Annotated in this window: 57 protein-coding genes and 2 tRNA genes (2 of these 59 running past the window's edge); 38 read left to right on the forward strand and 21 right to left on the reverse strand. The window is 72.6% G+C overall.

What is annotated here, in order from left to right; all coding sequences use genetic code 11:
• Positions 1-17 carry the 3' portion of a hypothetical protein gene (locus OG900_26620; GenBank protein ID WUH93336.1) on the forward strand. Its footprint begins 844 nt before the window's first position, so only the last 17 of its 861 coding nucleotides appear in the window; its start codon lies off the left edge, out of view; its stop codon occupies positions 15-17.
• 13 nt (positions 18-30) lie between these two features.
• Here the strand turns inward: OG900_26620 and OG900_26625 are convergent, their stop codons facing one another.
• Both OG900_26625 and OG900_26630 read right to left on the reverse strand, forming a co-directional pair.
• On the reverse strand, positions 31-786 hold the full coding sequence (locus OG900_26625) for an isocitrate lyase/phosphoenolpyruvate mutase family protein (GenBank protein WUH93337.1): 756 nt from the start codon (positions 784-786) through the stop codon (positions 31-33).
• A gap of 266 nt (positions 787-1,052) precedes the next feature.
• Positions 1,053-1,124, reverse strand: a tRNA-Cys gene (locus OG900_26630).
• Positions 1,125-1,307: 183 nt separating this feature from the next.
• On the opposite strand from OG900_26630, the gene OG900_26635 reads away from it, so the two are divergent.
• From OG900_26635 to OG900_26650, 4 genes are all read left to right on the forward strand, one after another.
• Positions 1,308-2,858, forward strand: coding sequence for an MFS transporter (locus tag OG900_26635; GenBank protein ID WUH93338.1), 1,551 nt, complete (start codon positions 1,308-1,310; stop codon positions 2,856-2,858).
• Between the two features lie 71 nt (positions 2,859-2,929).
• A complete protein-coding gene (locus tag OG900_26640) occupies positions 2,930-4,717 on the forward strand; it encodes a DEAD/DEAH box helicase (protein WUH93339.1) in 1,788 nt (595 codons plus the stop codon).
• A 244-nt stretch (positions 4,718-4,961) separates the two neighbouring features.
• Positions 4,962-5,762, forward strand: coding sequence for a helix-turn-helix domain-containing protein (locus tag OG900_26645; protein WUH93340.1), 801 nt, complete (start codon positions 4,962-4,964; stop codon positions 5,760-5,762).
• A gap of 58 nt (positions 5,763-5,820) precedes the next feature.
• Positions 5,821-6,609: a hypothetical protein gene (locus OG900_26650; GenBank protein WUH93341.1), complete on the forward strand. Its 789-nt coding sequence runs from the start codon at positions 5,821-5,823 to the stop codon at positions 6,607-6,609.
• A 30-nt stretch (positions 6,610-6,639) separates the two neighbouring features.
• Here OG900_26650 and OG900_26655 read toward each other — a convergent pair whose 3' ends face one another.
• On the reverse strand, positions 6,640-7,119 hold the full coding sequence (locus tag OG900_26655) for an Lrp/AsnC family transcriptional regulator (protein ID WUH93342.1): 480 nt from the start codon (positions 7,117-7,119) through the stop codon (positions 6,640-6,642).
• A gap of 132 nt (positions 7,120-7,251) precedes the next feature.
• Here OG900_26655 and hppD point away from each other — a divergent pair, with 132 nt between their 5' ends.
• Both hppD and OG900_26665 read left to right on the forward strand, forming a co-directional pair.
• Positions 7,252-8,385 carry a 4-hydroxyphenylpyruvate dioxygenase gene (hppD, locus tag OG900_26660; protein WUH93343.1) on the forward strand — a complete coding sequence of 378 codons (1,134 nt, stop codon included), beginning with the start codon at positions 7,252-7,254 and terminating at the stop codon, positions 8,383-8,385.
• A gap of 69 nt (positions 8,386-8,454) precedes the next feature.
• On the forward strand, positions 8,455-9,822 hold the full coding sequence (locus tag OG900_26665) for an FAD-binding protein (GenBank protein ID WUH93344.1): 1,368 nt from the start codon (positions 8,455-8,457) through the stop codon (positions 9,820-9,822).
• 12 nt (positions 9,823-9,834) lie between these two features.
• Here the strand turns inward: OG900_26665 and OG900_26670 are convergent, their stop codons facing one another.
• Positions 9,835-10,338: an SsgA family sporulation/cell division regulator gene (locus OG900_26670; protein ID WUH93345.1), complete on the reverse strand. Its 504-nt coding sequence runs from the start codon at positions 10,336-10,338 to the stop codon at positions 9,835-9,837.
• A gap of 268 nt (positions 10,339-10,606) precedes the next feature.
• Here OG900_26670 and OG900_26675 point away from each other — a divergent pair, with 268 nt between their 5' ends.
• Both OG900_26675 and OG900_26680 read left to right on the forward strand, forming a co-directional pair.
• The gene (locus OG900_26675; GenBank protein ID WUH93346.1) at positions 10,607-11,719 is read left to right on the forward strand and encodes an RDD family protein; all 1,113 of its coding nucleotides are present in this window, start codon (positions 10,607-10,609) and stop codon (positions 11,717-11,719) included.
• A 282-nt stretch (positions 11,720-12,001) separates the two neighbouring features.
• Positions 12,002-12,574, forward strand: coding sequence for an RDD family protein (locus OG900_26680; protein WUH93347.1), 573 nt, complete (start codon positions 12,002-12,004; stop codon positions 12,572-12,574).
• Positions 12,575-12,591: 17 nt separating this feature from the next.
• Here the strand turns inward: OG900_26680 and OG900_26685 are convergent, their stop codons facing one another.
• The gene (locus OG900_26685; protein WUH93348.1) at positions 12,592-12,885 is read right to left on the reverse strand and encodes a hypothetical protein; all 294 of its coding nucleotides are present in this window, start codon (positions 12,883-12,885) and stop codon (positions 12,592-12,594) included.
• Positions 12,886-13,196: 311 nt separating this feature from the next.
• Here OG900_26685 and OG900_26690 point away from each other — a divergent pair, with 311 nt between their 5' ends.
• Both OG900_26690 and OG900_26695 read left to right on the forward strand, forming a co-directional pair.
• A complete protein-coding gene (locus OG900_26690; protein WUH93349.1) occupies positions 13,197-15,614 on the forward strand; it encodes an immune inhibitor A in 2,418 nt (805 codons plus the stop codon).
• 85 nt (positions 15,615-15,699) lie between these two features.
• A complete protein-coding gene (locus OG900_26695; GenBank protein WUH93350.1) occupies positions 15,700-16,002 on the forward strand; it encodes a hypothetical protein in 303 nt (100 codons plus the stop codon).
• Positions 16,003-16,067: 65 nt separating this feature from the next.
• Here the strand turns inward: OG900_26695 and OG900_26700 are convergent, their stop codons facing one another.
• Together OG900_26700 and OG900_26705 are read right to left on the reverse strand one after the other, a co-directional pair.
• Positions 16,068-16,643, reverse strand: coding sequence for an isochorismatase family protein (locus tag OG900_26700; GenBank protein WUH93351.1), 576 nt, complete (start codon positions 16,641-16,643; stop codon positions 16,068-16,070).
• A gap of 82 nt (positions 16,644-16,725) precedes the next feature.
• Positions 16,726-18,048 (reverse strand): nicotinate phosphoribosyltransferase, encoded by a 1,323-nt coding sequence (locus OG900_26705; protein ID WUH93352.1) that lies wholly within the window; start codon positions 18,046-18,048, stop codon positions 16,726-16,728.
• A 167-nt stretch (positions 18,049-18,215) separates the two neighbouring features.
• On the opposite strand from OG900_26705, the gene clpS reads away from it, so the two are divergent.
• The 7 genes from clpS (at position 18,216) to OG900_26740 (ending at position 23,714) form a co-directional block, all read left to right on the forward strand.
• Complete coding sequence (gene clpS / locus OG900_26710) at positions 18,216-18,536, forward strand: ATP-dependent Clp protease adapter ClpS (protein ID WUH93353.1); 321 nt, start codon at positions 18,216-18,218, stop codon at positions 18,534-18,536.
• Complete coding sequence (locus tag OG900_26715; GenBank protein WUH93354.1) at positions 18,536-19,099, forward strand: DUF2017 domain-containing protein; 564 nt, start codon at positions 18,536-18,538, stop codon at positions 19,097-19,099. The genes clpS and OG900_26715 overlap by 1 nt, the downstream gene beginning before the upstream one ends.
• 76 nt (positions 19,100-19,175) lie before the next feature.
• Positions 19,176-20,651, forward strand: a complete 1,476-nt coding sequence (locus tag OG900_26720) for an amino acid permease (protein ID WUH93355.1) — start codon at positions 19,176-19,178, stop codon at positions 20,649-20,651.
• Between the two features lie 72 nt (positions 20,652-20,723).
• The gene (locus OG900_26725; GenBank protein ID WUH93356.1) at positions 20,724-21,134 is read left to right on the forward strand and encodes a M67 family metallopeptidase; all 411 of its coding nucleotides are present in this window, start codon (positions 20,724-20,726) and stop codon (positions 21,132-21,134) included.
• Between the two features lie 325 nt (positions 21,135-21,459).
• Positions 21,460-21,738: a MoaD/ThiS family protein gene (locus OG900_26730; protein ID WUH93357.1), complete on the forward strand. Its 279-nt coding sequence runs from the start codon at positions 21,460-21,462 to the stop codon at positions 21,736-21,738.
• Entirely contained in the window at positions 21,738-22,688 is a 951-nt protein-coding gene (locus OG900_26735; GenBank protein ID WUH93358.1) for a cysteine synthase, read from the forward strand. Before OG900_26730 ends, OG900_26735 begins: the two co-directional genes overlap by 1 nt.
• Before the next feature lie 273 nt (positions 22,689-22,961).
• Positions 22,962-23,714: an MBL fold metallo-hydrolase gene (locus OG900_26740; protein ID WUH93359.1), complete on the forward strand. Its 753-nt coding sequence runs from the start codon at positions 22,962-22,964 to the stop codon at positions 23,712-23,714.
• A 39-nt stretch (positions 23,715-23,753) separates the two neighbouring features.
• Here the strand turns inward: OG900_26740 and OG900_26745 are convergent, their stop codons facing one another.
• On the reverse strand, positions 23,754-25,025 hold the full coding sequence (locus tag OG900_26745) for a PTS transporter subunit EIIC (GenBank protein ID WUH93360.1): 1,272 nt from the start codon (positions 25,023-25,025) through the stop codon (positions 23,754-23,756).
• A 182-nt stretch (positions 25,026-25,207) separates the two neighbouring features.
• A complete protein-coding gene (locus OG900_26750; GenBank protein WUH93361.1) occupies positions 25,208-26,524 on the reverse strand; it encodes a PTS transporter subunit EIIC in 1,317 nt (438 codons plus the stop codon).
• A 183-nt stretch (positions 26,525-26,707) separates the two neighbouring features.
• Here OG900_26750 and OG900_26755 point away from each other — a divergent pair, with 183 nt between their 5' ends.
• The 5 genes from OG900_26755 (at position 26,708) to rdgB (ending at position 28,934) form a co-directional block, all read left to right on the forward strand.
• Positions 26,708-26,941, forward strand: coding sequence for a PTS glucose/sucrose transporter subunit IIB (locus OG900_26755; GenBank protein WUH93362.1), 234 nt, complete (start codon positions 26,708-26,710; stop codon positions 26,939-26,941).
• Positions 26,942-27,022: 81 nt separating this feature from the next.
• The gene (rph, locus tag OG900_26760; GenBank protein WUH93363.1) at positions 27,023-27,757 is read left to right on the forward strand and encodes a ribonuclease PH; all 735 of its coding nucleotides are present in this window, start codon (positions 27,023-27,025) and stop codon (positions 27,755-27,757) included.
• Positions 27,758-27,789: 32 nt separating this feature from the next.
• The gene (locus tag OG900_26765) at positions 27,790-28,050 is read left to right on the forward strand and encodes a type II toxin-antitoxin system Phd/YefM family antitoxin (protein ID WUH93364.1); all 261 of its coding nucleotides are present in this window, start codon (positions 27,790-27,792) and stop codon (positions 28,048-28,050) included.
• On the forward strand, positions 28,047-28,316 hold the full coding sequence (locus tag OG900_26770) for a type II toxin-antitoxin system RelE/ParE family toxin (protein WUH93365.1): 270 nt from the start codon (positions 28,047-28,049) through the stop codon (positions 28,314-28,316). The genes OG900_26765 and OG900_26770 overlap by 4 nt, the downstream gene beginning before the upstream one ends.
• 12 nt (positions 28,317-28,328) lie before the next feature.
• The gene (rdgB, locus tag OG900_26775; GenBank protein WUH93366.1) at positions 28,329-28,934 is read left to right on the forward strand and encodes an RdgB/HAM1 family non-canonical purine NTP pyrophosphatase; all 606 of its coding nucleotides are present in this window, start codon (positions 28,329-28,331) and stop codon (positions 28,932-28,934) included.
• A 56-nt stretch (positions 28,935-28,990) separates the two neighbouring features.
• Here the strand turns inward: rdgB and OG900_26780 are convergent.
• The 3 genes from OG900_26780 to bcp all read right to left on the reverse strand — a co-directional run bounded on the left by OG900_26780 (position 28,991) and on the right by bcp (position 30,102).
• Positions 28,991-29,075: transfer RNA gene (locus tag OG900_26780), tRNA-Leu, on the reverse strand.
• Positions 29,040-29,291 (reverse strand): HNH endonuclease, encoded by a 252-nt coding sequence (locus OG900_26785; GenBank protein WUH95934.1) that lies wholly within the window; start codon positions 29,289-29,291, stop codon positions 29,040-29,042. Before OG900_26785 ends, OG900_26780 begins: the two co-directional genes overlap by 36 nt.
• A 343-nt stretch (positions 29,292-29,634) precedes the next feature.
• Complete coding sequence (gene bcp, locus OG900_26790; protein WUH93367.1) at positions 29,635-30,102, reverse strand: thioredoxin-dependent thiol peroxidase; 468 nt, start codon at positions 30,100-30,102, stop codon at positions 29,635-29,637.
• A 101-nt stretch (positions 30,103-30,203) separates the two neighbouring features.
• Between bcp and OG900_26795 the strand changes: the two genes are divergently transcribed.
• Together OG900_26795 and OG900_26800 are read left to right on the forward strand one after the other, a co-directional pair.
• Positions 30,204-30,530 (forward strand): DUF3618 domain-containing protein, encoded by a 327-nt coding sequence (locus tag OG900_26795; protein WUH93368.1) that lies wholly within the window; start codon positions 30,204-30,206, stop codon positions 30,528-30,530.
• A 49-nt stretch (positions 30,531-30,579) separates the two neighbouring features.
• Positions 30,580-30,882 (forward strand): co-chaperone GroES, encoded by a 303-nt coding sequence (locus tag OG900_26800; protein ID WUH95935.1) that lies wholly within the window; start codon positions 30,580-30,582, stop codon positions 30,880-30,882.
• A gap of 21 nt (positions 30,883-30,903) precedes the next feature.
• Here the strand turns inward: OG900_26800 and OG900_26805 are convergent, their stop codons facing one another.
• Positions 30,904-33,153, reverse strand: coding sequence for a penicillin-binding protein (locus tag OG900_26805; GenBank protein WUH93369.1), 2,250 nt, complete (start codon positions 33,151-33,153; stop codon positions 30,904-30,906).
• A gap of 333 nt (positions 33,154-33,486) precedes the next feature.
• Between OG900_26805 and OG900_26810 the strand changes: the two genes are divergently transcribed.
• The 5 genes from OG900_26810 to OG900_26830 all read left to right on the forward strand — a co-directional run bounded on the left by OG900_26810 (position 33,487) and on the right by OG900_26830 (position 37,426).
• Positions 33,487-34,290: an ABC-2 family transporter protein gene (locus OG900_26810; GenBank protein ID WUH93370.1), complete on the forward strand. Its 804-nt coding sequence runs from the start codon at positions 33,487-33,489 to the stop codon at positions 34,288-34,290.
• Complete coding sequence (locus tag OG900_26815) at positions 34,283-35,146, forward strand: ABC transporter permease (GenBank protein ID WUH93371.1); 864 nt, start codon at positions 34,283-34,285, stop codon at positions 35,144-35,146. Before OG900_26810 ends, OG900_26815 begins: the two co-directional genes overlap by 8 nt.
• Before the next feature lie 25 nt (positions 35,147-35,171).
• Positions 35,172-36,119: an ABC transporter ATP-binding protein gene (locus tag OG900_26820; protein WUH95936.1), complete on the forward strand. Its 948-nt coding sequence runs from the start codon at positions 35,172-35,174 to the stop codon at positions 36,117-36,119.
• A gap of 118 nt (positions 36,120-36,237) precedes the next feature.
• Positions 36,238-37,038, forward strand: a complete 801-nt coding sequence (locus OG900_26825) for a GNAT family N-acetyltransferase (GenBank protein WUH95937.1) — start codon at positions 36,238-36,240, stop codon at positions 37,036-37,038.
• Between the two features lie 124 nt (positions 37,039-37,162).
• Positions 37,163-37,426, forward strand: coding sequence for a hypothetical protein (locus OG900_26830; protein ID WUH93372.1), 264 nt, complete (start codon positions 37,163-37,165; stop codon positions 37,424-37,426).
• Here the strand turns inward: OG900_26830 and OG900_26835 are convergent.
• The 4 genes from OG900_26835 to OG900_26850 form a co-directional block, all read right to left on the reverse strand.
• Positions 37,383-37,727, reverse strand: a complete 345-nt coding sequence (locus OG900_26835; protein ID WUH93373.1) for a MerR family transcriptional regulator — start codon at positions 37,725-37,727, stop codon at positions 37,383-37,385. The two genes, OG900_26830 and OG900_26835, sit on opposite strands and share 44 nt — an antisense overlap.
• Positions 37,728-37,744: 17 nt before the next feature.
• A complete protein-coding gene (locus tag OG900_26840; GenBank protein ID WUH93374.1) occupies positions 37,745-38,761 on the reverse strand; it encodes an NADP-dependent oxidoreductase in 1,017 nt (338 codons plus the stop codon).
• Positions 38,762-38,879: 118 nt separating this feature from the next.
• Positions 38,880-40,034, reverse strand: a complete 1,155-nt coding sequence (locus OG900_26845; GenBank protein ID WUH93375.1) for a N(5)-(carboxyethyl)ornithine synthase — start codon at positions 40,032-40,034, stop codon at positions 38,880-38,882.
• A 51-nt stretch (positions 40,035-40,085) separates the two neighbouring features.
• Positions 40,086-41,240: an aminotransferase class V-fold PLP-dependent enzyme gene (locus OG900_26850; protein ID WUH93376.1), complete on the reverse strand. Its 1,155-nt coding sequence runs from the start codon at positions 41,238-41,240 to the stop codon at positions 40,086-40,088.
• Between the two features lie 107 nt (positions 41,241-41,347).
• On the opposite strand from OG900_26850, the gene OG900_26855 reads away from it, so the two are divergent.
• Both OG900_26855 and OG900_26860 read left to right on the forward strand, forming a co-directional pair.
• Positions 41,348-42,646: a DUF445 domain-containing protein gene (locus OG900_26855; GenBank protein WUH93377.1), complete on the forward strand. Its 1,299-nt coding sequence runs from the start codon at positions 41,348-41,350 to the stop codon at positions 42,644-42,646.
• 177 nt (positions 42,647-42,823) lie between these two features.
• The gene (locus OG900_26860; protein ID WUH93378.1) at positions 42,824-43,678 is read left to right on the forward strand and encodes a fumarylacetoacetate hydrolase family protein; all 855 of its coding nucleotides are present in this window, start codon (positions 42,824-42,826) and stop codon (positions 43,676-43,678) included.
• Positions 43,679-43,905: 227 nt separating this feature from the next.
• Here OG900_26860 and OG900_26865 read toward each other — a convergent pair whose 3' ends face one another.
• A complete protein-coding gene (locus OG900_26865) occupies positions 43,906-44,367 on the reverse strand; it encodes a heme-degrading domain-containing protein (GenBank protein ID WUH93379.1) in 462 nt (153 codons plus the stop codon).
• Positions 44,364-45,425, reverse strand: a complete 1,062-nt coding sequence (locus OG900_26870) for a Gfo/Idh/MocA family oxidoreductase (protein WUH93380.1) — start codon at positions 45,423-45,425, stop codon at positions 44,364-44,366. The genes OG900_26865 and OG900_26870 overlap by 4 nt, the downstream gene beginning before the upstream one ends.
• Positions 45,426-45,480: 55 nt before the next feature.
• On the opposite strand from OG900_26870, the gene OG900_26875 reads away from it, so the two are divergent.
• The 4 genes from OG900_26875 (at position 45,481) to OG900_26890 (ending at position 48,966) form a co-directional block, all read left to right on the forward strand.
• Entirely contained in the window at positions 45,481-46,644 is a 1,164-nt protein-coding gene (locus OG900_26875) for an ROK family transcriptional regulator (GenBank protein WUH93381.1), read from the forward strand.
• Between the two features lie 132 nt (positions 46,645-46,776).
• Positions 46,777-47,556, forward strand: coding sequence for an HAD-IIA family hydrolase (locus tag OG900_26880; protein ID WUH93382.1), 780 nt, complete (start codon positions 46,777-46,779; stop codon positions 47,554-47,556).
• A gap of 121 nt (positions 47,557-47,677) precedes the next feature.
• Positions 47,678-48,289 (forward strand): hypothetical protein, encoded by a 612-nt coding sequence (locus OG900_26885; GenBank protein WUH93383.1) that lies wholly within the window; start codon positions 47,678-47,680, stop codon positions 48,287-48,289.
• A gap of 5 nt (positions 48,290-48,294) precedes the next feature.
• Complete coding sequence (locus OG900_26890; protein WUH93384.1) at positions 48,295-48,966, forward strand: class F sortase; 672 nt, start codon at positions 48,295-48,297, stop codon at positions 48,964-48,966.
• 610 nt (positions 48,967-49,576) lie between these two features.
• Here the strand turns inward: OG900_26890 and OG900_26895 are convergent.
• On the reverse strand, positions 49,577-50,311 hold the full coding sequence (locus tag OG900_26895) for a GAF and ANTAR domain-containing protein (GenBank protein ID WUH93385.1): 735 nt from the start codon (positions 50,309-50,311) through the stop codon (positions 49,577-49,579).
• Positions 50,312-50,464: 153 nt separating this feature from the next.
• Here OG900_26895 and OG900_26900 point away from each other — a divergent pair, with 153 nt between their 5' ends.
• Positions 50,465-53,407, forward strand: coding sequence for an FAD-binding oxidoreductase (locus tag OG900_26900; protein ID WUH93386.1), 2,943 nt, complete (start codon positions 50,465-50,467; stop codon positions 53,405-53,407).
• A 232-nt stretch (positions 53,408-53,639) separates the two neighbouring features.
• Here the strand turns inward: OG900_26900 and OG900_26905 are convergent, their stop codons facing one another.
• On the reverse strand, positions 53,640-54,794 hold the full coding sequence (locus tag OG900_26905; protein ID WUH93387.1) for a serine/threonine-protein phosphatase: 1,155 nt from the start codon (positions 54,792-54,794) through the stop codon (positions 53,640-53,642).
• Positions 54,795-55,046: 252 nt separating this feature from the next.
• Between OG900_26905 and OG900_26910 the strand changes: the two genes are divergently transcribed.
• Positions 55,047-55,740 carry the beginning of a M1 family metallopeptidase gene (locus OG900_26910; GenBank protein WUH93388.1) on the forward strand. Its footprint extends 713 nt past the window's final position, so only the first 694 of its 1,407 coding nucleotides appear in the window; the start codon lies at positions 55,047-55,049; its stop codon lies off the right edge, out of view.

Consider the following 55,740-nt stretch of genomic DNA (forward strand, 5'->3'; position numbering starts at 1 on the left):
GCTACTGCACCGGGTAGGCCGCCGCCGGCCTCAGCCGGCCATGCCGGCGGCCATCGCCCTGACCGCCTCAAGTGCCTCGGCCTGGAGGCCGCCGCCGAAGGTGACGCGGGTGGCACCGAGGGCGCCGAGTTCGCGGGGGGAGGGGGTGCCGGGCTTGCACAGGGCGTTCAGCGGGACGCCGACGGCGTCGGCGATCGTCGTGAGGTGCGTCGCCGGGGCGAGGATCGGATAGACGCAGTCGGCGCCCGCCTCGGCGTAGAGCAGGGCGCGTTCGATCGCCGCGGCGGGTGTGCGCGGGCCGCGCAGGTACGTGTCCACGCGGGCGTTGACCACCAGCGCGGGGCCGGCGGCCGCGCGGACCGCCGCGAGGCGGTCGGCCTGCCGGGCGGGGTCGACCAGCGTCGCGGCGGACGGGTCGGAGTCCTCCAGGTTGCACCCGGCGGCGCCGGCCTCCAGCAGCCGCTCGACCAGCTCGGCGGCGGGCAGGCCGTAGCCGGTCTCGACATCGGCGGTGACGGGCACGTCGACGGCCCGCGTGATCCGGCGGATCGCGGCGAACATCTCACCGGGCGGCGTCCCCTCACCGTCCTCGTAGCCCAGGCTCGCCGAGATCCCGGCGCTGGGCGTGGCCAGCGCGGGGAAGCCGGCGTCCGCGAAGACCCGCGCGCTGGCCGCGTCCCACGGCCCCGGCAGCACCAGCGGATCCCCGACCGCCCGCCCGTGATGCAGCGCCCGCAGCACGTCCGCGCCCGTCCCCACCGGTGTGTCCTTCGTTCGTTCCGTCATACGCCAGACGGTACGGGGGCCACGGCCTCCCGGAGTGTGCCAATCGCCCCCGGAAAGTGTGGGCCAATCCCCCCCGAGGGCGCCGCCCGGCTGGTCGGATGCCGCCGTGGCGGACGGCGGGCAGGGCGACGAGGTGCACGCCGTCCGCCGCTTCCACTCGGCACGGACGGCCGCGGCCCACTCCCTGCTGGGCGAGCCCGCGGCCCGCGCCTGGCGCAGCAAGGAGAAGGCGGCACCCCGGCCGGGGTGCCGCCTTCTCGTACCGGAGGCCGTGACCGGAATCGAACCGGCGTCACTCGCTTTGCAGACGAGTCCCTCAACCACTCGGGCACACGGCCATGTGCGTGCTCTCTGGTACGACCATGACGGGTGCGGGTGGGCGGGGTCAATGGGGCGGGCGGCGCTGCCATACGACCGCCACACGTCGTTAACAAAACGGCCGGGGGCGTAGGACGGAAGGCGGAGGCGGGTCCGGTCCCGTGGCAGGAGTGAAACGGGCGATTGCCCCTTACGCTGAGCCGGTGACTGTTGCGGAGGAGCGAGCCGGAGAGCGCCTGATACCCGAGGCCGGGACGGGCGGCATCCTGGGGCGGGAATACCGGGCGCTGACGCTCGGGGTGGTCTCGGTGGTGCTGCTCGTGGCCTTCGAGGCCACCGCGGTGAGCACCGCGATGCCCATCGCGGCCAGGGACCTGCACGGGCTCGGACTGTATGCCTTCGGCTTCTCCGGTTACTTCACGACCTCGCTGCTCGCGATGGTCGTCAGCGGCCAGTGGTGCGACCGCAGCGGGCCGCTGCGCCCGCTGACCGCCGGGATCGCGGGCTTCGCCGCCGGGCTGGTGGTCAGCGGGACGGCCGGTGCGATGGGGACGTTCGTGCTGGGCCGGGCGGTGCAGGGCTTCGGCGGCGGGCTGGTGATCGTCGCGCTGTACGTGGTGGTGGGGCGGGCGTATCCGGAGCGGCTGCGCCCCTCGGTGATGGCGTCCTTCTCGGCGTCCTGGGTGGTGCCGTCGATCGTCGGGCCGCTGGTGTCGGGGACGGTGACCGAGCAACTGGGCTGGCGCTGGGTCTTCCTGGCCATCCCGGTGCTCGTGGCGCTGCCGCTCGCGGTGATGCTGCCCGCGCTGCGGCGTACGGTGGCCGCGCCCGAGCAGGACGCCGGGCCGCGGCCCGGCATGGACGGGCGGCGCATCTGGCTGGCCGTCGCGCTGGCCGCGGGCGCGGTGCTGCTGCAATACGCGGGCCAGGACCTGCGCCCGCTGTCGGCGCTGCCCGCGCTCGCCGGCGCCGCGCTGCTCGTACCGGCCGCCCGCCGCCTGCTGCCGCCCGGCACCTTCCGCGCGGTGCGCGGGCTGCCCGCGGTGGTGCTGATGCGCGGCCTGGCGGCGGGCACCTTCGCGGCGGCCGAGACCTTCATCCCGCTGATGCTGGTCACCCAGCGCGGGCTGTCCGCCACGATGGCGGGCCTGTCGCTCGCCGGCGGCGGGCTGACCTGGGCACTCGGCTCCTACCTCCAGGCCAGGCCGCGCTTCGAGCCGATGCGGGAGCGCCTCGTGCAGGTCGGCATGGTGCTGTCGGCGACCGCGATAGCGGCGGTGCCGCTGGCGCTGGACCACGCCGTGCCGGTGTGGATCGTCGCCGTCGCCTGGTGCCTGGCCGGCATGGGGATGGGGATGGTGATCTCCACGCTGTCGGTGCTGCTGATGCGGATCTCGCGTCCGCAGGACGCCGGGACCAACTCCGCCGCCTTGCAGGTCAGCGACGCGCTGGCGCAGGTGGTGCTGGTGGCCGCCGCGGGCACGGCCTTCGCCGCGCTCGGCGGCGGCTCGCTCGCGCCGTCCGCCGCCGCGGGCGGCACGGCGGTGGCGGCCCACCCGGCCGCCTTCGCCGCGGTCTTCCTCCCGGCAGCCCTCCTCGCCCTCGCCTCCACCGTGGCGGCCGCCCGCCTCCGCCCCGCCAAGCGCACCACTAACCCCAACCGCCCCGCGGAAGCGCGCGGGTGTGACGTCGGTCGCACCGGAGCGGGGCCCGGCATCGAAACGGGGGACGCGGGCAGTGGGCCGGTAGGCTGAGGCGGTTTTCATGGGCCGCGCCGGCGTCTTGGCAGGGGGCGGTCGCCGCCCCGACACGTACCCCGGAGACCGTGACTACCACCGCATCGCACCCCCACCACCTGTCTCCCGCCTTCCCCGGCCGCGCGCCCTGGGGGACGGCGAACAAGCTGCGGGCCTGGCAGCAGGCGGCCATCGACACCTATGTCGCGCGGCAGCCGCGCGACTTCCTCGCGGTGGCCACCCCCGGCGCGGGCAAGACGACCTTCGCGCTGTCGCTCGCGTCGTACCTGCTGCACAACCACATGGTCCAGCAGATCACCGTGGTGGCGCCGACCGAGCACCTGAAGACGCAGTGGGCGGACGCGGCGGCGCGGATAGGGATCAAGCTGGACCCGCAGTACAGCGCGGGGCCGGTGGGGCGCGAATACCACGGCGTCGCGGTGACGTACGCGGGTGTCGGGGTGCGGCCGATGCTGCACCGCAACCGGTGCGAGCAGCGCAAGACGCTGGTGATCCTGGACGAGATCCACCACGCCGGCGACAGCAAGTCGTGGGGTGAGGCGTGCCTTGAGGCGTTCGACCCGGCGGCCAGGCGGCTGGCGCTGACGGGGACGCCCTTCAGGTCGGACACCAACCCGATCCCCTTCGTGGCCTACGAGGAGGGCAACGACGGCATCCGGCGCAGCTCGGCCGACTACACCTACGGCTACGGCAACGCCCTCGCCGACGGCGTCGTCCGGCCGGTGATCTTCCTGTCCTACAGCGGCAACATGCGCTGGCGCACCAAGGCGGGCGACGAGATCGCGGCCCGGCTCGGCGAGCCGATGACCAAGGACGCCACCGGGCAGGCCTGGCGGACCGCGCTGTCGCCGACCGGCGACTGGATCCCCAACGTGCTCAAGTCCGCCGACCAGCGGCTGACCGAGGTGCGCAAGGGCATCCCGGACGCGGGCGGCCTGGTCATCGCCACCGACCAGGACTCGGCCCGCGCCTACGCCAAGCTGCTGCGGGAGCTGACCGGGCACAAGCCGACCGTGGTGCTGTCGGACGACACGGGCGCCTCCAAGCGCATCGAGGAGTTCAGCGCGTCCGAGGACCGCTGGATGGTCGCGGTGCGGATGGTGTCCGAGGGCGTGGACGTGCCGCGCCTGGCGGTCGGGGTCTATGCCACGACGATCTCGACGCCGCTCTTCTTCGCCCAGGCCGTGGGCCGTTTCGTCCGGTCGCGCCGCCGCGGCGAGACCGCCTCGGTGTTCGTGCCGACGATCCCGATGCTGCTGGAATTCGCCGGCGAGATGGAGGTCGAGCGCGACCACGTGCTCGACAAGCCGAAGAAGGCCGGCGAGGAGGACCCCTTCGCCGAGGAGGACCAGCTCCTCGCGGACGCCGAGAAGGCCGAGGACGAGGACACCGGGGACGACCAACTGCCCTTCGAGGCGCTGGAGTCCGACGCGGTCTTCGACCGGGTCCTCTACGACGGCGCCGAGTTCGGCATGCAGGCGCACCCGGGCAGCGAGGAGGAGCAGGACTACCTCGGCATCCCCGGGCTGCTGGAGCCCGACCAGGTCCAGATACTGCTCCAGCGGCGGCAGGCCCGGCAGATCGCGCACAGCCGCAAGAAGCCGGACGAGGAGGCCGACCTGCTGGAGCTGCCCGCGGAGCGGCGCCCTGTGGTGTCGCACCGCCAGCTCCTGGAGCTGAGAAAGCAGTTGAACACCCTGGTGGCCGCGTACAACCATCAGAGCGGCAAGCCGCACGGCGTGATCCACACCGAGCTGCGCAGGGCCTGCGGGGGTCCGCCGAGTGCCGAGGCGACCGCGGGCCAGCTCGGCGAACGGATCAAGAAGGTGCAGGAATGGGCCACCCGAATGCGATGATTTCCGCGGTGTTACACGGATATGACATGCGACGAGGCGTCACCGGACCGCCCGGATTGTGGACGGCCTCTTCCGCTGAGCGGTACAACCTCGCTACCGTGCCGATCACGCACGCGCCGTGGCAGAGCCGCCGCGGAGCGCAGCCGGTAAGCCGACAACCGGCGGCCTCTCCGCGCACTGCCGCGGGACCGGTGGTGCGTCGTCTCCGTGACAAGCGCCGCCGATTCTATGAGGAGGGGGCGTCGTGACCGCGGAGACGTCTCAGACACTGGACCGGGGCCTGCGGGTCCTGAAACTGCTCGCCGACACCGATCACGGCCTGACCGTGACCGAGTTGGCAGCCAAACTCGGGGTGAACCGGACGGTCGTCTACCGGCTGCTCGCCACCCTGGAACAGCACTCGCTGGTTCGGCGCGACCTCGGCGGGCGCGCCAGGGTCGGGCTCGGAGTGCTCGGACTCGCCCACCAGGTGCACCCGCTGCTGCGCGAGGCGGCGCTTCCCGCGCTGCGCTCGCTGGCCGAGGACATCGGGGCCACCGCCCATCTGACCCTGGTCGACGGCAGCGAAGCGCTGGCCGTCGCCGTGGTCGAGCCGACCTGGACCGACTACCACGTCGCCTACCGCACCGGCTTCCGCCACCCGCTGGAGCGGGGCGCGGCGGGCCGGGCGATCCTGGCCGGCCGCGGAATGCAGCCGACACCGGACGGCAGCCGCTGGGAGCGCTTCGCGGACGCCCACGACGGCCGGGAGGACCCCGACGGCAGGGACGGGCACGACGGCCAGGACCCGCTGGACGACGACCGCGGCGCGACGGTCCGCGTCGGCACCGCCTCGGTCGCCACCAGCCTGGCCACCGACCAGGTCCGCTACGTCCTCACCCACGGCGAGCTGGAGGCAGGCGCGAGCGGCGCCGCCGCCCCGCTGCTCGGGGTGCCGGGTGTGGAGGGCAGCGTCGGCGTCGTGATGCTCGCCGAGGCGGTGCCGGAAAGGGTGGGGCCGAGGGTGGTGGAGGCGGCCACCGAGGTGTCCGACGCACTGCGCTGAGCGGGTGACGGAGCCCGCGGTTTCTGGGCAGGGTCGGCGGTGAAATAAGGTCGGGCGCATGCCTACGCTCTCCCGCCGGTCCCTGACCCTCGCCGTGTGCGCGGCGGTCGTGGCCGCACTGCTGGTCGTGGCCGCCTTCGCGCCGCTGCCCGTGACCATCGTCGCGCCGGGCCTGACCGCGAACGTCCTGGGCGCCGACAAGGGCACCCAGATCATCACGATCAGCGGGACTCCGGTACGCGCCACCAGCGGGCAGCTGCGTCTGGTCACCATCGCCGCGACCCCGCCGAACGCCTCCGTGCACTTCATCGACGTGGCCAAGGCCTGGTTCCGTACGAACCAGGCCGCCATGCCGCGCGACTCGGTCTTCCCGCACGGCGGCTCGGTCAAGGCCAACGACAAGGCCAACCTCAAGGAGATGGCGGACTCGCAGGCGGCGGCCACCGGCGCCGCCCTCGGCCACCTCGGCCTGTCGCCGGCGAAGGTCAAGGTCGAGCTGCACCTCGCCGACGTCGGCGGCCCCAGCGCCGGGCTGCTCTTCACCCTCGGCATCATCGACAAGATCCAGGGCGACGGCCACGGCGGCGACCTCACCGGCGGCCGCGTCATCGCCGGCACCGGCACCATCGACGCGCGCGGCAATGTCGGCGCGGTCGGCGGCGTACCGCTCAAGGAGCAGGCCGCGCGCAAGGACGGGGCCACCGTCTTCCTGGTGCCGCGCGCCGAATGCTCCGACGCCACCGCCCTGCTCCCCGGCGGCCTGCGGCTCATTCCCGTCGAGACCCTCGACGGCACCCTGGCGGCGCTGGCCGACCTGCGGGCGGGCAAGCAGACCCCGACCTGCTGACAGCCGCCCCCAGGGCCGCCCCGGCGGCCGTCACGGCGCGGGCGCGTCCCCGGCCGCCTGCTCCACCAGCGGGATGATCCGCAGCGGCACCGGGTTCTCCATCACGATCGCGGTCGCCGCCCGCACGATCCCCCCGAAGCCGACGACCTTGTCGATGACCCGCTGCAGATCCGCGTTCGACCTGGCCACCAGCCGGCACAGCATGTCGCCCTCGCCGGTCGTGGTGTGCAGCTCCAGCACCTCGGGCACCGACGCCAGGTGCGCGCGGACGTCCGCGCCCAGGCCCTGCTTGATCTCCAGCGTCGCGAACGCCGTCACCGGATAGCCCAGCGCCGCCGGGTCCACCTGCGGGCCGAAGCCCCGGATCACCCCGTGCGCCTGCAACCGGTCGAGCCTGGCCTGCACGGTGCCGCGTGCCACCCCCAGCCGGCGCGACGCCTCCAGGACGCCTATCCGCGGCTCCCGGTCCAGCAGTGTGATCAGCCGCCCGTCCAGCGCGTCGATGCCCATCCCCGTCCCGCCCGCCCCTCACCATGGTCATCCTGCACAGATTGATCCCTCGATCGTCACCGCGGCTGTGCAGTCTGTCCAGTGAAAACCGGAACTGTTGCGCACCCTGAGCGGCGAGGGGACGCTTTTGCCATGACTGAGACCAAGGACGCCAGGGCAGCCAAGGACGCTTTCCCCGTCAAGGGCATGGACGCGGTGATCTTCGCGGTGGGCAACGCGAAGCAGGCCGCGCACTACTACTCGACCGCGTTCGGGATGCGCCTGGTGGCGTACGCGGGCCCGGAGAACGGCAGCCGCGAGACCGCCTCCTACGTCCTGGAGTCGGGCGGCGCGCGCTTCGTCCTCACCTCCGTCGTCAAACCCGCCACCGAGCGCGGCCGCTTCCTCGCCGAGCACGTCGCCGTCCACGGCGACGGCGTCATCGACCTGGCCATCGAGGTCCCCGACGCCCGCGCCGCCTACGCCTACGCCGTCGCCCACGGCGCGCACGGCCTCGCCGAGCCGTACGAGCTGAAGGACGACAACGGCACGGTCGTGCTCGCCGAGATCGCCACCTACGGCCAGACCCGGCACACCCTGGTCGACCGCACCGGCTACGACGGCCCCTACCTGCCCGGCTACGAGGCGGCCCGGCCGGTCGTCGAACCGCCTGCCCACCGCTACTTCCAGGCCGTCGACCACTGCGTCGGCAATGTCGAACTCGGCCGCATGAACGAGTGGGTGGCCTTCTACAACCAGGTCATGGGCTTCACCAACATGAAGGAGTTCGTCGGCGACGACATCGCCACCGAATACTCCGCCCTCATGTCGAAGGTCGTCGCCGACGGCACCCTCAAGGTCAAATTCCCGCTCAACGAGCCCGCGGTGGGCAAGAAGAAGTCCCAGATCGACGAGTACCTGGAATTCTACGGAGGGCCCGGGGTCCAGCACATCGCGCTGGCCACGAACGACATCGTCGCCTCGGTCCGCGCCATGCGGGCCGCGGGCGTCGAATTCCTCGACACCCCCGACTCGTACTACGACACCCTCGGCGAGTGGGTCGGCGACACCAGGGTGCCGCTGGACGAGCTGCGCGACCTGAAGATCCTCGCCGACCGGGACGAGGACGGCTACCTGCTGCAGATCTTCACCAAGCCGGTGCAGGACCGGCCCACGGTCTTCTTCGAGATGATCGAGCGCCACGGCTCCATGGGCTTCGGCAAGGGCAACTTCAAGGCCCTCTTCGAGGCCATCGAGCGGGAGCAGGCCCTGCGCGGCAACCTCTGAACCCACCAGGGGGTGCCTCCGGCGGGCACCCCCTTACGGGCAGGAGGCACCTGGTGCCATGGTGGGGGCATGGGTGACGTGATCGACACGCTCGAAGCCGGACTGCCCGCGGGGGCCGTGGTGACCGACCCGGAGGTCATGGCGTCCTACGCGCATGACATGGCCGGCTTCTCGGAAGCGGGCGTGCCGCTCGCCGTCGTGATGCCGCGGACCGTCGCGGACGTGCAGCACGTCATGCGGACCGCGACCGCGCGGCGGGTGCCGGTCGTGCCGCAGGGGGCGCTCACGGGGCTGTCCGGCGCGGCCAACGCCGTGGACGGCTGCCTCGTGCTGTCGCTGCGGAAGATGGACCGGATCGTGGAGATCGACCCGGTGGACCGCGTCGCCGTCGTCGAACCCGGCGTCGTCAACGCGGTGCTGTCCCGCGCGGTCGCCGAGCAGGGGCTGTACTACCCGCCTGACCCGTCGAGTTGGGAGCAGTGCACCATCGGCGGCAACATCGGCACCGGCGCCGGCGGCCTGTGCTGCGTCAAATACGGCGTCACCGCCGAGTACGTCCTCGGCCTGGACGTCGTCCTCGCCGACGGGCGGCTGCTGACCACCGGCCGGCGTACGGCCAAGGGCGTCGCGGGCTACGACCTCACGCGGCTCTTCGTCGGCTCCGAGGGCACCCTCGGCGTCGTCGTCAAGGCGGTCGTCGCCCTCAAGCCGGCGCCGCCCCGACAGCTCGCGCTGGTCGCCGAGTTCCCCTCCACGGCGGCCGCCTGCGCGGCGGTCTGCGCGATCATGGAGGGCGGCCACGTGCCGTCGCTGCTGGAGCTGATGGACGCCACCACCATCCGCGCGGTCAACGCCATGGCGCAGATGGGGCTCCCGGAGTCCACCGAGGCACTGCTGCTCGCCGCGTTCGACACCCCCGACCCGGCGGCCGACCTCGCCGCGCTCGGCGCGCTGTGCACGGCGGCCGGGGCCACCGAGGTCGTGCCCGCGCAGGACGCCGCGGAGTCCGAGATGCTGCTCCAGGCGCGCCGGCTGTCGCTCACCGCGCTGGAGAAGGTGTCCACGGCCACGATGATCGACGACGTGTGCGTGCCGCGCGGGCGGCTCGGCGACATGCTGGACGGGGTCGCCGCGATCGCCGCCCGCCACGACCTGACGATCGGCGTGTGCGCGCACGCCGGCGACGGCAACACCCACCCCGTGGTCTGCTTCGACGCGCACGACCCCGACGAGACCCGGCGGGCCCGGGAGTCCTTCGACGAGATCATGGCGCTCGGCCTGGAGCTGGGCGGCACCATCACCGGCGAGCACGGGGTGGGACTGCTGAAGAAGGACTGGCTGGCGCGCGAACTCGGCCCCACCGGGGTGGAGCTGCAGCGCGGTATCAAGGCCGTCTTCGACCCGCTCGGGCTGCTCAACCCGGGCAAGGTCTTCTGACCGCCGCCGGGGTCACGCACTCGCGTCAGGAGTGTCGTCCTTCCGTCCCTGTCTGGGGTCCCGGGGCCCGGGTGCGGGATTGCCCAGCCACAGCTCGTCGCCGGCCGCCGGGGCCAGCAGGCGGCTCAACCCGTCGTCCATGCCGAGCTGTTCGTGCTCGGTGCCCGGCGCGACCATCCGCAGGGTGCGCTCCAGCCAGGCCGCGACGGGCGAGGACGGCGCTTCGAGCAGCGCCTCGCCGTCCGGCGAGCTGAGCGCCATGCACAGCACACTGCGGCCGTTGACCTTCGTCGGCCAGATCCGCACATCGCCGTGCCCGCACGGTCTGAAAACCCCCTCCACGATCAGCTCGCGCGCGAACGTCCAGTTCACGGGCGCGTCGGAGCCCACGTGGAAGGTGACGTGCACGGCGAACGGGTCGTCCGTGCGGTAGGCCAGCTTGGCCGGCACGGGGATGCTGCGCTCGGGCGACAGCACCAGCTGCATTTCGAGTTCGCGTTCCACCACGGTCTGCATCGAGTCGACGTCCTTTCCTTGGCGGCGGCCCCTCTTGGCGGGTATCGCGAACGGGGCCAGCACCTGGAGAGAGCGCGTGCCTCCTCCACCATTACGCGGCTTCGCGGGATTCGGTTCAAATTTCACGAAGAGGGGGCGCGCGGCGCCGTGTGAGGGTAAGGACGGGTCAGGGAGGGTGGTGTGCGGCGGCGCGGTCCCGCCGGGTCCGCCGGTCTGGTATTTCTGGACGCTGAAGACCCCGGCCGAGCAGATACGGAACCTGTGAACCATGAGCGCACCTCCTTCTGGCTCCTCCGGTTCTTCGTCGTCCGCGTCCCCGGCGCCGGGCTACTACCCGGACCCGTCCATCCCGAACTACATCCGCTACTGGAGCGGTTCCGGCTGGGTCCCGGGTACGAGCCGGCCCGCACCGGCCGCCGCGCCGCCGGCGGTGGACGAGTCGGGTCCGATGTTCCTGGACGCCGACCCGTCGGCGCCGGCCGCGGTGCAAGGGGTGCCCGAGGCGCCGATCCCGGCGCCCGCCGCCGAGCCGCCGCCCGTCTGGCCCGAGCCCGCGGCCGCTCCGGCGCCCTTGCCCGCCCCCGCCCCTGCCGCTGAGCCGCCGGCCGCGTGGCCCGTGCCCGCCGCGGGCGGCGGCGAGCTGCCCCCCATCTCCTGGGGCGCGCCGCCCCCGGAGGCCGAGCAGCGGGCGCCGGCCCATCAGCCGCCGAGGACCGACCCGCGGCCCGCGCCCCCCGGGCCGCCCGCCTGGAACCGTCCGTCACCGCAGGGCGGCGCCCCCGGGGTGCCCGCGCAGACACCCGCGCCCTGGGCCGAGCAGGTGCACGACCTGGCCCGCGAAGGCGTCACCCCCTGGCGGCCCGTCGCGAACGACCCCTTCGGCAGCGCCCGCGCGCAGGAGCGCCCAGGCGGGCTGGCCCGGCGGTTCGCCGCGCGGGTCGTCGACACGGTGCTCTTCGCCTCGGTCACCGCGGCGGCGGCCCTGCCGCTCGGCTCCGCCGCCTACCACCACGCCAAGGACAAGGTCGACGCGGCCAAGCTGACCGGGGAGACGGTCAAGGTCTGGCTCCTCGACGCCACGACCGGGGCGGAGTTGGGGGCGGTGCTCGTCGTCGCCCTCCTCGCCGGGGTCCTCCTCGAAGTCCTCCCCACCGCCAGGTGGGGGCGCACGATCGGCAAGAGGCTGCTCGGGCTCAAGGTCCTCGACATCGAGGCGCAGCAGCCACCCGGCTTCGGGGCGAGCTTGCGGCGCTGGCTCGTCCGCTCCGTCCTCAACGTGTTCGTCGTGGGCGCCGTCGGTGTCGCCTGGTGCGTTTTCGACCGCCCTTGGCGCCAGGGCTGGCACGACAAGGCGGCACGCACCTTCGTCGCCGGCGCTTAGCCCGAACGGCGCCCTTCCGCTGGCCGCGGTGGGTGTGCGGTTCCCCTTCGCAAGGGGGTGCCCACCAGGGGCGCGGGGAACCGCGCGACCAGCCCCCACCGGGCGCGCGGGTCGTCACCGACCCGAAGGGGCTGTTCGGTCCATGCCGGACCACCGGCCGGTGGGTGGCTGAGCGCGCAGTTCCCCGCGCCCCTCGTGGGCACCCCCCTGCCGAAGGGGCCGGGTCGCCCGGATGGAACGTGGTGGCGGGCAGGGCGGGGCGGGCCGGGATTGACTCGGCGTATGAGCAGTGATCAGACGCCGCCGGACGGAAACCCGCCCCCCGCCGGAGGCAACCCGTACGGGAGTCCGCCACCCGCCGGAGGGAACCCGTACGGCTCGGGCGGCGGCTTCGGCGGGCAGGAGCCGGACCCGATGGCCGGCATGCCCCCGCTGGCCGCCTCCGGCAGAAGAGTGCTCGCCCGCGTCATCGACATCATCATCGTGCTGGTGCCCGCGGGCTTTCTGGACTGGGCGGCCGGCGGTGTGCACGGCAGCGACTTCACCGCCGGCCGGTCCGCGGTCGGCGGTGTCTTCACCGCGGCGCTGGGCTTCCTCTACGAGTGGTACATGACGAAGTCCACCGGCCAGACGGTGGGCAAGAAGCTGATGGGCCTTCGGGCGGCGATGCTGTCCGACGGCAGTGTGCCGACGACGAACTCCGCCGCGGCCCGCGCCGCGATCCTGTGGCTGCCGGCCTTCTGCTGCAGCTGCTTCTGGTTCCTGATCATCGGCATCACCGTGCTGTTCGACAAGCCCTACCGGCAGGGGCTGCACGAGAAGGCGGCCAAGACCGTGGTCGTGACCGCCGTCTGATGGCCCGCGCCGGCGGTTCAGCGCCGGGTCGAGCGCGCTCCGACCCGGGAGTCGGCGCCGGCCGCCACGCGGGAGCGCGGGACGGGCACGGCGGCCGGGGGGATCGGGGCCGGGCCGAGCGAGGCGCGGCGGCGGGCGGCCACCGGCACGGTCATGCTCACCGCGACGAGCAGTCCGAGCAGCAGCCCGCCGGCGGCCACGGCGACGACCGCGGCGCCGGAGCGTACGCCGGTCAGCAGCAGTGTCGCGAGGGTGGACAGCACGACGGTGAGGGAACCGTAGGCGAGTTGCAGTGTCGTCGGACGTGGCATCGGGGGAACCGTCCTCGGGTACGTCGAAGCGGGGGCACGCTGACGGGTGGTTCCTGTTCGGCATGCCCGGGGCGAACACCCGGTAAGCATGACCTAACCAACGGCGCGGTGCACAAGGGGGCGCACGGGGTCGCACGCGCGTCCGGATATCTCAACGCAATTGTGCCGGAAGGGCACTTGCGGAGCCTGATGTCCGCTCAGCGGAGCCGTGGAACCGGTAAACGTACTGTCCTGCCATGCCCAAGTCAAGGTCTGTTTTTTCGTCCGTCACTCCGATGCAATGGCCTTTCCCAAGGGGAGGTCAAGTAATCTTGAGATATCAGCGGAGGATCACCCAACCCGCCGCCCTGGCGCTGGCGATCGCCGTGCTGGGCGTGCTTCCCACCGCCACCGCGGCGGGCGCGTTCGCGGCGGCTCCGGGCAGCGCGCCGGGCACCGTACCTGCGGCTTCGGCGCACGACCCGGCGGAGAGCCAGGCGCACGACCTGCCGGGCCCGTTCAGCAAGCAGCAGGACGCCGAGCGCTCCGCAGCCCTGCAGCAGGTGGTCGCCGGGCAGGCGACCGTCCAGCAGATCGGCGCCTCCAAGGTCGTGCAGCTCGGCTCCGGCAAGGGCAAGAAGAGCAAGTACGTCGAGCTGGGCCGGGAGAAGACCGACAAGATCTTCACCATCCTCGCCGAGTTCGGCGACCAGGTGGACAGCACCACCACCTACGACCCGGACGGTCCCGACGGCCCCGAGGCCCCGGTGACCAAGTACGGCGGCACCGCGGGCCCGGCGCACAACACCATCGCCAAGCCCGACCCGAAGACCGACAACAGCACCGCCTGGCAGGCCGACTACAACCAGCAGCACTTCCAGGACCTGTACTTCTCGCACGCGGCCGGCAAGGACTCGCTGGCCACGTACTACGAGAAGCAGTCCTCGGGCCGCTACTCGGTCGACGGTGAGGTCTCCGCCTGGGTCAAGGTGCCCTGGAACGAGGCCCGTTACGGCTCGAACTACTGCGGCAGCACCATCTGCTCCAGCGCCTGGGACCTGATCCGCGACGCCACCACGGCCTTTGTCGCCGACCAGAAGGCGCAGGGCCGCACATCGGCGCAGATCAAGGCGGACCTGGCGCAGTACGACCAGTGGGACCGCTACGACTACGACGGCGACGGCAACTTCAACGAGCCCGACGGCTACATCGACCACTTCCAGATCGTGCACGCCGGCGAGGACGAGTCGGCCGGCGGCGGCGTCCAGGCCACCGACGCGCTGTGGGCGCACCGCTGGTACGCGTACGGCACCGACGCGGGCCGTACCGGCCCCGGCACGAACAAGGCGGGCGGCACCCAGATCGGCGACACCGGCATCTGGGTCGGCGACTACACCCTCCAGCCGGAGAACGGCGGCCTCGGCGTCTTCGCGCACGAGTACGGCCACGACCTGGGCCTGCCCGACGAGTACGACACCACGTACATCGGCGAGAACAGCACCGCCTTCTGGACGCTGATGTCGTCCGGCTCGTGGATGGGCACCGGCAAGAACGCGATCGGCGACCGCCCGGACGACATGAACGCCTGGGACAAGCTGCAGCTGGGCTGGCTCAACTACGGCACCGCCAAGGCCGCGACGCGCTCCACCACCAAGCTGGGCGTCGCCGAGTACAACACCAAGGACAAGCAGGCGCTGATCGTCACGCTGCCCGACAAGACCGTCACCACCTCGATCACCCAGCCCGCCGAGGGCAGCAAGCAGTGGTGGTCCGGCAGCGGCGACAACCTGTCGAACACCCTGACGCGTTCGGTGGACCTCACGGGCAAGTCGTCGGCGTCGCTCACCCTGAAGGGGTGGTGGGACATCGAGGAGAACTACGACTACCTCTACACCGAGGCCTCCGCCGACGGCGGCGCCAGCTGGACCGCGCTCGACGGCACCGCGAACGGCAAGTCGCTGCCCAGGGACGGCGGCGACGCCCCGGCCCTGACCGGCACCAGCGGCGCGTACGAGGACCTGTCCTTCCCGCTGGACGCCTACGCGGGCAAGCAGATACAGCTGCGCTTCCGCTACCTCACCGACGGCGGTGTGGCCCAGCAGGGCTTCGCGGCCGACGCGATCACCGTGACCGCCGACGGTGCCGCCGTGGTCACCGACGGCGCCGAGACCGACGACAACGGCTGGACCGCCAAGGGCTTCACCCGGATCGGCGCGTCCTTCACCAACGAATACCCCGAGTTCTACATCGCGGAGAACCGGCAGTACGTCAGCTTCGACCAGACGCTGCAGACCGGCCCGTACAACTTCGGCTGGCTCAACAGCAAGGCCAAGCAGGTCGAGCACTTCCCGTACCAGAACGGACTCGTCGTGTGGCTGTGGGACACCTCGCAGGCCGACAACAACGTCGGTGCGCACCCGGGTGCCGGTGAGATCCTGCCGGTCGACGCCCACGCCAAGCCGGAGAAGTGGTCGGACGGCTCGGTGATGCGCAACCGCATCCAGGCCTACGACTCGTCCTTCAGCTGGTACCCGACGCAGGGCCTGACCCTGCACAACAACGGGGTCGCCGCCAAGATCGCCCCGAAGCTCGGCTCGCCGATCTTCGACGACCACTACGGGACCTACTGGTACAGCAGCAACCCGTACGGCAGCGTGCAGGTGCCCGACACGAACACCCGGATCACCATCGTGGCCGAGCCGCTGAGCGGCAGCACGATGACGCTCCAGGTCGGGCCCGCGCACCGCTGACGCCATCGGCTGTCCCACCTGCGGTCATGCCGCGTTCGGCCGTCGCCTGCTGGTGGGCGGCGGCCGGACCGCACAAGATGTGGACATGGCCGTAGGAGGTTTCATCAAGCTGCCGAGCGGCACGGTCGTCGTCGCCCTCGTGCTGGCGCACCCTGCCGACCCGGCGCACACGGTCCGGGTCGTGGTGCACGCCCTGAACCGGCAGCGCGCGCTGACCCGGCTCAGCAACCTGGGCTTCCGCGGCACCCGCCTGACGGGCAATGCCGAGCCGCCCACCCCGGACGAGATCACCGCGGTGCTGCACCACCCGGACGGCCTCATCTGGCGCGACCACCGCGCCAGGACGTCCGACCCCTGGCACCCGATCTCGACGCTGAACCGCGTCTAGAACGCCGGGACGGAACGCCGGGACGCGCCGGCGACGCCGGACGCGCCCGGAAGGCCGGGCGGCGCCTACACCTGCACCAGGCCCACGCCCGACGCCCGCAGCTCCGCCAGCGCCTTCTCCGTGGTCTCCTCGGCCACCCCGGCGGTCAGCGCGACCAGCACGCGGGTCGTGAAGCCCTCCCTGGCCGCGTCCAGGGCCGTCGCCCGCACGCAGTGGTCGGTGGCGATGCCGACCACGTCCACCTCGCTGACGTCGCGCTCCCGCAGCCAGCCCGCCAGGCCCTCGCCGTTCTCGTCGCGGCCCTCGAAGCCGCTGTAGGCCGCCGCGTAGGCGCCCTTGTCGAAGACCGCGTCCACCGCGCCCGAGGCCACCGCGGGGGCGAAGTTCGGGTGGAAGCCGACCCCCTCGGTCCCGGCCACGCAGTGCACGGGCCAGGAGGTGACGAAGTCCGGCTCGGCCGAGAAGTGGTCCCCGGGGTCGACATGGTGGTCCCGGGTGGCCACCACGTGCCGGTAGCTGCCTGCCGCCTCCCCGATCAGGTCCGTGACCGCGGCGGCCACGTCCGCCCCTCCGGCGACCGCGAGGCTGCCTCCCTCGCAGAAGTCGTTCTGCACGTCGACGACGATCAGTGCGCGGTGCATTTTGCCCTTTCGGCGGTGGGTGGATACGGCCTGAGCGTAGGGATTCTCCCCCGCCGCGGGAAGCCCCGCACGCGGCCGGGAGCTACCCGAGTACCTCCGTGTGCAGGACGGGCTCGCCGCGGGAGAGCTGGGTCGCGGACGCCGGGAGGCCGGCGCGGGTCTCGATGTGGCGCAGCCGGGCCGCGTCGAGGGGCTCGCGGCCGACGATCTCGCCGCCGCGGACGAGGGGGACGAGGAGCTGGCGGTCGGCCAGGTCCTCAGGGACCGGGCCGCTGCCGACGACCTCGGCGGCGGCGACGCCGTCCGCGTCCACCCGGCGGGCGGCCCACTTGCGGCCGCCGACGCTCGTCTTGCCGCCCATCGACTTCTTCGCCACCGGCACCAGCGGCCCGTCGCCGGCCGCGCGGGCGACCAGCTTGTAGACCATCGAGCAGGTCGGCTGCCCGCTGCCGGTGACCAGCGACGTACCGACCCCGTAGGAGTCGACCGGCGCCGCGGCCAGCGACGCGATCGCGTACTCGTCCAGGTCCGAGGTGACCACGATCTTCGTGTTCTTCGCCCCGAGGTCGTCCAGCTGCTGGCGCACCCGGTGGGCGAGCAGCAGCAGGTCGCCCGAGTCGATGCGGACCGCGCCCAGCTCGGGTCCGGCGATGTCGACGGCGGCCTTCACCGCGGTGGCCACGTCGTAGGTGTCGACCAGCAGCGTGGTGCCGCGGCCCAGCGAGTCGACCTGGGCGGTGAAGGCGTCCCGCTCGGTGTCGTGCAGCAGGGTGAAGGCGTGGGCGCTGGTGCCGACGGTGGGGATGCCGTAGCGGAAGCCCGCAGCGAGGTTGGAGGAGGTGCGGAAGCCGCCGATGTAGGCCGCCCGGGAGGCGGCGACCGCCGCCAGCTCGTGGGTGCGTCTGGCGCCCATCTCCAGCAGCGGGCGGCCGCCGGCGGCGACGGCCATCCGGGAGGCGGCCGCCGCGATGGCCGAGTCGTGGTTGAGGATCGACAGGACCACCGTCTCCAGCAGCACCGCCTCGGCGAAGGTGCCCTCGACCCGCAGGATCGGTGAGCCGGGGAAGTAGACCTCGCCCTCCGGATAGCCCCAGATGTCGCCGGTGAAGCGGTATCCGGCCAGCCAGTCGAGCGTCTGGTCGTCCACCACGTGCTCGCGGCGCAGGAAGTCCAGGACGGGCGGGTCGAAGCGGAAGTTCTCGACCGCGTCCAGCACCCGCCCGGTGCCGGCGACGACGCCGTAGCGGCGGCCCTCGGGCAGCCGGCGGGTGAAGGCCTCGAAGACCGAGTGGCGCTCGGCCGCGCCGCTGCGCAGCGCCGCCTGCAGCATGGTCAGCTCGTAGCGGTCGGTGAAAAGCGCGGTGGAGGGCACGTCCACCGGCAGTCCCAGCTCTGCTGTGCTCATGACCGGGATGCTACCCCCTATCTCGTCAAAGTGACGAGATGTCGCCGGTGTGCGCGCCCTCACACCGTCCGCGCCCCGTCCGACCCGCCGCCCGCGCCCTGTCCCCGCGGTCCGGGTGCACCCTTGCGAGCACGCCCATTTGTGCGGGACCCCACAACAGCGGCAGCATGGAACCTGTGAGTGTCGCCCCAGTCGAGCCCGCCCGGACCGAACGCCCCGAGGCCGGCGAAGAACCTTTCGCGGTCCCCGAGCCGGACGTCCCCTGGGTGACGCTCGTGCACAACGACCCCGTCAACCTCATGAGCTATGTGACGTACGTCTTCCAGGCGTACTTCGGCTACTCGAAGGGCAAGGCCACCAAACTCATGGAGGACGTCCACTACAAGGGCAGGGCCGTGGTCTCCAGCGGCACCCGCGAGGAGATGGAGCGCGACGTGCAGGCGATGCACGGCTACGGCCTGTGGGCGACCCTGTCGCAGGACCGCTGATGGGCCGCAGGCGGGCCCGGCCGGGCTCCTTCGAGGCCCTGCGCGGCGGCGGCGCCGGCATCGCGCTGGAGGACGGCGAGATTTCCATCCTGCGCTCCCTGGTGGTGCAGCTGCTCGAACTGGTCGGCCCCGGGCCCGCCGCCGCCGACGCGGACGCCGACCCGCTCGCCGAGCTGTTCGCCGAGGGCCCGAGCAAGCCGCCGGAGGACCCGGCACTGGCCAGGCTGTTCCCCGACGCCTACGAGGAGCAGGCGGACGCCTCGGAATTCCGCCGCTTCACCGAGAACGACCTGCGGGCCCGCAAGCGCGACGACGCCCTGACGATGGTGCGCTGCCTGGACCGCGGCGGCCCGGTGATCCAGCTGACGCCGGAGGAGTCCCGGCAGTGGCTGGGCACCATGAACGACCTGCGGCTGACCATCGGCGCCTACCTCGACATCACCGAGGACGACGACAACGGCCTCTACCACCTGCCCGACGACGACGAGCGCAAGCCGATGGTGGTGGCCTACCTGTGGCTCGGCGCGCTCCAGGAGTCACTGGTCGAGACGCTGATCCCGTAAGCCCCCTCCCGGCCGCGCCCCCTCGGGTGGCGCAGCCGGGATTTCGGCGGCGCTCCCGCGTGGTACGAATCCGGGCATGACGGACGTGAAGGGCACGGCGCCCGAAACCGGGACGGACGAGGACTACGAGCGCGGCCTCGGCAGCCGGCAGATCCAGATGATCGCGATCGGCGGCGCCATCGGCACCGGGCTCTTCCTCGGCGCCGGCCGCGCCATCCACCAGGCGGGCCCCAGCCTGATCCTGATGTACGCGGTCGCCGGGGTCGCCGTCTTCGCGATCATGCGGGCGCTGGGCGAACTGCTCACCTACCGGCCGGTGTCGGGCTCCTTCGCCGACTACGCCCGTGAATTCCTCGGCCCCTTCACCGGCTACGCCACCGGCTGGACGTACTGGCTGATGTGGGTCGTCACCGGAATGGCCGAAGTCACCGCCGCCGCCACGTATCTGGCCTACTGGTGGCCGCAGGTGCCGCAGTGGAGCGCGGCGGCCGGCTTCCTGCTGCTGCTCTTCACGGCCAACCTGATCTCGGTGAAGCTCTTCGGCGAGGTCGAGTTCTGGCTGTCGATGATCAAGGTCACCGCGATCCTCGGGATGATCGTGATCGGCGCCGGCGTGCTGACGCTGGGGCTCTCCGCGGCCGGTGACACCGCGTCGGTCGGCCATCTGTGGCAGGACGGCGGCTTCTTCCCCAACGGGGTGGGCCGCTCGCTGCTGACCCTGCAGATCGTGATGTTCGCCTATGTCGCGGTCGAACTCGTCGGAGTGACCGCGGGGGAGGCGCGCAACCCGCGCGAGACGCTGCCCCGGGCCATCAACACCCTGCCGTGGCGCATCGTGCTCTTCTACGTCGGCGCGCTCGCGGTGATCCTCTGCGTGGTGTCCTGGACCGAATTCCAGCCCGGCGTCAGCCCGTTCGTGGCCGCCTTCGCGAAGATCGGCATCCCCTTCGGCGCCGGCATCGTCAACTTCGTGGTGCTGTCCGCCGCCCTGTCCTCGTGCAACTCCGGGATGTACTCGACCGGCAGGATGCTGCGCGACCTGGCCGTCAACGGCCAGGGCCCGCGGGTCTTCGGCCGGCTGACCGGCCGCCGCACCCCGGCCGTCGGCATCCTCGCCTCGGTCGCCGTGATGGGCATCGGGGTGTGGCTCAACTACGTCGACCCGGCAGGCGCGTTCACGTACATCACCGCCTTCGCGACGGTCGCCGGGGTGTGGACCTGGGGCGTCATCCTCAGCTCGCACATCCGCTACCGGGCCGCCGTGCGCGCCGGGCGGGCCGCCCCCGCCTGGTTCACCGCGCCCGGCGGCGCCGCCGCCAGCTGGGCGGCGCTGGCCTTCCTGGCCGCCGTGGTGGTGCTGATCGGCGCCGACAGCCAGGCGCGGATCTCGCTCTACGGCGTCCCGCTGTGGTTCGCCGCCCTCGCGGTCGGCTACCGGGCGCTCAAGCGGCGCAATCCGGCCGCCTTCGCCCGCCGCGCCCACGTGCCGCCGGTGCCGGAGACCGGGCTGCAGGGCGGCCCCCGGACGGCACCGGACGCGGCCGCGCTGTGACCCGGGGCACGGCCGCGGTGTGACCCGGCAGCGCCCTGCCGGAGCCGCGGGCGCCCCTGTTACTTTTCCCGCATGCTGACCATCACCCAGGAGCTGTACGACGCGATCGTGGCCCACGCCCGCGCCGACCACCCCGACGAGGCCTGCGGCATCGTGGCGGGCCCGGAAGGCAGCGGCCGCCCCGAGCGGTTCATCCCGATGCTGAACGCGGCCCGCTCGCCGACCTTCTACGAGTTCGACTCCACCGACCTGCTCAAGCTCTACCGCGACCTGGACGACAGGGACGAGGAGCCGGTGATCGTCTACCACTCGCACACCGCGACGGAGGCGTACCCGTCCCGCACCGACATCACGTATGCCAACGAGCCGGGCGCGCACTACGTCCTGGTGTCGACCGCGGAGGACTTCCAGTTCCGCTCGTTCCGCATCGTGGACGGTGCCGTCACAGAAGAACCGGTCAAAGTAGTGGCTTCGTACGCCTGACGTCCCGGATGCCGAGACGCGGGCCTCGGCCCGGTTCGGGGAATCGATACGATGAGCCCATGGTTCCCTCCGACGTGAGCGACAAGGCGCCGGGCACGCTGCTCGTGGCGCGGCTGCACGTCGACCTGTGCCGCCGCACCAGCGCGGCGTGTCCGCGCGCCTGACCGCACCACCGCGGCGCCCGCAGCCGGCGGGCCCCGCCCAGCACCGCACGCACGCCCCGCACGCACCCCGTACGGCCCGCACAGCACCGCAGCCCAGCCCCCGCGTCACGTACGCACGTCACGCACGCCACCGCAGCCCACGCACTCACTGGAGCGCAGACATGGCCATCGAGGTCCGCATCCCGACCATCCTCCGCACCTACACCGACGGCGAGAAGTCGGTGGAGGGTGCGGGCAGCACGCTCGACGAGCTCTTCGCCGACCTCGACACCCGGCACACGGGCCTGCGCGAGCGGGTCGTCGACGGCGGCGAGCTGCGCCGCTTCGTCAACGTCTACCTCAACGACGAGGACGTCCGCTTCCTGGACGGCATCGCCACCAAGCTCACCGACGGCGACAGCGTGACGATCCTGCCCGCGGTCGCCGGAGGCATGGCCTGATGCGGTACGACAGCCCGCTGGCGGCGGTCGGGAACACCCCGCTGGTCCGCCTGCCGCGCCTGTCGCCGTCCGACGCCGTGAGCGTCTGGGCGAAGCTGGAGGACCGCAACCCCACCGGCTCGGTCAAGGACCGCCCGGCCCTGCACATGGTCGAGCAGGCCGAGGCGGAGGGGCGGCTCACCCCCGGCTGCACCATCCTGGAGCCGACCTCGGGCAACACCGGCATCTCGCTGGCGATGGCCGCCCGGCTCAAGGGCTACCGCATCGTCTGCGTGATGCCCGAGAACACCTCCTCCGAGCGGCGCGAGCTGCTCACCATGTGGGGCGCCGAGATCATCTCCTCGCCGGCCGCCGGCGGCTCCAACACCGCCGTGCGGGTCGCCAAGGAGCTGGCGGCCGAGCACCCCGACTGGGTGATGCTCTACCAGTACGGCAACCCCGCCAACGCCGGCGCCCACTACACCACCACCGGCCCGGAGATCCTCGCCGACCTCCCGACCATCACGCACTTCGTCGCGGGCCTGGGCACCACCGGCACCCTGATGGGCGTCGGCCGGTACCTGCGCGAGAAGGTCCCCGGCGTCGCCATCGTCGCCGCGGAACCGCGCTACGACGACCTGGTCTACGGGCTCCGCAACCTCGACGAGGGCTTCGTGCCCGAGCTGTACGACGAGACCGTGCTCACCACCCGCTTCTCCGTCGGCTCGCAGGACGCGGTGCTCCGCACCCGCGAACTGCTCCAGCAGGAGGGCATCTTCGCCGGCGTGTCCACCGGCGCCGCCCTGCACGCCGCGCTCGGCGTGGCCGCGAAGGCCGAACGGGCCGGCGAGCGCGCCGACGTGGTCTTCGTCGTCGCCGACGGCGGCTGGAAGTACCTGTCGACCGGTATCTACACCGCCCCGACCACCGAAGCCGCGGTGGCCGCGCTGCACGGCCAGCTCTGGGCCTGAGGCCCCGCGCCGGACGGGGGCACCCCCCGTCCGGCGTACCGCGCCCCCGCGCCTCTCCGCCTCCGGCGGCCGAGCACAAAGCGCCAAGTGCGGCCGTACGGGACGTAAAAGACCCCCCGGACTGGTGATTCCGCCCACAACGGGGCGCCGTGGAGGCCCAGCGCGCTGTCTTGCGCTTTACCCTCGCATGACACGGCGGACCGCTTTCCGCCAATCCCCCCACCTCACCAGGAATGGGGTGGATGCGGCGTGCCCACGGAGGTGTTTTCCGCAATGAAGCTCACCGTCGTCGGCTGCTCGGGGTCGTTCCCGTCCGCGGACTCGGCTTGTTCGAGCTATCTCGTCGAGGCCGACGGCTTCCGGCTGCTGATCGACATGGGCAACGGCGCCCTGGGCGAACTGCAGCGCCACGTCGGGCTGTACGACCTGGACGCGGTCGTGCTGAGCCATCTGCACGCCGACCACTGCATCGACATGTGCGGCTACTTCGTCGCCCGCTACTACCGGCACGACGGCGGCCCGGCCGCCGCGATCCCCGTCTACGGCCCGGAAGGCACCGAGCGCCGGCTGAACATCGCCTACGGGGACGTACCGGACGAGAAGTGCATGAGCGAGGTCTTCGACTTCCGCACCCTGCGGCCCGGCAGCTTCCGGCTCGGCCCCTTCGACATCGCCACCGACCTGGTCAGCCACCCCGTCGAGGCCTACGGCTTCCGGCTCGGCTACCAGGGCCGCACGCTCACCTACTCCGGCGACACCGGCCCCTGCGACGCGCTCGACAAGCTCGCCGAGGGCGCCGACCTCTTCCTGTGCGAGGCGTCCTTCACCGCGGGCAAGGAGGACATCCCCGAGCTGCACCTCAACGGCAGCGAGGCCGGCCAGATCGCCGCCCGCGCCGGCGTCTCCCGCCTGGTCCTGACCCACATCCCCCCGTGGACCAGCCCCGGCGCCAACCTCCGCGACGCCCAGGCCGCCTTCGACGGCCCGGTGGAACTGGCGAAGGCGGGCGCGGTCTACGAGCTGTAGACCGGGCGCCCGCCCTCGTACGTCCCCGCGTGGACCGACCTACTTGGTCAGGTCCTCGATCTCCTCCTCGGGCTCGCGGCCCGGGGTCTTGAGGTTGAACTTCAGGATCGCGAAGCGGAAGACGAAGTAGTAGACCACCGCGAACACCAGGCCGATCGGGATGATCAGCCACGGCCTGGTGGCGTGGCTCCAGTTGATCGCGTAGTCGATCAGGCCGGCCGAGAAGTTGAAGCCGGCGTGCACACCGAGGCCCCAGGTGATCGCCATCGACGCGGCGGTCAGCAGGATGTGGATCACGTACAGCACCGGCGCGATGAACATGAACGAGAACTCGATCGGCTCGGTGACACCGGTCACGAACGAGGTCAGGCCGATGGACACCATCATGCCGAGGACGGCCTTGCGGCGCTCGGGGCGCGCGGTGTGCGCCATGGCCAGCGCGGCGGCCGGCAGGCCGAACATCATGATCGGGAAGAAGCCGGACTGGAACATGCCCGCGGTGTGGTCGCCCGCCAGGAAGCGCGGGATGTCGCCGTGCACGACGGTGCCGGAGGCGTCGGTGAAGTCACCGATCTGGAACCAGGCCACGGCGTTGACGAACTGGTGCATGCCGACCGGGATCAGCGCGCGGTTCACACCGCCGAAGAGGGCGGCGCCGCCCGGGCCCAGGCCCGTCATCCAGTTGCCGAAGTGCGTGATGCCGTCGCCGATCGGCTCCCAGACCAGGCCGAAGAAGACACCGATGACCAGGCCCACGAAGGCCATCAGGATCGGCACCAGGCGGCGGCCGTTGAAGAAGCCGAGCCAGTCGGGCAGCTTCGTGCGGTGGAAGCGCTGCCAGACGACGGCGGACAGCAGACCCATGATGATGCCGCCGAGCACGCCCGGGTCGTTGTAGACCGCGGCGACGTCGATGCCCTTGTTGGCGGTGGTGTTGATCACCGCGTCATGCACGGGGAAGGCCTGCAGTACCTTGGTGTAGACCAGGAAGCCGACCAGGGCGGCCAGCGCGGTCGAGCCGTCGGACTTCTTGGCGAAGCCGATGGCCACGCCTATGCAGAACAGCATCGGCAGGGCGCCGGTCAGCGCACCGCCGGCGTTGGCGAAGACGGACGCGACCTTGCCCCAGCCCAGGCCGTCGCTGCCGAAGACGTCCGACTGGCCCAGCCGGACCATGATGCCGGCGGCGGGCAGGACCGCGATCGGCAGCTGCAGGCTGCGGCCGATCTTCTGCAGGCCCTGGAAAATCCCGGAACCCCGCTTCTTCGCGGGTGCCGCGGGAGCGGCGTCGGTGGCCGTGGCCGTAGTCATCGAAATCCTCCGTGGTCTATACCACTCAGTGGTGTAGACCTTTTGTAACACGTCGGATGCGCATAAAGGAATGCATGATTCCGCGTGCTCTACGTCACATTGCTCACGCACAGCGAAGACCCCCTGGCCTGCTGGTCAGGGGGTCTCACGTACGGTGTGCGCGACCGTCACGGACGGTGGCGCTACTTGATGTTGTCCTTCTCCATCTCCTCGCCCAGCTTCTCCGGTTCGCGGCCCGGCGTTTTCAGGTCGAAGCGCAGGATGACGAAGCGGAAGAGCAGGTAGTAGAGGACCGCGAAGCCCGCGCCGACCACCAGGATCAGATACGGCTTGGTGGCCAGGTTCCAGTTGATGACGTAGTCGATCAGGCCGGCCGAGAAGCTGAAGCCGTCCTTGATGCCCAAGCCCCAGCACAGCGCCATCGACACACCGGTCAGCAGCGCGTGGATCGCGTACAGCGCGGGCGCGATGAAGAGGAACGAATACTCGATCGGCTCCGTGATGCCGGTCACGAACGACGTCAGCGCCACCGACAGCATCAGCCCCCCGACCTCCTTGCGGCGGTCCGGCCGAGCGGTGTGCGTCATGGCCAGCGCGGCGGCGGGCAGCGCGAACATCATGATCGGGAAGAAGCCGGTCTGGAACTGGCCGGCCGTCGGGTCGCCGGCCAGGAAGCGCGGGATGTCGCCGTGCACGACCGTGCCGTCCGGCTTGGTGAAGTCGCCGAACTGGAACCACACGAAGGTGTTCAGGAACTGGTGCAGGCCCACCGTGAGCAGCGCGCGGTTCGCGACACCGAAGATGCCGGCGCCCAGCGAGCCCAGGTCGACCAGCTTCTTGCTGAAACTGGTCAGGCCGTCGCCGATCGGCGGCCAGATCCACAGGCAGATGATCGCGAAGACGATCGCGACCCCGGCCATGATGATCGGCACCAGGCGGCGCCCGTTGAAGAAGCCGAGCCAGTCGGGGAGCTTGGTGCGGTGGAAGCGCTGCCACAGATACGCGGTGAGCAGGCCCATCACGATGCCGCCGAAGACGCCCGGGGTCTGGAACTCCGCGAGGGTGGCCGTGCCGTCCTTGAGGGTGCAGGCGCCGGCCAGCTGGCCGAGCTGGGTGAAGGTGGCGCCCTGCGGGCACTCCTTGGGGAAGCGGGTGAGGATGCCGAAGAAGACCAGGTAGCCGGCGACCGCCGCCAGGGCGGTGGAGCCGTCGGACTTCTTGGCCATGCCGATGGCCACGCCCACGCAGAAGAGCAGCGGGAGCCCGAAGTTGCCGTCGAGCAGCGCGCCGCCCGCGCCCACGAAGACCTTGGACAGCCGGTCCCAGCCGAGGCCGTCGCTGCCGAAGACGTCCGGCTGGCCGAGCCGGTTGATGATGCCGGCCGCGGGCAGGACGGCGATCGGCAGCTGGAGGCTGCGGCCCATCTTCTGCAGGCCCTGGAAGAACTTGCTCCCCCAGCTGCGCCGGGGGGCTCCGGCAGTGGCGTCGGCGGCACTCACCTGGGACCGCCGGGCCGGGGGCGGTCGCGTACAGTGGTGTAGACCACTTGGGGATGCGGGAGACCGGCGTCCATGATCGACATGGTGGTCCACCGGGCGGTCGACCGCCCGTGAAGTTGGGCCAACCGTGCGTTACCGTGACATTACGGACCCGCGGTGGGTCAGGGACACAGGGAGACTCAGATGGCCACCAAGGCAGAGAAGATCGTCGCCGGGCTCGGCGGACTCGACAACATCGAAGAGGTCGAGGGCTGCATCACCCGGCTCCGCACCGAGGTCCGCGACCCCTCCCTCGTCGACGAGGCCGCCCTCAAGGCCGCCGGCGCCCACGGCGTCGTCAAGATGGGCACGGCGATCCAGGTCGTCATCGGCACGGACGCGGACCCGATCGCCTCCGACATCGAAGACATGATGTAGCCCCCCGGGCTCCCCCCGCCCCCGGGGCCCCGCCCCCCGGGGGCGGACCCGGCCCCGGGGTCACCCGGATAGGCTCGGGGGATGTCACGATTTGACGGCCGTAGGCCGGATCAGCTCCGCACCGTCAGCATTGAGCGCAGCTGGAGCAAGCACGCCGAAGGCTCGGTCCTCGTGTCGTTCGGGGACACCAGGGTCCTGTGCACCGCCAGCGCCACCCAGGGCGTCCCCAGGTGGCGCAAGGGCAGCGGCGAAGGCTGGGTCACCGCCGAATACTCGATGCTGCCGCGCGCCACCAACACCCGCGGCGACCGCGAGTCCGTCCGCGGCAAGATCGGCGGCCGCACCCACGAGATCTCCCGCCTCATCGGCCGCTCCCTGCGCGCCGTCATCGACTACAAGGCCCTCGGCGAGAACACCGTCGTCCTCGACTGCGACGTCCTGCAGGCCGACGGCGGCACCCGGACCGCCGCGATCACCGGCGCGTACGTCGCCCTCGCCGACGCCGTCGCCTGGATGCAGGACAACCACTTCATCAAGGCCAAGTCCCGCCCCCTGACCGGCACGGTCGCCGCCGTCAGCGTCGGCATCGTCGGCGGCGTACCGCTGCTCGACCTCGCCTACGAGGAGGACGTCAAGGCCGAGACCGACATGAACGTCGTCTGCACCGGCGACGGCCGCTTCGTCGAGGTCCAGGGCACCGCCGAGGGCCAGCCCTTCGACCGCGCCGAGCTCGACGCCCTCCTCGCCCTCGCCGTCGGCGGCTGCGCCGACCTGACCGCGGCCCAGGTCGCCGCACTGGCGGCCACCCAGGGCTGAGCCGTGTACACGGCGACGTGTACGCTTATGGCATGACCGACTCCGTGAGTGTCAGAGAAGCGCGCGCGAAACTCGCCGAGGTCATCGACAGGGCCGTTGCGGGCGAAGCCACCCTCATCACCCGCAACGGCCGGCCCGCCGCGGCTGTCATCCCCATCGACGAGTACGAGGCGCTGGAAGAGGCGGCCGACGAGCTGCTGGCCCGCCAAGCCGCCGAGCACCTCGACGAGCCGACCGTGTCCATGGCCGAGATGCTGGCGGACCTCTTCTCAGGAGACTCCTCGGCCGCATGAAGTACGCCCTGCGCTTCACCGAGACCGCCAGGCGACAACTGCGTGCCATCGACCGCACCGCCGCGATGACGATCCTCACCGCGCTCACCCCGCTCGGCGACGACCCCTACCGCTCCGACGCGAACGTCAGGAAGCTCAGCGGCCCGCATGACCTGTTCCGGCTGCGTGTGGGCGACTTCCGCGTCGCCTACCGTGTCGACGACGGCGAGCTCGTCGTCCTCGTGGTCCGCGTCGGGCACCGGCGGGATGTCTACCGAAACCTGTAGATAATCATCCCCATGACCCGCCGCCTCGTACTCGCCACCCGCAATGCCCACAAGGTCGTCGAACTCCGGGCGATCCTCGCCGACGCCGGGCTCGACATCGACCTCGTGGGGGCCGACGCCTACCCGGAGATCCCCGACGTCAAGGAGACCGGCGTCACCTTCGCCGAGAACGCCCTGCTCAAGGCGCGCGCCCTCGCCGAGGCCACCGGGCTGCCCGCCGTCGCCGACGACTCGGGCCTGTGCGTCGACGTCCTCGGCGGCGCCCCCGGCATCTTCTCCGCCCGCTGGGCCGGACGCCACGGCGACGACGCCGCCAACCTCGCCCTGCTCCTCGCCCAGCTCGGCGACATCGACACCCCCCACCGCGCCGCCCACTTCGCCTGCGCGGCCGCCCTGGCCCTCCCCGACGGCACCACCCGCGTCGCCGAGGCCCGCCTGACCGGCACCCTCCGCCACACCCCCGCGGGCACCGGCGGCTTCGGCTACGACCCGATCCTCCAGCCCGACGGCGACACCCGCACCTGCGCCGAACTGACCCCCGCGGAGAAGAACGCGATCAGCCACCGCGGCAAGGCCTTCCGCGCCCTGGCCCCGACGGTGGCCGAACTCCTCGGCTGACGGCGGCAAAGCAATAGCCTGCGACTCGTCACACACGAATCGCAGGCCATTCCCGGTGCGGCGGAAGGGATTCGAACCCTCAAGCCCGATCAAGGGCCACAGATCCTAAGTCTGCCGCGTCGCCAGCTGCGCCACCGCCGCCCGTTGCACCATCACTCTACCGGCGCGTCCTACGTCCGCCGAAACCCCTTTCCGCGATCGGTCCCCGCCTCCGCGGCACCACGTGCCCGTGACGGCGTGGCAGTTGGGACACAGGAGCCGGAGATTCGACAGCCGGTCGTCACCGCGGTCGCCGTTGACGTGGTCGACTTTTAGAGTCATCGGCTTCCCGTGCCACACCGGCCCGGTGCCGCACATGGCACACACCTCCGTGACGCCCGCTCGGCGCATGCAGCGGCGCAGCACTGCCGTGCGGGTGCGCCGCCCGTCGTGGTGCTTCACCCGTGTGCCCTCCCGTTCGAGGTGCGAGGTGTCTATGCACAGGGCCTTCAGGCGTCCCCGCAGGTAGGTGCGTCGTGACGTGTTCTTCGGGTCCACTCCGAGCTTGGACAGGGCCTCGGACAGCGTCCGTGACGATCCGACCGCCTCCGAGAGCCGCTCCCGTGTGTACGGGCTCGCCGGCATGCTCGCCTCCGTTCCTCGGGCACCTGTTCGTGCCCCGTGCGGAGTGACGAAGCTCACCGCGTCCGGTTACGGCCCGTCACACCCCCAGGTCGCGGATCAGCTTGGCCACGTGGCCGGTCGCGCGGACGTTGTAGAAGGCGTGCTCGACCTTGCCCTCCTCGTCGACGATGATCGTGGAGCGGATGACGCCCATCGTCTTCTTGCCGTAGTTCATCTTCTCGCCGTAGGCCGCGTAGGCGGTGAGGGCGGTGCGGTCGGGGTCGGACAGGAGGGTGACGCGCAGGGATTCCTTCGTGCGGAATGTGGCGAGCTTCTCCGGGAGGTCGGGGGAGATGCCGAGGACGTCGTAGCCGGCGGTGGCCAGTTGGTCGAGGTTGTCGGTGAAGTCGCAGGCCTCCTTGGTGCATCCGGGGGTCATCGCGGCGGGGTAGAAGTAGACGATGACCTTGCGGCCGCGGCGGTCGGCGAGGGCGACGTCCTTGCCGTCGGCGTCCTTGAGGGTGAAGTCGGGGGCGGGGTCGCCGGGTGACAGGCGCTCGGCCATGGGGAAGCTCCTCAGTCAAACGGGGGTGCCGACGAGGCGCGGGCCGCGTCGTACTGACAGACTGTCCGAACGCTACCTAATCAGGCGATGGAGGCGACGCGGTGTCGGACGACGTCAGGACGCCCGCTCAGATCGAGGCGGAGATTGCCCGCAGGCGGCAGGATCTCGCGGCGATGCTGGACGAGCTAGCGGTCCGGGTGCACCCGGTGACGATCGCGCGGGACACGAAGGCCAAGGCCGTCTCCGCGGTGGACCGTACCGTCGGGCAGGCCTATGTCGCCGTGAACCGGGTCGTCGGCCGGGCCAGGTCGCAGTTCGTCGGCGACGACGGCTCCCCGCGGCCCGAGCGCATCGTGCCGGCCGCGCTGGCGGTCGTCGGGATCGTCGCGGCGGTGGCCAGTCTCTCGGTGCGGCGGCGCCGCCGGTAACGTCGTGCGCGTGAGGTCGAACAGTGAGCACGACAAGCTGCCCATCCGGATGCTGCACGACCGTGTGCTGGTCCGGCACGAGGCGGGCGAGGGCGAGCGCCGCAGCGGCGGCGGGATCCTGATCCCGGCCACCGCCGCCGTGGGGCGGCGGCTGGCGTGGGCCGAGGTCGTCGCGGTGGGGCAGAACGTGCGGACCGTGGAGGTCGGCGACCGGGTGCTGTACGACCCGGAGGACCGGGCCGAGGTCGAGGTGCGGGGAGTGGGGTACGTCCTGATGCGGGAGCGCGACCTGCACGCGGTCGCCTCCGAGCGCCTCAAGGGCTCGGAGGACTCCACCGGCCTGTATCTGTGAGGGTGCGGGCGGGGGCGGCCGTTATCCGCCCGGCCTGGTCGGGCGTGTCCCGCCGGTGAGGCCGCCGAGCGGGTCGAGCGTCGGCGCGTCGGTGGGCGTGTCGGGCGGCGGTTCCGATGTCGGGCCTGTCGAGTGTGTCGGTTCCGTCGTGTGGGTCGGCTCGCTGCTCGGCGGGGAGCTGGCCGGCGGTTCGCTGCTCGGCGGGGGCTCGCTGGCGGGCGGCTGCGTGGTCGTCGGCTCGTCGGTGGCCGGCTCGTCGGAGTCCTGCGGCTCGGGCGGCAGTTCCTTGGTCACGCTCAGGTCGAAGTCCTTGACGGGGACGTCGCGCAGGGCCGCCGCGGTGTAGGACGCCCAGACCTTGCCGGGCGGGCCGCCGCCGTTGATCCGCGCCTGGTCCATGGCGTGGTAGAGCGGCTCCTGCTTGCCGGTGTCGGGGTTCATGCCGAGGACGGCGACCACGGTGGCGAGCTTGGGGGTGTAGCCGGCGAACCAGGCGGCGATGTCGTTCTCCGCCGTGCCGGTCTTGGCCGCGGACGGCCAGCCGGAGTCCTGGGCGGCGGTGGCGGTGGCGTGCGGGCTCTCCACGACGCTGCGCAGCACGGAGGTGACGGTGTCGGCGGCCTCGCGCGACACGGTCTGCCGGGGGTCGCGCTCGGGCAGCGTCAGGTCGTTGCCGTCCTTGGTGACCTTGAGCACCAGGGTGTACGGGACCTGCTTGCCGTGGTTGGCGAGGGTGGCGTAGACCTGGGCCATGTCCAGCGGGCTGGCGCCGAAGGAGCCGAGGGCCATCGCGGGGGTGGTGGGGATCTTGACGTCGTCGGGCATGCCCAGCTCGTGGGCGGTGTCGACGACCTTCTGGGTGCCGACGTCCTGCGCCATCTGGGCGTAGACCGCGTTGACGGACAGGTCCATGGCCTTGGTGACGTTGATCCGGCCGTAGTTCTTCCGGTCCTCGTTCTCCGGCGCGTAGCCGACGGGGCCGTCGGGGCCGACGACGGGGCGCTTGTTCTCGCCGTCGTAGACGGTGGTCGGGGTGATGGGGTCGCCGTCCTGGGTCTTGGAGCCGTGCTGGAGGGCGGCGGCGAGCACCACGGGCTTGAAGGTGGAGCCCGGGGGGTAGGTCGCGTTGGTGGCGCTGCTGACGTACTGCTTGGTGTAGTCGATGCCGCCGTAGAGGGCGACGACGTCGCCGGTCGCCGGGTCGATGGAAGCGCCGCCGGCCCGTACGTACTTGTCGGCGGCCTTGTGGCCGAGCTGGTCGTAGATGTTCTTCTGCGCGGCGGTGACGAAGGCGTCCTCCTTCGGCTTCTGGATGCTGGTGACGATGCGGTATCCGCCGAGCCGCAGCGAGTCGGAGTCGACGATGTGGTGCTCGTCCAGGTACTGGTTGACGGCCTCGATGATGTAGCCGCGCTGGCCGGCCTTGCTGGCGACGGGCTTGGGCTTGCCTATGGCGGGGAACTGCGTGGCATGGCGCTCGGAAGAGGTGAGCCAGCCCTCCTTGACCATGCCGTCGAGGACGTAGTTCCAGCGGGCCTTGGCCGCGGGCGCGCTCTCCGGGTGCGCGGCGAGGTCGAACTCGCTGGGCGCGTTGAGCAGGGTGGCCAGATAGGCGCCCTGCGCGGTGGTCAGCTCCGACGCGTTCTCGTCGAAATAGGCTTCCGAGGCGGCCTGGATTCCGTACGCGTTCCGCCCGTAGTAGCTGGTGTTGAGATAGCCCTCGAGGATCTGGTCCTTGGACACGTTGCGATCGAGTTTGATCGCGATGAAGAATTCCTTGACCTTGCGGGACGCGGTCTGGTTCTGGTTCAGGTAGTAGTTCTTCACATATTGCTGGGTGATGGTGGAACCCGACTGCCTGCCCTTGCCGGTCGCCGTGTTCCAGGCGGCGCGGACCATCGCCTTCGGGCTGACCGCCGACTCGTGGTAGAAATTGCGGTCCTCGGCGGAGAGCACGGCGTGCTGCGCGGTCTCGGCGACCTCGGCGAGTGACACGTTCTGCCGGTTGACGGCACCGTCGCGGGCCAGCTCGGTCTTGCCGTCGGCGTAGTAGTAGACGTTGCTCTGTGCGACGGCCGCCGCGTTGGCGTCGGGGATCGACACCAGGGCGTAGCCGACGAAGAAGGCGCCGAGCAGCAGCACGAGACCGCCGAGCACCGTGCCGATCACGACCCGCCAGGTGGGCAGCAGCCGCCGCCACCCGGACCTGCGGGGCCGCCCGCCGCCCGCCGCCGGCCCGCCGCCGGACGCCCCGTACCGCGCGTTGCTCATATCTGTAGGGACTCCTCATCCGCCGCCAGGGTTGGGCCCGCGGCGGAAAAACCTGGGCCGAACGGTACGGACGGGCACGTACGCGTACGTACGCCCCATGCGTGACCTCCTTCCACATTGCCGCATCGTCCGCCCTCCCGGATCAGGTGGCGCGCATCCGTGACAGGGCTGTGACAGGAGGGACGGCGTGGCGCCTTCGCGCCACGGGCGGAAAACCTGTGGAGGCTGTGACGCGCCGCACACTAGGCTCGGCCGCTTGTGCGCCGGGCGGCCGCGGCGGTCTTTCCGCGGGTCTTTCCCGGCTTTCGTGCGGGGAGCGGAGAGGCGTTGGGAATGGGTGGTTTCTACGCTGCCGTCGTGGTCCGCGGCTTCCGCCGCTATGCGACCTATCGGGTGGCAACGGCGGCGGGCGTCTTCACCAATACGGTTTTCGGTCTGATCATCTCCTACAGCTATATCGCGCTGTGGGACCAGCGCCCGCACCTCGGCGGCTACACCGAGGCGCAGGCGCTGACGTATGTGTGGGTCGGGCAGGGACTGCTGGCCGCGATGGCGCAGATGGGCGGCGGTTTCGAGAGCGAGCTGATGGGGCGGATCAATTCCGGCGCCATCGCCGTCGACCTCTACCGGCCCGCGGACCTCCAGGGCTGGTGGCTGGCCGCCGACCTGGGCCGGGCCGCCTTCCAGCTGCTGGGGCGCGGGGTGGTGCCGATCGCCTGCGGTGCGCTGGTCTTCCGGCTGGCGCTGCCGGCCTCGCCGGTGGTCTGGCTGCTGTTCGCCGCCGCGGTCCTGCTGGGCACGGTGGTGAGCTTCGCGATCCGCTACCTGGTGGGCCTGACCGCCTTCTGGCTGCTGGACGGGGCCGGGGTGGTGCAGATGTCCTGGATCGTGGCCCTGTTCTTCTCCGGGATGCTGCTGCCGCTGAACGCCTTCCCCGGCGCGCTCGGCGACATCGCCCAGGCGCTGCCCTGGTCGGCGATGCTCCAGGTGCCCGCCGACGTGCTGCTCCAGCGGCGGCACGGCACGGACGCGCTGCTCGCGCTGGCCTTCGAGGCGGGCTGGGCCGCGGTGCTGCTGGCCGCCGGGCGGCTGCTGCAGGGTGTCGCGACCCGCCGGGTGGTGGTGCACGGTGGCTGAGACCGCGGCGCGGACCCGGGTCGCCCCGGCGGCGGAGCGCACACCCGGCGCGGTCGCCCAGTCGGTGCACGCCTACCGGCTGGTCGTCGGGATGTGGATGCGGTCCACGATGGTCTACCGGGCGTCCTTCGTGATGACCGCGCTGGGCAATTTCGCGGCGACCGCGCTGGACTTCGTGACGATCGTCCTGATGTTCTCGCACATCCAGGCACTGGGCGGCTTCACCCTTCCCGAGATCGCCCTCCTCTACGGCACCGCGAGCACCTCCTTCGGGCTCGCGGACCTGCTGGCCGGCTCCGCGGACCGGCTCGGCGAACGGGTGCGCGACGGCACCTTCGACACGCTGCTGCTGCGACCGGCGCCGGTCCTGGCCCAGGTGGCGGCGGACCGGTTCGCGCTGCGCAGGCTCGGCCGGGTGACGCAGGGCCTGCTGGTGCTCGTCTGGTCGCTGCCGCGCGTCGACGTCCACTGGACGGCGGTGAACGTGCTGCTGCTGCCGGTGACGCTGCTGGCGGGGGCGGCGATCTTCTGTGCCGTCTTCGTGGCGGGCGGCGCCTTCCAGTTCTGGGCCGGCGACGCGGCGCAGGTGCAGAACTCCGTGACCTACGGCGGCGCCACGGTGCTGCAGTACCCGCCCGGGATCTTCTCCCGCGACCTGCTGCGGGGCGTCACCTTCGTCGTCCCGCTGGCCTTCGTCAACTGGCTGCCCTGCCTGCGCATGCTGGGCCGGCCCGACCCGCTCGGCCTGCCCGGCTGGGTGGACTTCGCGGGGGTGCCGGTGGCCGTGCTGTGCTGCGCGCTGGCCGGGCTGGTCTGGCGCGCCGGCGTCCGTTCCTACCGCAGTACCGGGAGTTGAGAGCGTGACCCAGTCCCAGGATCCGATGATCGCCGTCGAGGACGTGGAGAAGGTCTTCGACGTGCGCCGCAAGGCCGCGGGCCGGCTGCGCAGGGAGCGCCACCAGGTCAGGGCGGTCGACGGGCTGTCCTTCACCGTGCCGCGCGGCGAGATGGTCGGCTACATCGGCCCGAACGGCGCCGGGAAGTCCACCACGATCAAGATGCTCACCGGCATCCTCACCCCCAGCAGCGGCCGGGTCCTGGTGGCGGGCATCGACCCGTCCCGCGACCGCACCCGGCTGTCCCGCAGGATCGGCGTCGTCTTCGGGCAGCGCACCACCCTGTGGTGGGACCTGCCGCTGCGCGACTCCTACCAGCTGGTCCGCAGGATGTACCGGATCGAGGACGCGCGCTATGCCCGCAACCTGGCCGCCTGCGTCGAACTCCTCGACCTCGGCCCGCTGCTCGACGTGCCGGTGCGGCAGCTGTCGCTCGGCCAGCGGATGCGCGGCGACATCGCGGCGGCGCTGCTGCACGACCCCGAGGTGCTGTACCTGGACGAGCCGACGATCGGCCTGGACGTCCTCAGCAAGGCCAAGGTCCGCGACTTCCTGCGGACCGTCAACGCCGAGCGCGGCACCACCGTGCTGCTGACCACCCACGACCTGACCGACATCGAGACGCTGTGCAGCCGCGTCATGGTCATCGACCACGGCCGGCTGATGTACGACGGCGGGCTCGACGGGCTGCACGCGGTCGGCGAGTCGGAGCGCACCCTGGTCGTCGACTTCGCCCGCGAGCTGCCGCCGGTCGAGGTGCCGGGCGCCCGGTGGGTGCGCAGCGAGGGCCCGCGCCAGTGGCTGGCCTTCCCCGCGGGCGACAGCGCGGCGCCGCTGGTGACCGCGCTCGCCGCGAGCCATCCGCTGGTGGACCTGTCGGTCCGTGAACCCGCGATCGAAGATGTCATCGCCCGGATGTACGGGGCGGCGTAACATCCCCGGAACCGTCCGTACGGGCCGGACCGTCGCGGTCCGGCCCGAGAACAAGGGAGTTCATGTGCGGGAGGACTTCACCGTCGCCGAGGCGACAGCGGCGGACTGGGACGAGGTCATGGCCTGGACCGTACGGGAGGGCTGGAACCCCGGCCGCGGCGACGCGCTGTGCTTCCGGCCCACCGACCCGGCCGGCTTCCTGGTCGGCCGGCTCGACGGCCGGATCGTCTCCGCGGTCTCGCTCGTGGCCTACTCGGCCGGCTACGCCTTCCTCGGCTACTACCTCGTCCACCCCGACCACCGCGGCACCGGCCTGGGCCTGGCCACCTGGAAGGCGGCGCTGCCGCACGCCAAGGGCCGGGTCATCGGCCTCGACGCGGTGCCCGCCCAGCAGGCCCTCTACAAGCGGTCCGGCTTCGTCCCGGCCTACGACAACGTCCGCTACACCGGCCGCCCGCTCGCCGTACCCTCCCCGGACGCCGGCACCGTCGACTCGGTGACGCCCTATCACCTCGATGCGATCAGCGCCTACGACAGCGGGTGCTTCCCCGCCGAGCGCCACGCCTTCCTCAGCCGCTGGCTCACCGCCGACGAGCACACCGCCCGCGTCCTGCTCGACCCGGCCGGCCACGTCACCGGCTACGGCGTCATCCGCCCGGCGCACCAGGGCCTGCGCATCGGCCCCCTGTTCGCCGACACCCCCGAGGGGGCCGCCGCCCTCTTCTGCGCCCTCACCGCCGACCTCCCCCCGGACACCGACGTCTCCATCGACGTCCCCGACGACCACGCCGCCGCCACCACCCTGGCCACGACCCGCGGCCTGACCGAGTCCTCCCGCTGCACCCGCATGTACTCGGGGCCGGCTCCCTACACCCGCGCGGAGGCGGTCTACGGCACGACGACCCTCGAACTGGGGTAGGGCCGCCCGCGGATTCCGGGCGGCTCGTGCTCTGACCCACTACGCGGCCCTGCCGGGCGGGGAGGCGGTCTCCGCGGCCCGGCTGCTCGTGCACCTGGGGAGCGGAGCCGGCGACTCCACGGCCGTGAGCCGTGACGCGATGCGGGCGGCACCGCACTCCCTCGACCCGGACGCGACCCACTTCAAGAAGCGCTGCCTCGCCGCAGTCCTGCACCAGTGGGAGCTGGCGGGACACCCCGTACCGCAGGACCGGGCGGACCGCGTGCACGGCCTGATCGACGCGCACGCGGGACCCGACGCCCACGGCGCCGCGCTGGACGAACTTTCGCAGCCCGCCGGCGCGGTCAGGCCGGCGGGAGGCCGGCGAGGGTGTCGCGCAGGCGGGTGAGGCGGGTGATCTCCGCGTCGAGGCTGGCGACGCGGCGGCCGACGATGCCGCCGGGGGCGCACCGGCGGGGGGCGCCCTCGGCGAGCAGGTGGAGGCGGTCGGCGCACTCGCGGAGGTCCTCCACGGTCAGGCCGAGCGCCAGGAAGGCGCGGATCAGCCGGACGCGGTCCACGTCGGCGGGGACGTAGTCGCGCTGGCCGGCGGCGGTGCGGGCCGGGGGCGGGAGGAGGCCGCGCTGCTCGTAGAAGCGCAGGGCCCGTGGTGTGGTGCCGGCCGCTGCCGCCGCCTCGCCGATCCGCATGTCCGCCACCCCGTCCTCTACGGCTCCACCACGACGGCCCCGAAGTACCTGCCCGCGATCAGATCCTGCAACGCCTGCGGTGCGCTGTCGATGCCCCGGACGACCGTGTGCTGGAAGCGGATCGCGCCGGAGCGCAGCCACTCGCCGAAGCGGCCGGTCCACTCGGCGGCCACCTCGGGGTGGTCGGCGCCGGTGTAGCCGCGCAGCGAGACGCCGCGCAGGACCAGCTGGAAGGCGTCGACCCGCACCGGGGCGCCGCCGAGGCGGTTCGCCGACAGCTGGCCGGAGAGCGTGCCGACCAGGGCGAAACGCGCGCCCTGGCGGGCGGCCCCGAGGGCGGCCTCCAGCTGTTCGCCGGCGACATTGTCGAGCAGGACGTCGATCCCGTCGGGCGCCGCCTCGGCCAGGCCCGCCGCGAAGGGGCCAGGGCCGCGCAGGACGACGTCGTCGTAACCCGTCTCCGACACCAGCCGCTCGGCCTTCCACGGTGAGCCGGTGCTGCCGATCACCCGCCCGGCGCCCAGCAGCCGGGCGATCTGCCCGGCCAGCGAACCCACCGCGCCCGCCGCCCCGGTGACCAGGACGGTGTCGCCGGGGCGGATCGCGGCGAGCCGGGTCAGCGCCCCGTAGGCGGCGGAGCCGGGGGCGAGGTGGGCGACCGGGTCGGGCAGGTCGCCGTCCAGCGGGATGCACGCGGCGGCCGGTACGAGGGCGTGGTCGCGCCAGCCGTACATGTGGGACACCAGGTCCCCCGGCCGCAGGGGGCTGCCGCCGGGCGCCGCCACCACCTCGCCGACGGCGGGGCCGAACAGCGTGTCGCCGGGGTGGAGCGAGGGCAGCGGGGTGCCCTCGGCGCCGCCGATCAGGCTGCACAGGGCGGCGAAGACCAGGAAGTGCCGGTTCCTGACCAGCACCTGGCCGTCGCCGGGCGACGGCAGCGGCGTCTCCACGACGGCGAAGTGCTCCCGGGAGGGCAGGCCCGGGGGCAGCGCGGTGAGCCGGATCTCGCGGGCGGTGGACGGAGCTGTGGCCATGTGCGGACTCCTGGGCGTGCGGTACGGGGGCGGCGGGCGCCACGGCGGGCGCCGCCGCGACGGCCCGGTGACGCTAACCCCTGACCCGCACGTCAGAGTCAAGTCCGGGCGGCGGGAATCACTCGTGCCCGTGCGGATATTCCGCGGCCCGGTGCTGGAATGCCAGCACCTTCGGATTCTGCACGGTGCCGCCGCGGATCTCGATCGCGCGCCTGATCGTCTCGTCCGAGTCCCAGCCGGCCGGGCCTTCGAGCACCGGCCGCAGATACGGGATGAGCGCCTCGCTGTTCTCCCACGTGGCGGAATTCCACAGATAGGAGGGACTGTGGTCGACGCCGTAGTAATGGACGTTGTCCCCGACGGTGAACATCGGGTCGGTGAAAGTGGTCGGCCGGGCCCAGTCGAAGCCCATGCCCTCGTCGCAGGAGACGTCGATGACGAGCGTGCCGGGGGTGAGAACCGGCAGGTCGTCCTCTATCAGGAACATCAGCGGAGCGTCGGTGTCCTGGAGCACGCAGTTGACGATGATGTCGTGCTCGGCGAGGAATCCGGCCAGCGGCACGGGGCCGTCCTCGGTGAGGGCGACGCTGCGCCGCGGGTCGAGGGTGTCGTCGGCATCGTCGTGGTCGAAGTGGACGATGCGGGCCGAGTGGATCGGCGAGCTGACCGCCGTGACGCCGCGCGCGGTCAGCACGTCGACGTCGTGCACGCCCAGCGCGCTCAGCGCGGTCACCGCGCCGCGGGCGGTCGCCCCGAAGCCGATCACGACCGCGCGCTGCCGCCGCCCGTAGTCCCCGGTCGCGCCCGTCAGCTGCATCGCGTGCAGCACGGAGGAGTAGCCGGCCAGTTCGTTGTTCTTGTGGAAGACGTGCAGGTTGAACGTGCCGCCGCGGCCCCAGTGGTTCATCGCCTCGAAGGCGATCAGCGTCAGCCGGCGCTCGATGGCGGTCTGCGTGACCTTCTCGTCCTGCACGCAGTGCGGCCAGCCCCACAGGACCTGGCCCTCGCGCAGTTCCGCGAGGTCCTCGTGCAGGGGTTTGGCCAGCAGGATGACATCGCATTCCGCGATGAGGTCCGCGCGGGAGCGGAAACCGCCGACAAGCGGTGCGAGACCGCTGTCGGGGACGCCGAAATAATCCCCGTAGCCGGTCTGGAGAAAGATGTTCCGACGGATATCCGCGTCGATACGGTCGAAATGAGCGGGGTGGACGGGCAGGCGGTGCTCGTTTTCCTTGCGGGTCTGCGACATGATTCCGAGCTTGAGCTGCTGCAAAATGCCCCTTTGGTTACTCCCTGTTTAGCACACCGCAGGGGTCGGGGCGCCTCAGCGCAGCGACGCGAGGGCCTCGCGGACCGCGGACACCGCCGCCGGGGGAGTGGAGGCGTGCGGCGACAGGCGCAGCGAGTCGGGGCGGACCGTGGGGGTGACCCCGTGCGCGTGCAGGGCCTTGGCGACGGTGGCGGAGTCGGTGCCGGGGAGGCGGAAGGAGACGATGCCGGCCCTCTCCGCGGGGGCCGTCGCGGACACGATCTCGGCGCCCTGCGCCCCGACCGCGTCGAGGAGCTGGTCCACCAGCTCCCGTACGCGCGCCTCGATCGCGGGCACTCCGAGTGCTTCCACGACCTCCAGCGCCGCGGCGAAGGCCGCCGCTGCGACCGGGCTGAGATTGGTGATGCTCAGCCGGCCCGCACCGGCCGCGGGGGAGTGCTCCCGGTCGTCGAAGAGCGCGACGTCGTCCACGCCGGTCCAGCCGGTGAGGGTGGGCGCGAGGCGTTCGAGCGCCCGGTCGGACAGCGCCGCGAACCCCGTCGACCAGCCGGCGCGCAGCCACTTCTGGCCGCCGGCCACGACGACGTCTGCGGCCTGCCAGGGCAGCTCCACCACGCCGAAGGCCTGCATCGCGTCGACCACCAGCAGCCGGTCCGGGCCGATGACGTCGCGCAGCGCGGCCAGGTCCGCGCGGTAGCCGGTACGGAAGTCGACCGCGCTCAGCGAGACGGCGACCACGTCGTCGGTGAGCGCCTCCCGTACCGCCTCGGGCGTCGGCGCGGCCGCCAGCCAGCGCGGCACCGCCAGGCCCACCTCGGCGGCCCGCCGCCAGGGGTAGTGGTTGGCCGGGAAGTCCGCGGCGGGGACCAGGACGGTCCCGGTCGGGATGCCGAAGGCGGTCTGGAAGAGCCCGGTGGAGGCGTTGGGCAGCAGCACGGTGTGCTCGGCGTCGGTGCCCGCCAGCCGGGCCGCGGCCTGCCGGGCGCGCAGGTCGGCGCGCATCAGGTCGTTGACCGTGTCGTGGTCGGCGCGGGCCGATCGGCCCAGCGCGTCCGCGGTGGCGGCGAGCACCGCGCGCGACGGGGGCCCGTAGCGGGCGAAGTCCAGATAGCCTTCGGGCGCGTCGAACCGCGACGCGTAGTCCGCGTAGGAATCGGCGGACGCGTCCGAGGCGTCCGGCGCGTGATCCGCCAGGCCGTCGCTGGTCATGCCGCCACCGCTCCTGTCCGCGGGTGCAGAACCGCGCCACCGGGAGGTGCCGGGAACCCGCCGTACGTTCCAAGATTGTCAACGGCGGCAACAATACGCAGGTGGATATGCGGGCGAAGCAGGTGGACGTGAGAGCGGCCGGCGCTCCGGGAGCGGTCGACCCGGACGCGGAGCGGCGCCGCGGGGTGCGCAGGATGAAGCTGATCGCGACCGGCTTCCTCGCCGTCGCGACAGCGGTCTACGGCCTGGCCAGATGGGCGGACTCGCAGGACGCGGGGGCGTGGGCGGCCTACGTGGCGGCCGCCGCGGAGGCCGGCATGGTCGGCGCGATGGCGGACTGGTTCGCGGTGACCGCGCTCTTCCGCCGCCCGCTGGGCCTGCCCATCCCGCACACCGCGATCATCCCGACCAAGAAGGACGCGCTGGGCGCCAGCCTCGGCGACTTCGTCGGGGAGAACTTCCTGTCCGCCGAGGTCGTACGCACCCGCCTGCGCTCCGTCGGCATCGGCTCCCGGCTCGGCGCCTGGGTGGCCGAACCCGCCAACGCCGACCGGGTGACCGAGCAGGCCGCCGCCGCGCTGCGCGGCCTGCTGACCGTGCTGCGCGACTCCGACGTCCAGGCGGTCGTCAGCGAGGCGATCACCCGGCGGGCCGAGGCCCAGGAGGTCGCGCCCGGCCTCGGCAAGCTGCTGGAGCGGATCGTCGCCGACGGCGGGCACCGCAGGCTCGTCGACCTGGTGTGCGTACGCGCCCACGACTGGCTGGTCGAGCACGGCGACTCCGTCATGGACGCCGTCCAGGGCGGGGCGCCCGGCTGGACCCCGCGCTTCGTGGACCGCAAGGTCGGCGAGCGCGTCTACAAGGAGCTGCTGCGCTTCGTCACCGAGATGCGCGACTCGCCCGAGCACCCGGCGCGCGGCGCCGTCGACCGCTTCCTCGGCGACTTCGCCTCCGAGCTGCAGTCCGACCCCGACACGCGCGAACGCGTCGAGCGCCTCAAGAACGACCTGCTCGCCCGCCCCGAAGTGCAGGACCTCATCGCCTCGGTGTGGGGCTCGGTGCGGGCGATGATGGTGGCCGCCGCCGAGGACGAGCGCAGCGAGCTGCGGATGCGCACCCGGGCGTCGCTGATCACCCTCGGCGGCCGGATGTCCACCGACACCCGCCTCCAGGCCAAGGTCGACAGCTGGCTGGAGGACGCGGCCACGTATCTGGTCACCACCTACCGCGACCAGATCACCTCCCTGATCAGCGAGACGGTGGCCGGCTGGGACGCCGAGCAGACCTCCCGGAAGATCGAGGCGCATGTGGGCCGTGACCTGCAGTTCATCCGGATCAACGGCACGGTCGTCGGCGCGCTGGTCGGCCTGCTGATCTTCACCGTGTCGCGCCTCGCGGGCGGCTGACCGCCGTGCCGCTCCGACCTCTGTGCGGTGCGTCCCGCGCTCGCTGCCTGCGGAATTGCCGCGTCCAGGTGCTGAACAGGGCTTGCGCGGGGAGGGGTCGCGATTGGAGGATCGGACAGACATCCGATGACATCCGGGGACCGTCCACCGCGGATCACTGACGTACGGAGTACCACCGTGAAACTGCTGCGAGTCGGCCCCGCCGGGGCCGAGCGTCCCGCCCTGCTCGACAAGGACGGCGTCGTACGGGACCTCAGCGGGCTCGTCGCCGACATCGACGGACCGCTGCTCGCCGACGCCGCCACCCTGGCCTCCGTCGCCGCGGCCGCCGCCGACGGCTCGCTGCCCGCCCTCGAAGCAGGCCTGCGCGTCGGGCCGCCGCTCACCGGCATCGGCAAGATCGTCTGCATCGGCCTCAACTACCACGACCACGCGACCGAGACCGGGGCGGAGGTGCCCGGCGAGCCGGTCGTCTTCATGAAGGCCCCCGACACGGTGGTCGGCCCCACCGACACGGTGCTGGTGCCGCGCGGCAGCGTGAAGACCGACTGGGAGGTCGAACTCGCCGTCGTCATCGGCCGCGAACTGCGCTACGCGGCGGACGAGGACGAGGCGATGGCGGCTGTCGCCGGTTACGCCGTCGCGCACGACGTCTCCGAGCGCGAATACCAGATCGAACGCGGCGGCCAGTGGGACAAGGGCAAGAACTGCGAGACCTTCAACCCGCTCGGCCCCTGGCTCGTCACGGCCGACGAGATCCCCGACCCGCAGGCGCTCGGCCTCCGGCTGTGGGTCAACGGCACGCTGCGCCAGGACGGCAGCACGCGCGACCAGATCTTCCCGGTCGCGGAAGTCGTCCGCTACCTCAGCCACTTCATGACGCTGTACCCGGGGGACGTCATCAACACCGGCACCCCCGCGGGCGTCGCCCTCGGCCAGCCCGAGCCCCGCCCCTACCTCCGCGCGGGCGACATCGTCGAGCTCACGATCGACGGCCTCGGCCGCCAGCGCCAGGTGCTCGCCCCGGCGTAGTGGCTTGCGCCGCTTTACGGGTCCACGGTGGCGCTGCGTGGGGGCTCGGCTCGCAGTTCCCCGAGCCCCTGGGTAATCGCCACTTGCGGTGGCGTTGCTTTCTTTCCCGCCTCTCCGGCGGGGCGCGCAGTTCCCCGCGCCCCTTTTGGCTCGCCTCTTCCGCCGTCAGGCGTTTGCCCCTGGCAGGGGCTGGGCTCTGGGGGGACATTCCGCCGCCCCGGAAGGGGCTACGCCAGGAATCGGGTGAGCGCGAGGACGACGAGGGCGTGGTCCTCGGCCTGGGGGAGGCCGGAGACGGCGACGACGCCGATGACGCCGGCCCCCGCCACCCGCAGGGGGAACGCCCCGCCGTGCGCGGCGAAGAGCGCGGGATCGAGGTGGGAGGACGCCTCGAACGTCGTGCCCTTGGCGCGGAATCGCTCGCCGACGGCCAGCGACGACGTGCCGTACCGGAGGACGACAGCCGCTTTGCGTTCGAGCCACGCGTCGTTGTCGGGGGACGTGCCGTCCAGGGCGCAGTGGAAGAGCTGCTGCCCGCCCCGGCGGATGTCGATCGCGACGGGGGCGCCACGCTCCCGCGCGAGGGAGACCAGCAGGGACCCGAGCCGCCAGGCGTCGTCGTTGGTGAAGTGCGGAAGGACCAGGGTCCTTTCCTGTTCGGCCAGTTCGGCCAGCAGGTCGGTGGTCACAGCGACACCGCCTGTCCGGTGCGGGCGGACTCCCTGGCCGCCTCGATGACCTCGATCGCGGCGGCCGCCTCCAAGGCGGTGACCGGTGGTGGCGTGCCTTCGCGCAGGGAGGTCTCGACGGCCGCGTAGAAGGCGGGGTAGTCGCCGGGGAGCGAGGGGACGGGCCGTACGTTCTCGTCGGTGCCCGCCGTGCCCCACGCGGACTCCGGTTCGGTGCCCCACGCGGCGCCCTCGCCGGGCCGCAGGCCTTCGCGGAGGGCGGCCTCCTGCGGGTCGAGGCCGTAGGTGACGTAGCCGCCGGTGCTGCCGAGCACCCGGAAGCGCGGCCCGAGGCGGGCGGTGGTGGCGCTCATCCACAGGTGCGAGCGGACGCCGTCGGCGTGGGTGATCGCGATGAAGTCGTCGTCGTCCGCGGCGGCCCCCGGGCGGCGGACGTCGGACTCGGCGTAGACGAGGCGGGCCGGGCCGAAGAGGGTGAGGGCCTGGTCGACCAGGTGGCTGCCGAGGTCGTAGAGCAGGCCGCCGATCTCGGCGGGGTCGCCCGACTCGCGCCAGCCGCCCTTGGGCTGCGGGCGCCACCGCTCGAAACGGGACTCGAAGCGGTGGACTTCACCCAGCTCGCGGCGTTCGAGCAGGGCGCGCAGAGTGAGGAAGTCGCTGTCCCAGCGGCGGTTCTGGAAGACGGTGAGCAGCAGCTCCCGCTGCTCGGCGAGCGCGGCCAGCTCGCGGGCCTGCGCGGCGGTGGCGGCCAGCGGCTTGTCGACGACGACCGGCAGCCCGGCCTTCAGCGCGGCGGTCGCCAGCGGTACGTGCGTGCGGTTGGGCGACGCGAGCACGACCAGGTCGAGCTCCCCGGCCCGCGCCCACAATTCGTCGGCGGTGCCGGCGAAGCGCACCCCCGGGTGCTCGGCGCCCGCCTGCGCGCGGCGGTCGCTGTTGCCGGTGACGATGGTGTCGAGGACCAGCCCCGGCGTCGCGGCGATCAGCGGGGCGTGGAAGAAGGAGCCGGCCGGGCCGTATCCGACCAGGGCGACGCGGAGGGGGACGGGAGCGCTCATGGCCTCACTTTGGCAACAGTGTTGCGAAAGTGCAAGCGCACGGGACAATGAGGGGGTGACCTCACCCCCCGCATCCGATCCGGCCCGAGCCTTCGCCGCGAACGCGGCGCCTGCCGCGGACGGCGCGGCGAGTGCGGTCCCCGGACCGGGCGGCGGGGCGAACCTGCCCGCCCTGCGCAGCCACAACGGCGCCCTCGTCCTCGGGCTGCTGCGGGATGCCGTGACCGCCGGCAGCGGCGGGATCAGCCGGCTCGACCTGGCCGAGCGGACCGGGCTCACCCCGCAGGCGGTCAGCAAGATCACCGCACGGCTGCGGGCGGACGGGCTGGTGGAGGACGCCGGGCGGCTCGCGTCGACCGGGGGGAAGCCGCGGACGGAGCTGCGGCTCGCGGCCGGGGCGCGGTGTGCGGTGGGGGCGCACCTGGACGGCGAGACGCTGACGGCCGTCGTGGCCGACCTCGCCGGGCGCACGGTCGCGGAGCACGCCGCGCCGCTCGACCTCGGGATGCCGGTCGGGGAGGGGCTGGCCGCGATGGTGCGGGAGCTGCGTACGGCCGCCGGGCTGGCACCGGCGCCGGTGCTCGGGGTGGGGGTCGGGATACGCGGACCCCTGGACCACCGCACCGGCACCCTGCACGAGGTGACCGGCTTCCCGCACTGGTCGGGGTGCCCGCTGCGTACGGAACTGGCGCGCGGGCTCGGCCTGCCGGTGGCGGTCGACAAGAACACCAACGCGGCGGCGCTGTCGGTCCTGGCCGAGCCGCGAACGAGCCTGGGCGCGGGCTCGTTCGGGTATCTGCACCTCGGTACGGGCCTGGGCGCCGCCCTCGTACTGGGCGGCCGGCCGCACCGCGGGGGGCGGGCGGGGGCGGGGGAGTTCGGGCACCAGGTGGTGCAACTCGACGGGCCGCCCTGCAAGTGCGGCAAGCGCGGCTGCCTGGAGGCGCTGTGCCTGGCGTCGGTCGCCCGCGGCGACACGGAGGGCGCGGCCCGCCTGCTGGGCGTCGGCGCCGCGAACCTCGTGGCGCTGCTGGACATCGACCGGGTCGTGCTCGGCGGCCGTACGGTCCTGGCCGCCCCCGACGTCTTCCTGGCCGGCGTCGCCACCGCGCTGGGCACCACCCCGGTCACCCTCGCCGCCGCGGGCCCCCGCGCGGTGGCCGAGGGCGCCGCCCTCCTCGCCCTGACCCCCCTCTTCACCCGCGCGTCCCTGGGCTGAACCGACCCCACCGGGCCCCGCAAGGGCCCGCGACCAGCACGCGAGACGCCCGGGGCGGGGCACCCCCCGCCCCGGTTACGCTGGGGCACGCGCCCTCGTACGGGCTACAGCACGACGACAGGAGAGCGACCGGTGTCGACCCGCAGGCCCATCGACTCGTGGCTGACCGACATGGACGGAGTGCTCATCCACGAGGGCACCCCGATCCCCGGCGCCGACGCCTTCATCAAGGGCCTCAAGGAATCGGGCAAGCCCTTCCTGGTGCTCACCAACAACTCCATCTACACCCCGCGCGACCTGCACGCGCGGCTGTCCAGGATGGGCCTCGACGTGCCCGTCGCCAATATCTGGACCTCGGCGCTGGCCACCGCGAAATTCCTCGACGACCAGCGGCCCGGCGGCACCGCCTACGTCATCGGCGAGGCGGGCCTGACCACCGCGCTGCACGACGTCGGCTACATCCTCACCGACGCCGACCCCGACTACGTGGTCCTCGGCGAGACCCGTACGTACAGCTTCGAGGCGCTCACCAAGGCGATCCGGCTGATCCGCGGCGGCGCCCGCTTCATCGCCACCAACCCCGACGAGACCGGCCCGTCCCCCGAGGGCGTGCTGCCCGCCACCGGCTCGGTCGCCGCACTGATCACCAAGGCCACCGGGCAGGATCCGTACTTCGTCGGCAAGCCCAACCCGCTGATGATGCGCGCCGGGCTCAACGCGATCGGCGCGCACTCCGAGACCAGCGCCATGATCGGCGACCGGATGGACACCGACGTGCTCGCCGGCCTCGAATCCGGCATGACCACCTTCCTGGTGCTCACCGGCCTCACCGCCGTGCCCGACATCGAGCGCTACCCCTTCAAGCCCTCCCGGGTCGTCGAGTCCATCGCCGACCTGGTCGCCGAAATCTGATCACTCTCCGTGAGTTACGCGTCACCCTGATGGGTCACCGAGCGTGCACGCCGGGCCGGTCGCGGGGATCTTCGTAAGCACCGGGCGCGAGTCCCCGCCCCCGGGCCGAGCGGAGGTCCTCATGTTTGGTCTGAAACTGCCCGTCATCGCCGCGGCCGGTGCCCTCGGCGTCATCGCCGTCGGCGGGGTGACCGGGCTGCCGAAGCAGGCACTCGCCGACGAGGGGGGCGGTGGATCGTCCTCTTCCTCCTCGTCGTCGTCCTCGTCCTCCGCGTCGTCCGGCTCCGGCATGGACATCTCGCCCGCCACCGTCGCCCCCGGCGGTGTGGTGACCCTGCACCTCAAGGCCTCCTGCAAGTCCGGCGCCAAGGCCCAGGCCAGCGCCGAGGTCTTCGTCGACGCGGTCACCCTCTCGCCGTCCGGTGACGGCTCCAACGGCTGGGACGGCACGGCCTTCATCAAGTCCGACGCCGTCGACGGCTCCTACGCCGTCTCCGTCGAGTGCAACGGCTCCGCCAGCTCCGCGTCCGCGACCGTCACCGTGACGACCGGCGGCGGACCGCTGGCCCCGGTCAATCCCGTCCCCGCGGGCGGCGGCGGCACCGCGCAGCTCGCCGCCGGCCCGGCGGCCGCCGGCACCAGCACCGGCCCGCTGCTCGTCACCGGCGGCGTCGCCGCCGCCGGCCTGGCCGGCCTGGTGCTCCACCGCCGCCGCGCCGCCGCCCGCGGCTGACCGGCATGGCGGTGGGGGCGGACGACACCGGTGCCGAGCGCACCGAAACCGGCAGGACCTGGGCGGCCGTCGTGGTCGGTCTGGTCCTGCTGGCCGCGTGGCTCCTCGGACACGGCGGCCACGGCGCCCCCGCCGCGCCCCCCGGACCCCGCGGCCTCGCCGCCGCCGCGGCCGCCGACCGGCCCGCGCAGGTCTACGCCCCCCACGTGCCGCTGCGCGACGCCGTGCCCCTGCGTATCGACATCCCGTCCGTGGGCATCCACGCCGATCTCGTGGCCCGCGGCCTCAAGGACGGCGCCGTCGACCCGCCCCCCTACTCCACCCCCGACGTCGCCGGCTGGTACCGCGACGGCCCCCCGCCGGGCGCCTCCGGCGCGGCCCTCATCGTCGGCCACGTCGACACCGAGACGCGTGCCGCGGTCTTCTACGGCCTCAGCACGATTCAGCGCGGCGCGCTGGTGGAGATCCCGCGATCCGACGGCACCGTCGCGGAATTCTCCGTCGAGGCGGTCGAGGTCATCGAGAAGTCCCACTTCGACGCCACCCGCGTCTACGGATCCGCCGGGCGGCCGGAGCTGCGCCTCATCACTTGCGGCGGGCAGTTCGACAAGGCTGAGCAGGCCTACTCGGCCAACGTGGTGGTCTTCGCCGCACTCACGGGTTCTCACTCCGCCTGACCCCCTCCGCGGTGTCCGCGGCCCCCGCTTCCCCCGGCCCGGGGGCCTGCCCCCTGCGGTGCGTCCCTTGCCTGCGGCCCGGTGGGGGCCGGTCGCGCAGTTCTCCCCCAGCGCTTCGCCTGGGGGTACCCCCACGCGCCCCTGGGTGATTGCCCCTTGCGGTGGCGTTGCTTGCCTGCGGCCCGGTGGTGGGTTGCGCGCGCAGTTCTCCCCCAGCGCTACGCCTGGGGGTACCCCCACGCGCCCCTGGGGCCCTGCCCCGTTCTGTCGCGTTCACAGTTGCGGTCCGCTGTGGCTGGTCGCGCAGTTCCCCGCGCCCCTTTTGGCCTGCGTCCTCCTGCGTCCGGCGTTCGCCCCTGCCAGGGGCTCTGTGTGGAGGGCACGCGTTTTTCAGGGGCGCGTGGGGGTACCCCCACGCGAAGCGCTGGGGGGAACGGAGCGCCCCGCCGGCGAGGTGGGAAAGAAAGCAACGCCCACCGCAGGTGGCACCCACCCAGGGGTGCGTGGGGTACCCCCAGGCGAGCGGCACCGTGGATTCCGTGACAGCACCCCGCAGGGAGTGGCGCGACGAGCCGCCACCGGGCCGCAGGCGGGCGACGGGCGCGGGTTCTTAGGGGCCGGGCGGGGGGAGGTCGGTGGAGCCGGTGAGGATGCTGGTCGCGAGATCGGCGAGGCGGAGACGGTGGGCTCGGGCGTGAGCCCGGAGGTGGCGGAAGGCGTCGTCGACGGTGATGTGAAAGCGCTCCGCCAGGAGGCCCTTGGCCTGCTCGACGGGCACCCTCGAATCCAGCGCACCCTGAAGCTGCGCCGCGAGGCGCTGATGGTGGCGGCGCGTACGCCGCTGGAGGACCCCGATGGCCGCGGCATCGGCGAGGGCGCGCCCGACGCCCGCGGTTTCGGCCGGCAGCGGCCCGGCGCCGGTGCGGAAGAGGACGAGCGCGCCCAGGACTTCCTTGCGGTGCCGTACGGGTATGGCGAAGACCGCGCCGTAGCCGGCGCCGAGCGCGCGGCGCGCGAAGTCCGCGGGGAGCGGGTCGAGAGGGTGCCTGAGGTCGGCGACGGCGACGTCCGTACCGCCGCGGTAGCACTCGGGGCCGGGCCCGGCGGCCGCGGTGAGCAGCCGCGCGGGCTCGGAGGACGCCCCGACCACCCGGATGTCCCCGTGCTGGTCGGCGAGCAGCAGCCCGGCCGCGGCGACGGCGGTGAGCCGCACGCAGCGGCCGGCCAGCCGGCGCAGCGCCGCGTCGGGCTCGGCCTCGTCGCCGAGGGTGTCGGTCAGTTCGACCAGGGTGCGGGCCAACAGCTGGTGCCCCGCCCCTGACCCGTCCGGCAGATCATCGTGCACGCCGTTCCCCTTTCCCCCGACGGACCGGCTCTGGCCACGAGTATTGCCGGTGGCCGGCCGCTTCCGCGTCCGTCGCAGGGCGGAGAAGGCCAGCGGGTTCGCGAATTCGGGCATAGGTTGACGAACGGTATGTTTCTCCGCGAGGAGGTTCCGATGCCCGTGCTCGAACCGAAGGGCGGCGCCGCGCTGCGGCCGGCACCCGCGGGGGAGGCCGCGCCGGACCGGGTGCAGGAGGCCAGGGCGGGCGGCACCCCCGCCGCGCTGCGGACCGGCCTTGAGCGGCTGCTGGGCGCGGACAGGGTGCTGGGCGACCTGACGGACCTGGTCCGCTACGCCTCGGACGCGAGCCCTTACCGCTTCGTGCCGCAGGCGGTGGTCGTACCGCAGAGCGTGCAGGACGTGGCGCGGCTGCTGGCGTACGCACGGGCCGAGCGCCGCCACCTGGTCTTCCGGGCCGCGGGCACCAGCCTGAACGGGCAGGCGCAGGGCGAGGACATCCTGGTGGACGTGCGCCGGCACTTCAGCGGGATCGAGGTCGAGGCGGACGGGGCCAGGGCCCGTGTGCTGCCCGGCACGGTGCTGGCTCGGGCCAACGCGGCGCTGGCCAGGCACGGCCGGGTGCTGGGCCCGGACCCGGCGAGCGCGATCGCCGCCACGGTCGGCGGGGTGCTGGCCAACAACGCCTCCGGCATGACCGCGGGCACCACCCGCGACTCCTACCGCACGGTCGCGTCGCTGACGGTGGTGCTGCCGTCGGGCACCGTCGTGGACACCGCGGACCCGGACGCCGACGCGGGCCTCGCGGCCGCCGAGCCGGACATCTACCAGGGCCTGCTCGACCTGCGGGACGAGATCGAGGCGGACCAGGAGCTGACCGCGCGCATCCGCGCCAAGCACGCCGTCAAGAACACCAACGGCTACCGCCTCGACGCCTTCCTCGACGCCGACAGCCCCGCCCAGATCCTGCGCGGCCTGATGATCGGCTCGCAGGGCACCCTCGGCTTCATAGCCGAGGCGGTCTACGAGACGCTGCCGATACACCCCGCAGCCACCGCCGGGCTGCTCTTCTTCCCGACGCTGCCGGCCGCCGCCGCCGCCGTACCGCACTTCGCGCAGGCCGGCGCGGAGGCCGTCGAACTGATGGACGGCAATGTGCTGCGGGCCGCGACCGCCGTGCCCGGTGTGCCGGCGCAGTGGGCCGACCTGCCGGAGACCTGCGCGGCGCTGCTGGTCGAATTCCGGGCCGCGGACGAGACGCAACTGGCCGCGTACGAACGCGCCGCCGAGCGGGTCTGCGCCGACCTCGGCCTGATCACCCCGGCCCCGGCGGCGGAAGGCCACGGCGGCTTCACCCGCGACCGGGAGCGTATCGACGCGCTGTGGCGGGTACGCAAGGCGTTCGTGACCGCCGTCGGCGGCGCCCGCCCGCCCGGCACCACCCTGATCACCGAGGACTTCGCGGTGCCGCCCGACCGGCTCGCCGAGGCCTGCACCGAACTGCTCGACCTCCAGCGCAGGCACGGCTTCGACGCGGCCGTCGCCGGGCACGCCGCGCACGGCAACCTGCACTTCCTGCTCACCTTCGACGCCGGCCGCGCCACCGACGTCGAGCGCTACGCCGCCTTCATGGACGACTTCTGCCGCACCGTCACCGAGCGCTTCGACGGCTCGCTCAAGGCCGAGCACGGCACCGGGCGCAATATCGCGCCCTTCCTGGAGATGGAGTGGGGCCCGGCCGCCACCGCCCTGATGTGGCGCGTCAAGGCGCTGCTCGACCCGGACGGCATCCTCGCCCCGGGCGTCGTCCTCGACCGGGACCCGCGCGGGCACCTGCGCGGTCTGAAGACCCTCCCGGTCATCGAAGCGGTCGCCGACCCCTGCATCGAATGCGGCTTCTGCGAACCCACCTGCCCCAGCCGCGATCTGACCACCACCCCGCGGCAGCGGATCGTGCTGCGCCGCGAGATGCTGCGGCAGCCCGCCGACTCGCCCGTGCTGCGCGAACTGCTCGACGCGTACGGATACGCCGCCGTCGACACCTGCGCCGGCGACTCGACCTGCAAGCTCGCCTGCCCGGTCGGCATCGACACCGGCGCGATGATGAAGGACTTCCGGCACGCCATGCACTCCCGCGCCGAGGAGCGCGCCGCCGGCGCCGCCGCCACCCACTGGCGCACCGCGGAGCGCGCCGCCCGCGCCACCGTCGCCACCGCGGACGCGGTACGCCGCCGGGTCGGCGACCGGCCGCTCGCCGCGGTCACCGGGGCCGCCCGGCGGGCGGCACGCCCCGAGCTCATACCCGAGTGGCTGCCGGAGATCCCCGGCGCCGCCCCGCGCGCCCTGCCCCGCACCGAACAGGACGGCGCCGCCGCCGTCTACTACCCCGCCTGCGTCAACCGCGTCTTCGGCCCGCCCGAGGGCCGCTACGGCTGGGTGCCGCAGTCCCTGGTCACCGTCTCCGCCCGGGCGGGCCTGCCGGTGTGGATACCGCCCGACGTCACCGGCACCTGCTGCGCCACGATCTGGCACTCCAAGGGCTACGACGAGGGCAACGTCGTGATGGCCAACCGGATCGTCGAGCACGCCTGGGTCTGGACCGGCGGCGGGCGGCTCCCCCTCGTGGTCGACGCCACCTCCTGCACCCTCGGGCTCACCCGGGAGGTCGTCCCCTACCTCACCGACGCCAACCGCGACCTCCACGGCGAGCTGACCGTCCTGGACGCCACGGAGTGGGCCGCGGACCACGTCCTGCCCCGGCTCACCGTCACCACCCGCGTCGGCTCCGCCGTCGTCCACCCCACGTGCTCCGCACGGCACCTCGGCCGTCCCGGCCCCGCCCTCGCGGAGGTCGCCGCCGCCATCGCCGCCGAGGTCGTCGTCCCCGACGACGCCGGGTGCTGCGCCTTCGCCGGCGACCGCGGCATGCTCCACGCGGAGCTCACCGAGTCTGCGACCCGGGCCGAGTCGGAGGAGGTCGCTGCGCGCGGCTTTGACGTCTACGTCTCGGCCAGCCGTATGTGCGAAGTCGGCATGTCCCGAGCCACGGGCGAGCCGTACGAGTCCGTCATCATCGCCCTGGAGCGGGCGACCCGCTAACCCCTTTTCCCCGGCCGCCCCCCGGTGGGGGCTTGTCTCGCAGTTCTCCCCCAGCGCTTCGCCTGGGGGCACCCCCACGAGCCCCTGGGTGAGTGCCACTCGCGGTGGCCGGTCGCCTTTCCCGCCTTGTCGGCGAAGCACTGGGGGCGAACTGCGCGCCCCGCCGAAGAGGCGGGAAAGAAAGCGACGCCACCGCAAGTGGCACTCGCCCCCACCGGGCCGCAGGTGGGCGTTACGCGAAGTCGGGGTAAGGCGGGGCTTCCACGGGAGAGGGGAGGGGGCGGGGCTGGGGGGAGAGGAAGAGGAGGACGACGTCGTCCGAGAGGGAGCCGCCGGCGTGCCGGAGAAGATCGGCGTAGACCCCCTCGACCGCCGCGTCCAAGTCGGCGCCGGCCGACGCGACGATCGCCCCGACCCGCTCACCGAGAGGGTAGAACGTGCCGTCGAGCGGGCTGCGCGCCTCGATGACACCGTCGGTGCAGAGGACCAGCACGTCCCCGGGGTGCATGGCGGCACGCCAGGACGTGGGGCCGCCGGAGACGAGGTCGGCGAGGCCGAGGGGGACCCAGGGCTCGGCGGGGGAGAGCGTGTCGACGGCGCCGTCGCGGGAGACCCGCAGCGGCGCGACGTGGCCGTAGTGCAGCAGTTCGACGCTGTCGGGCCGGTCGAACTGGGCGAAGAGCGCGGTGATGAAGTCCCCGGTGGTGACGTGCCGTCCGACGCTGGTGTCGACGCGGCGGGCGACCGTGTCGAGCCCGCCCTCGTCGAACGCGGCCTCGCGGAAGGCGCCGAGGACCACCGCCGAGGTCTGCACCGCGGGGAGCCCTTTGCCGCGGACGTCGCCGATGAGGGCCCTTACGCCGTGCGGGGTTTCGAGCACCGCGTAGAGGTCGCCGCCGATCTGTGCGGCGTCGGCGGCGGAGACGTACCGTACGGCGAGCCGGACGTGGCCGACCCGCGGCTCTGGCGGGCGCATCAGGGCGTGCTGCGCGGCCTCGGCGACGGAGGCGATCGCGGTGAAGGCCTTGGCCCCGGTCTCGCGGCGCCAGGCGATGTAGACGCTGAAGAGGGTGACGAGCGCGTAGGCGAAGGCCTGGCCGAAGAAGACGTCGTGGTCGGGGATGTCGGTGATGCCGTCGTAGGGCGCGAGGGCGGCCTGGACGAGCAGGCCGAGCACCCCGATGAAGAGCGTCTTGCGCCAGGTCACGGTGATCGCGGCGAGCGGCGGCGCGACGACGATGCCGGGTGTGAGGAAGTGGTCCCGGCCGGCGATCAGGTCCGAGGCGACGACGAGGCCGATGGCCGCCAGCGGCAGGGACAGGCCCAAGCGCGCCAGATAGTCGCTCTCCACCCGCTGGAGGGTTCTGGTCAGCCAGACAATCTTCACATGGTGAACCTATCCGCCCGCACCCGTGCCGTCAGCCGCTCGAAGGGGTGATCGACACCGTCAGGGCGGGCAGCGGACCGGACGGCCGCGGTGTTCCCATGGTGCACCAGTGGTGCCGGATCGGTGTGTTGCGCCGGGTGAATGTTCTGCGACAGACGGGGGGTGCGGGGTGGCTGGGACGGCCGGATCTTCCTAGGGTCGTCGTGTACCTGCCACCCCATGGGGCTGACCGCCCCGCGCTGGAGGACCCCTGTGCGCAAGAGAGTGATCGCGTCCGCTGCCGCCGCCCTCGGCTTCCTGCTGGTGATCCCGGCATCCGCCGCCGACGCGGGCCCAGGAGCCCCCGGGATAGGCGACCCGTACTACCCGACGTACGGCAACGGCGGCTACGACGTCTCCCACTACGGCCTCGACCTCAGCTACCAGCCCGCCACCGACACCCTCTCCGGCACCGCCACCTTGCAGGCCACCGCCACCCAGGGCCTCACCAGCTTCGACCTGGACTTCGCACTGACCGTCAGCAAGGTGACCGTGGACGGCCGCCCGGCGCGGTTCGCCACCAGCGGCGAGCAGGAACTCGTGATCACCCCGGACCGGGCCGTCCCGCGCGGCCACCGCATCACCGTCGCGGTGACCTACTCCGGCGTGCCCTCCAGCGTCGAGCGCTACGGCTTCACCTCCTGGCAGCGCACCCCCGACGGCGGGGTCGCGGCCAACGAACCCGAGTCGGCCTGGTGGTGGTTCCCCAGCAACGACCACCCGCTGGACAAGGCCACCTACGACGTGAACGTCCGCGTCCCGGCCGGCGAGCAGGCCATCAGCAACGGCCTGCTGCTCTCCCAGCGCACCGCGGGCGGCTGGACCGCCTACCACTGGCGGCAGGACAAGCCGCAGGCCACGTACCTGGCCACCCTCGCTCTCGGCCACTTCGCCCTCACCCGCGGCC

This window comes from Streptomyces sp. NBC_00433, from assembly GCA_036015235.1.
GTDB lineage: Bacteria > Actinomycetota > Actinomycetes > Streptomycetales > Streptomycetaceae > Actinacidiphila.

Excerpts from the sequence above, each read along its gene's own strand:
- OG900_26625 (WUH93337.1), bottom strand. The coding sequence starts at position 786 with ATGACGGAACGAACGAAGGACACACCGGTGGGGACGGGCGCGGACGTG.
- OG900_26650 (WUH93341.1), top strand. The coding sequence starts at position 5,821 with ATGCCTACGCTCTCCCGCCGGTCCCTGACCCTCGCCGTGTGCGCGGCG.
- OG900_26655 (WUH93342.1), bottom strand. The coding sequence starts at position 7,119 with ATGGGCATCGACGCGCTGGACGGGCGGCTGATCACACTGCTGGACCGG.
- hppD (WUH93343.1), top strand. The coding sequence starts at position 7,252 with ATGACTGAGACCAAGGACGCCAGGGCAGCCAAGGACGCTTTCCCCGTC.
- OG900_26665 (WUH93344.1), top strand. The coding sequence starts at position 8,455 with ATGGGTGACGTGATCGACACGCTCGAAGCCGGACTGCCCGCGGGGGCC.
- OG900_26670 (WUH93345.1), bottom strand. The coding sequence starts at position 10,338 with ATGCAGACCGTGGTGGAACGCGAACTCGAAATGCAGCTGGTGCTGTCG.
- OG900_26675 (WUH93346.1), top strand. The coding sequence starts at position 10,607 with ATGAGCGCACCTCCTTCTGGCTCCTCCGGTTCTTCGTCGTCCGCGTCC.
- OG900_26680 (WUH93347.1), top strand. The coding sequence starts at position 12,002 with ATGAGCAGTGATCAGACGCCGCCGGACGGAAACCCGCCCCCCGCCGGA.
- OG900_26685 (WUH93348.1), bottom strand. The coding sequence starts at position 12,885 with ATGCCACGTCCGACGACACTGCAACTCGCCTACGGTTCCCTCACCGTC.
- OG900_26695 (WUH93350.1), top strand. The coding sequence starts at position 15,700 with ATGGCCGTAGGAGGTTTCATCAAGCTGCCGAGCGGCACGGTCGTCGTC.
- OG900_26700 (WUH93351.1), bottom strand. The coding sequence starts at position 16,643 with ATGCACCGCGCACTGATCGTCGTCGACGTGCAGAACGACTTCTGCGAG.
- OG900_26705 (WUH93352.1), bottom strand. The coding sequence starts at position 18,048 with ATGAGCACAGCAGAGCTGGGACTGCCGGTGGACGTGCCCTCCACCGCG.
- clpS (WUH93353.1), top strand. The coding sequence starts at position 18,216 with ATGGAACCTGTGAGTGTCGCCCCAGTCGAGCCCGCCCGGACCGAACGC.
- OG900_26715 (WUH93354.1), top strand. The coding sequence starts at position 18,536 with ATGGGCCGCAGGCGGGCCCGGCCGGGCTCCTTCGAGGCCCTGCGCGGC.
- OG900_26720 (WUH93355.1), top strand. The coding sequence starts at position 19,176 with ATGACGGACGTGAAGGGCACGGCGCCCGAAACCGGGACGGACGAGGAC.
- OG900_26725 (WUH93356.1), top strand. The coding sequence starts at position 20,724 with ATGCTGACCATCACCCAGGAGCTGTACGACGCGATCGTGGCCCACGCC.
- OG900_26730 (WUH93357.1), top strand. The coding sequence starts at position 21,460 with ATGGCCATCGAGGTCCGCATCCCGACCATCCTCCGCACCTACACCGAC.
- OG900_26735 (WUH93358.1), top strand. The coding sequence starts at position 21,738 with ATGCGGTACGACAGCCCGCTGGCGGCGGTCGGGAACACCCCGCTGGTC.
- OG900_26740 (WUH93359.1), top strand. The coding sequence starts at position 22,962 with ATGAAGCTCACCGTCGTCGGCTGCTCGGGGTCGTTCCCGTCCGCGGAC.
- OG900_26745 (WUH93360.1), bottom strand. The coding sequence starts at position 25,025 with ATGACTACGGCCACGGCCACCGACGCCGCTCCCGCGGCACCCGCGAAG.
- OG900_26755 (WUH93362.1), top strand. The coding sequence starts at position 26,708 with ATGGCCACCAAGGCAGAGAAGATCGTCGCCGGGCTCGGCGGACTCGAC.
- rph (WUH93363.1), top strand. The coding sequence starts at position 27,023 with ATGTCACGATTTGACGGCCGTAGGCCGGATCAGCTCCGCACCGTCAGC.
- OG900_26765 (WUH93364.1), top strand. The coding sequence starts at position 27,790 with ATGACCGACTCCGTGAGTGTCAGAGAAGCGCGCGCGAAACTCGCCGAG.
- OG900_26770 (WUH93365.1), top strand. The coding sequence starts at position 28,047 with ATGAAGTACGCCCTGCGCTTCACCGAGACCGCCAGGCGACAACTGCGT.
- rdgB (WUH93366.1), top strand. The coding sequence starts at position 28,329 with ATGACCCGCCGCCTCGTACTCGCCACCCGCAATGCCCACAAGGTCGTC.
- OG900_26785 (WUH95934.1), bottom strand. The coding sequence starts at position 29,291 with ATGTGCGGCACCGGGCCGGTGTGGCACGGGAAGCCGATGACTCTAAAA.
- bcp (WUH93367.1), bottom strand. The coding sequence starts at position 30,102 with ATGGCCGAGCGCCTGTCACCCGGCGACCCCGCCCCCGACTTCACCCTC.
- OG900_26800 (WUH95935.1), top strand. The coding sequence starts at position 30,580 with ATGCTGCACGACCGTGTGCTGGTCCGGCACGAGGCGGGCGAGGGCGAG.
- OG900_26805 (WUH93369.1), bottom strand. The coding sequence starts at position 33,153 with ATGAGCAACGCGCGGTACGGGGCGTCCGGCGGCGGGCCGGCGGCGGGC.
- OG900_26810 (WUH93370.1), top strand. The coding sequence starts at position 33,487 with ATGGGTGGTTTCTACGCTGCCGTCGTGGTCCGCGGCTTCCGCCGCTAT.
- OG900_26820 (WUH95936.1), top strand. The coding sequence starts at position 35,172 with ATGATCGCCGTCGAGGACGTGGAGAAGGTCTTCGACGTGCGCCGCAAG.
- OG900_26825 (WUH95937.1), top strand. The coding sequence starts at position 36,238 with ATGGCCTGGACCGTACGGGAGGGCTGGAACCCCGGCCGCGGCGACGCG.
- OG900_26835 (WUH93373.1), bottom strand. The coding sequence starts at position 37,727 with ATGCGGATCGGCGAGGCGGCGGCAGCGGCCGGCACCACACCACGGGCC.
- OG900_26840 (WUH93374.1), bottom strand. The coding sequence starts at position 38,761 with ATGGCCACAGCTCCGTCCACCGCCCGCGAGATCCGGCTCACCGCGCTG.
- OG900_26850 (WUH93376.1), bottom strand. The coding sequence starts at position 41,240 with ATGACCAGCGACGGCCTGGCGGATCACGCGCCGGACGCCTCGGACGCG.
- OG900_26855 (WUH93377.1), top strand. The coding sequence starts at position 41,348 with ATGCGGGCGAAGCAGGTGGACGTGAGAGCGGCCGGCGCTCCGGGAGCG.
- OG900_26870 (WUH93380.1), bottom strand. The coding sequence starts at position 45,425 with ATGAGCGCTCCCGTCCCCCTCCGCGTCGCCCTGGTCGGATACGGCCCG.
- OG900_26885 (WUH93383.1), top strand. The coding sequence starts at position 47,678 with ATGTTTGGTCTGAAACTGCCCGTCATCGCCGCGGCCGGTGCCCTCGGC.
- OG900_26890 (WUH93384.1), top strand. The coding sequence starts at position 48,295 with ATGGCGGTGGGGGCGGACGACACCGGTGCCGAGCGCACCGAAACCGGC.
- OG900_26900 (WUH93386.1), top strand. The coding sequence starts at position 50,465 with ATGCCCGTGCTCGAACCGAAGGGCGGCGCCGCGCTGCGGCCGGCACCC.